Source organism: Pseudomonas violetae, from assembly GCF_023072615.1.
Lineage (GTDB): Bacteria > Pseudomonadota > Gammaproteobacteria > Pseudomonadales > Pseudomonadaceae > Aquipseudomonas > Aquipseudomonas violetae.
This window is the reverse complement of record NZ_JAKNRW010000001.1, coordinates 114,704-172,374: the sequence shown is the minus strand read 5'-3', so window position 1 is coordinate 172,374 and position 57,671 is coordinate 114,704. Positions and strand designations below refer to the sequence as shown.

The following is a 57,671-nucleotide window of genomic DNA, read 5'->3' as shown; positions in this document are numbered from 1 at the left end:
CAGGGTCGAGCCGTGGTAACCATTCCAACGGCCGATCATCACTTTCTTCTCTGGCTTGCCGAGAATCTGCCAGTAGCGCCGTACAGTGCGGATCAGCACCTCGTTGGCCTCGGAACCCGAGTTGGTGTAGATGGCGTGGCTGTAGTGGCCAGGCAACAGGCTAAACAGTAACTCGGACAACTCCACCACTGCCGGGTGTGTGGTGTGGAAGAACATGTTGTAGTAAGGCAGTTGCTCCAGCTGCTGAGTTGCAGCAGCTGCGAGGTCTTTGCGGCCGTAGCCGAGGGCGGTGCACCACAGACCTGACATACCATCGAGGTAGCGATTACCGTCGTTATCCCAAAGGTTCAGACGATCGCCTTTAACCATCACACGCGGCCCTTCGGCGTTCAGCGCCTTCTGGTCGACGAAACCATGGATGTGGTGAGCAGCATCCAGAGCCTGATAGTCACGGGTTTCTCGGATTTTTTTGTTTAGCGCATTCATTACAGCTCTCCTGCCCACTCAGGGGCCTCACTCTTCGACCGCAAGCGGCCTGTTAATCGTTGTTCGGGTTCAAAGCATTTTCAATGGGTTCGGGGGTGAACAGCGGCTTGCGCATCACCAGCTTGATCCACAACACCGCAATCAACGAAATGATGCCCAGCACTACACCGGCACTAGTGAATATCTGCACGGTCAGTTCCGGCGAAGGTGAGGCATGCCACATTGCGTAGAACATACCAACGATGCCAAACAGCTGCGGCAGTGGATAGAACGGGGTGCGGAAAGGCCGAGCCAAGTTCGGATAGCGCATGCGCAGCACGATCACATCGACGTGGACAATGATGTAGGCCAGCAGCCAAGCCAGCGCAGCGGCGATCAACAGCAGGTTGATCGAGTCGACGCCCATCAGCAGGATCGGCAGGCCGGTGATGGCAGCAACGAATAATACTGCCACCCAAGGCGCGCCAGTGCTTTTGCTAAGGCGTTTGAAGCAAGGGAACGCCTGGCCGTTCTGCGCCATGCCGCTGAGCATACGCGGAATAGCTGCCAACGAAGTGTTGAGGGTGCTGCAGGTGGCGGTGATAGCGGCGGTCACCAATAGCAGCTGCCCCGTCTCACCGAATACCGCGGTGGCGAACAGGTAGTGCGGCAAGCCGTTACTGGCAAGTTCTTCCTGCGGCACCATTAGCAGTGCGCCCAAGCAGTAAAGGCTGATGGTGAAGAAGATCACGCTCACGCCGATGATCATCGAGAGCGGAATATTACGCTCCGGACGACGCGACTCTTCCACTAGCGGGCAGACAAACTCAGCACCGACGAAGCCCCAGATTGCCAGTGCGGTCAATGCAAGCACACCGAAGCCCATCGGGTTAAAACCCTCCAAACTCAGACCAAGGCTAGTCAAAGGCGCAGCGTTTTCATGGCCGACAGCACTAAAACCAAGCAGCAGCAACACCACCACCATCACCACCGCCAATACCGACTGCAAGCGGGCGAAGATGTCGATATTGAACAGGTTGAGCACGGTGAACAGGCCCAGCACACCGAAGGCCACCGTCATCGACGGCAAGGCATGCGGGTAGACTTTTTCAATGATCAGATCGAGCAGCAGCAACTCGGCCGACAGGGCGAACATGGCCACCACTATGTAACCGGAAAAGGTCGCAAGAATCGCCGGGAACTGACCAATCGCGACTTCGGTATAGCTACTCAGGCTACCAGCCCGCGGGATCATCAATGCCAGCTCGGAAAACGAGAAGGCGTAACTCAGGGCCAGCAGATATGCCAAGCCCAGCGGGATGATAAAGCCCAGTCCGGCAATGCCGGCCCCCTGCAACATCAGCACCATGACTCCTTGCGACACCACCAGGCCGATGGCAACGGCCAGCAGGGAACCAAGGCCGAGCGCCTTACGAGGGATTTTGGCGCGCGCTTGCGGCAGCGCGCTGGTAAGCCCAACACTTGTATTTTGCGTCATTGCTTCATCCTTTTTTGTAGTTGTAGGGATGCACGTCTGGCTTAACGCAGCTGAAACCAGGTGGTTTTCAGCTGGGTGTACTTATCGAATGAATGCAGTGACAGGTCGCGGCCAAAACCGGACTGTTTACCGCCGCCGAAGGGTACCGTCACATCCAGGGCGTCCACTGTATTGACCGACACCGTGCCGGCATTAAGGCGGCGGGCGACGCGGTGGGCGCGGTTGAGGTCATCGCTCCACAGCGAAGCAGCCAGGCCGTAGATGCTGTCGTTGGCGAGGGCTACCGCCTGGTCTTCGTCGTCGAAAGCGCTGATCGCCAGCACTGGACCGAACACCTCTTCGCGGGACAAACGCATGTCTGCGCTTACTCCGGTAAACAGCGTGGGCTGTACAAAGTTATTCGAGCCATTGATCGTTAGGCGTTCACCGCCGCACACCAGCTTCGCGCCCTCGGCGCTGGCGCCGGCGATAAAGTCCATCACCCCTGCCGTCTGCCGCCCATCGACTAGGGCACCGGCACGGCTGTTAGAATCAAGTGGATCGCCCGGCTGCCACTGTTTAGCTTTTTCGCGCAAACGTTCAACGAACTCGTCGTGGATCGAACGCTGCACCAGCAAGCGCGAGTTGGCGGAGCAGACTTCGCCCTGGTTGAAGAAAATCGCGAAGGCGGCTTTTTCGGCGGCCAGGTCCAAGTCTTGGCAATCATCGAAGACCAAACTCGGGCTCTTGCCGCCGCACTCCAGCCACACCTGCTTGAGGTTGGATTGTGCCGCGTACTGCATGAAGTACTTGCCCACCTGGGTCGAGCCGGTGAACACCAGGCAGTCGACATCCGGGTGTAAGCCCAGGGCTTTACCGGCGCTTTCACCGAGGCCTGGTAGCACGTTCAGCACGCCTTCCGGCACGCCTGCTTCCAGCGCCAGTTCAGCCAGACGTAAGGCGGAGAACGGCGATTGCTCAGCAGGCTTGAGCACCACGCTGTTACCCGACGCCAGCGCCGGCGCCAGCTTCCAGGCGGCCATATCGAGGGGGAAGTTCCACGGCACCACAGCAGCTACAACGCCGAGTGGCACGCGGGTAATGGTAGCCAGCACGTTTTGTGCGGTAGGGGCCACTTGGTCGTAGAGCTTATCGAGGCTTTCCGCGTACCAAGCGAACACATGAGCGGCGCCAGGCACGTCGATGTTCCAGGCATCCATCACTGGTTTGCCCATGTTCAAGGAGTCGAGCAGCGCCAACTCCTCGCGGTGTTGCATCATCAGCTCGGCCAAGCGCAGCAGAATTTTCTTGCGCTCGCCCGGTGCCATCCGTGCCCAAGGGCCCTGCTCGAAAGCCTGGCGGGCGCTCTGCACAGCCAGATCAACCTCGGCCTCGCCACAGGCGCTTACCTTGGCCAGCAGTTGATTGGTTGCCGGATTAATCGAATCGAAGGTCATGCCTGATGCTGCAGCAACCTGCCTGCCGCCAATCAGCGCCTTGTCGATAAACACTTGGCGGGCGGCCCGCTGTTGCCAATAGCTGAGATCTAACACGCTGCACTCCCTCATCGACCACCAGGGTGGTGATTCTTTTATTGAATTGAGGGTGATGGTGCGACATCGCTCGACAGAGGAAAATTATTAAAAATATGTTTCGCCTATATAAAAAAGCGAGGCAAGCGCGGCACTGCCCTCTGGTGTAGCTAGGGTATGGTGAGCAACCCGTAATAAGCGGCTGCTGACTGCTGGACAGCCTTGGCAGAAGCGCTGAGCGACTGATAACCGCAAGGCAAAGCGTGTTTGCCGGCTAAGCTGGCGAACAGCAACACTGCCCCTCAGTGACGCAGGTACAGCCGGGCGCTTCCAAAAGTTGGCCTATACACAACCATCGTGGACAGCCAGCATCGCTATTAGCTGTTTAATCGCTCTGCCCAGCTGTGGGCAGCATCAGCCCAGAAGAGGTTTGCGTGGCCATCTATACCTTACGTCAGCTCAAATACTTCGTGACCACCGTGGAGTCCGGCAGCGTTGCCGAGGCCTCACGCAAACTGTATATCGCTCAACCGTCGATCTCCACCGCAATCAAGGGGCTGGAAGATAACTTCGGCGTGCAACTGCTGATTCGTCACCACGCACAGGGCGTATCGCTCACTCCGAGCGGCGCGCGCTTCTATCGCAAGGCACAAGAACTGCTGCGCATGGCCCATGAGTTTGAACAGAACGCCCTGGCCGATAACGACATCGTGGCGGGGCAAATCGACATCGGCTGCTTTGAAACAGTCGCCCCGCTGTACCTACCCCGCCTGATCGCGGGCTTCACCGCGCTCTATCCCGGTGTGGAGATCCGCCTGCGCGACGGCGAACAGCAGGAACTGGTGCAAGGCCTCACGGCGGGCAGCTTCGACCTGGCGTTTCTCTACGAACACGATCTCGACAACACCATCGCAACCGAACCGCTGATGCCGCCGCAAAAGCCCTATGCCCTGCTACCCGAGGGCCACAGGTTCACCAAGCAGGCCCAAGTCTCGTTGCGCGACCTGTGCCTAGAACCGATGATCCTGCTCGATGTGCAGCCGAGTCGCACCTACTTCGTCAGCCTGTTCGAAGAGCTTGGGCTGACGCCGAACATTGTCTTCAGCTCGCCGTCGATCGAGATGGTGCGCGGCATGGTCGGCCAGGGTTTCGGTTTCTCCCTGCTGGTCACCCGGCCACACTCCGAATGCACCTACGACGGTAGAAAGGTAGTGCCGGTGGAGATCGCCGAGCAGGTGATGACCTCGGGTCTGGTCTCCGCCTGGCTCAAACGCGCACACCTGACCAAGCCGGCGCAGATGTTCGTTGACTACTGCAAGGAACAGTTGGGAGCTGCCACGACCAACCAAAAGTCGACTGTCGAGTCAAATTAACAGCCACTTAAAAACCTCGCATTCAGTCAACTGTTTTGAAACGCGCCATTCGCCACGCCCCAAAAGGTAGACCATGACTTACACCTCGTGAGCTGCACCACTTAATTGGCCGGTTTCACCTTGCCTAGCTTGCGCTAATGGTTTAACAACTCGCTAAGTGCGAAACACCTGCAGACCATTCTTTAGCGCCAGCGCTGTATCACCTAAATCGGCCGCAGAGCGATTTATCGCATCCACATCCTTGTGCGTGCGCTCGAAGACCTCACGCATGCCGCCTAGTCGGCCCGACATATCTGCTACCGAGTGTTGAATGTCCTCGCTGCTCAGCAGCGCTTGATCCACCGTACTGCGCACCTGATTCATTTGCAGCTGGAGAGCATCAAGGGCCGCCAGCGTATCGTCAGCTCCCCCTGCGAGTTGCCGTGACCCTTCCGCCGTATTGCTCATACGCTGGGAAATATGCCGTATAGCGTCGATGACCTTATCAATCACTTGGTGTGCGTTGCTCAACACACCCTGCGTTTGCCCTGCCAGCTTGCGCACTTCGTCGGCGACCACAGCAAAACCACGCCCTGCCTCACCTGCACGGGCAGCTTCGATCGCCGCATTCAGCGCCAGCAAATTAGTCTGCTCAGAAATAGCCGTAATCATCTGTAGAACTTGGCTAATCTGCCCGGCATCGCGACTTAATTGATCCAGGTCGGCGGCCAGCTCAACGTTAACCAAAGCACTGCCGTGCACATCACCAATCAGCCGCTGCATTTCACCGTGGGCTTCGCTTAATTCGACACCGGCCAATTTTAGATTATCGCGCACCGCGCCAGCTAAGTTAGAGGATTGTTCGGCAGCCTGTTGAATCATCTGGCCATGCTGATCTACATCCGCCAGCTGGCAAGCAGCCTGCTGAATTTGCCGAGTAATGTCGCTGGCACACTGTTGGAAGGTGTTCGCCAGTTGCTGATTGCTGTTAGCCATTTGCAAAGCACTGGCCAGCGTCTGCCACAAATCTTTTAGTAGCCCGGCAAGGCGCTGCCCCATGCGCCCCAGCTCATCACCGCTGATTACCTTAACCGGGTAGGTGAGATCTCGGCTGTCGGAGATATGGTTAAGCTGATCGGTAAGCTGGCGCACTGTACTCACCAAAATCAGTGCGGCCAGCCAGGAAAGCACCAAACCAATAGCCAGCGTTGTCAGACCGATAAGCAACAAACTATGCAGACTAGCGTCGATCGCTTGCTGGAGGCTATCAAGGGCAATGTCTGCGGCGACCACGTAAAGCTGACCACTCTCAGTAGTCAGCGGCAGGAAGATCGATCGAAAACTGCCGTAGCTGTCAGTGTATTCAGCAAACTGTAATTTCCCTGTACGCGCTGCAGTGCCTACAGCAGGGTTGGCATCTTGGTAATACTCCATGTGCTTAGCAAAATTGCCGCCTGCAATATCCTCCACGCTGGCCCCATCGGAGATAAAGAACACCTTGCCATCGCTTTCGATCATCAAGGTGTAGGCAAATTTCAACCCGACTTCAGCGGCATACTCACCAAGCTCGCCGACCCTTTTCATGTACTCGCCCGGCATCAGGCCGCCACTCGTCCTGGCTCGTTCCAGGTAGTCGTTGCCGAGCAACCGAGGTAAGGCATGGGCTGCAGCACGCAGACGGTTATCCATTTGCTCACGAATATCCAAGCTTTTTACGTACTGTGCATAACTGATAAAGGTGCCAATACTAATCAGGTTAACCAGTGTAAATGCCATGAGCAGCTTACTTTTCAGGCTTGCGTTGCGCAGCAGCGGCATGTCTGAGATTCCATTCAATGATGGGGGAGCGCTGATCTATCTTTAATCAGCAGTGGGAAAGAGTTGTGTGCGCTCATGGCCAATGTGCGCTTGCTCAGGAGCACTGACAGCCGGAAAATTAAGCGTGAACCTAAAAAAATCCCACCAACCGGCCGTGCAGCGGATGGTGGGCAAAAGGTGATTCAAAAACCGCGCTGCAACCACTCCATTAATCGCACGAGCATCGCATCACAACCATCCAACTGTTCCTGGCTGACGAACTCATCAGGCTTGTGCCCTTGCTCCATACTGCCCGGCCCGCAAACTACGGTAGGGATGCCCGACTGGTTGAACAGGCCGCCCTCAGTGCCGAAGGCGACGGTGCCGAATTCACGGCTGCCGCTGATCAGCGCCAACAGTTCGGCCACCTCACTTTGCGGGTCGGTAGCCAGGCCTGGGTAGGCCGACAACGGCTGGAAGGCAATAGCGCTGGCGTCGCTGCGCTGGCGCATCGACGGCAACAATTGGCTTTCGGCATAGCCGGCCAGCTGATTGACCACCTGCTGCGCATCGAAGTCCGGCAGCGCACGGATTTCGAAGTCGAACTGGCACTCGGCCGGGACAATATTCAGCGCCCTGCCCCCCTGTATCACTCCGGTTTGCACGGTGGAGTACGGCGGATCGAAACGTTGGTCGTGCAACTCCGGCTGGGCCAGTTGCTCGCCAATCTCGCCTAGTTTGCCAATCAAGCGCGCGGCGTACTCGATGGCATTAACCCCCAGCGGCGCGTAGGCCGAGTGGCAGGCGGCGCCCTGTACCTGGCAACGCATGGCTAGCTTGCCCTTGTGGCCGAGCACCGGCTTGAGTTCCGTCGGTTCGCCAATAATGCAGGCGATGGGCTTATTCGGCCGACTCTCGAGCGCACTCAACAGCGAGCGCACGCCCAGGCAGCCAACCTCCTCGTCATAGGAAAAGGCCAGGTGCACCGGCACCCGCAGCGGCTGGGCGAGAAAGCCCGGCACGGCCGCCAGCACGCAGGCGATATAGCCTTTCATGTCGGCCGTGCCGCGACCGTAAAGCTTGCCGTCATGCTCAGTCAGCTGGAACGGCTCGACCGCCCAGGCCTGCCCAGCCACCGGCACCACATCAGTGTGGCCGGACAACACCACCCCGCCACGATCGGTCGGGCCGATTGTGGCAAACAGGTTGGCCTTGCTCCGTTCGACGTTGTAATCCAGTTCACTCGCCACCCCCAAATCGTTGAGGTAGTCGTGGATAAACTCGATCAGGGCCAGATTGGACTCGCGGCTAACCGTGTTGAAAGCAACCAACTTGGCCAGCAGATCACGGCTAGAAAGCATGAGTAGTTCCTTTTGAATAAAACAACAGAGCAGTTGAGTAGCGCTGCGCGTTACTCGTCGCCGGGTACACCGTAGCTAGGGGCGGATGTCGGGTTAAGAGCGCGGGTCAGGTAGTCCTGCATCTGCGGACGATAAGCCTGCCAGAGCTGGTCGAGTCGACCGATGGGGTCTTCGTCAACCCAGTCCACACGCAGGTCGACAATCGGCCAGATCAGCTCACCAACCACCGAGAGCGCCGCCGAATGCACCGGCCCTGCCTCGCCACCCGCGGCCATGGCAGCGTGCATGGCCGCTAACAGACGCTCGGACAAACAGCCTTCGGCTTGCTCGAAAGCCGCGACCATGGCTTCAATGACCTCTGGTCCGGCCAAAAGGTTGCCGGCGGCGACGCAATGCTCACCCGCCAACGCATTGTGCGTGCCCAAGGCTTCGCTACCGGTAAACACGGCAGTGCGGCCTTTACTGTCGACCACTGCGACCTGGCGGTACTGGCTCCAACCATTGCTGCTCAGCGCACGGTCCAGAGCCGCGCTCGGCTCCTGATCAGCATCCAGCAGGTCGAGGATCTGCGGGCCAAGCGCCGGCAAGGTGATGTTCTGAGTCGCTACCGCACCGACCCCGGCACGCAGCCAAGGGCAGCGGGCGCCCACAGCAATGCTCGAGGAGCTGATGGCAATACCCAACTGGCCGGTTTCGGCACAGTGGCCAACGATGGAGAATGTCATGTTTGCTCCTTGAAAAAGCTCAAAGCGTTATGGGCGAATCCCAGACAGGACGAGGACTAATAGGGAACGCTGCGGTTGCAGCAGCAAACCAGCATCTTCCTTGCAGCACTCAACCCAGCGTGGTCGCGCGCAATATCTGTCAGTCAGGAATGACCGCGATCACATCGATCTCCATCAACCACTGCGGCTGACCGAGGGCGGTGACCACCAAGCCGGTGGAAATCGGGAACACCCCTTTCAACCATTTTCCGACTTCCTGGTACACCGGCTCGCGGTAGCGCGGGTCGATCAGGTAGGTGGTGGTCTTGACAATGTGGCGGAGGTCGCTGCCGGCTTCCTCGAGCAGTTGCTTGACGTTTTTCATCGCCTGCTCGGTCTGCGCGCGCGGGTCGCCAAGGCCAACCAACTGGCCGTCGAAGTCGGTACCTACCTGACCACGCACATACACGGTATTACCGGCGCGCACGGCTTGGCACAGATCATTGTCCAAACTCTGGTTGGGGTAGGTTTCTTTGGTGTTGAACATGCGGATGCGGGTATGGGTAGGCATCGACTTACTTCCATTATTCTGGCTATTGAACAAAAAGTCAGGGCATGAGCCTGCAACACTAAGCTGCGCTCACTCTGCTGATTGGCGCTGCGTGGCATCGCGATAGGAGAGGTATTTGCGCTGCGTGGCGATATGCCCAGCAATATGCTTGGCATCGTGCCAAACGCCCCAGATGAAGCTGGAACCGCGACGCGACAGCCATGGCAGACCGACAAAGTAGATGCCCGACTCGCTGGAAACGCCGCGCTGATGTTGAGGCTTGCCCTTCTCGTCGAAGGTGTTGACCTTCATCCAGCTGTAATCGACGGCAAAACCGGTTGCCCAGATGATCGAGGTAACGCCGGCGGCAGCCAGGTCGAGTTGCAGAATCGGCTTGGTCACACACTCTGGATCGGGATAGACATTGCGCGCTTCAGGCTCGAGCGGCAGGTCGAGGCCATTACGCTCAATGTAGGCATCAGCGGCATCCAACAGCGACAGGTAGTTCTGGTCACCGCGGGCCAGGTTGTCAGCCAGATTAGCCTGGAAGGTCACCACGCCGTCGTTAAACGACTGGGTCAGGCCAACCAATTTCATGCCCTGATGGGCAAGGCCGCGGAAGTCAACGGTATGGCCGCCACGCGCGCCGCTCACGGCAATGGTCACGTGCTCTTTGCCCGGCTCGGCGATCTCCGCATCCCAGAGACCTAGAACCCCCAACCACCAGCAGAAGTCACGGCCACGATAGGCACGTGGCGGACGGTCATGAGCGCCCACCGAGAGGTAAACCTGCTTGCCGGCACGCTGCAGTTCATCAGCGATTTGCACCCCGGAAGAGCCCGCACCCACGACCAGCACCGCGCCCTCGGGCAGCTGCTGCGGATTGCGATAGTCTGCCGAGTGCATCTGTACGATACGCAGATCTTTAGGCGCGATCGGAGGAATAACCGGGGTCTGAAAAGGCCCGGTGGCCGCCACCACACGGTTGGCTTCGATCAACCCCTCAGATGTTGTGATGATGAAGCCTGGGCGATCGGCATTGCGCTCTACGCTTTTTACTTCGACGCCGGTGCGAATCGGCATATTAAATTTCTTGGCATAGGCTTCGAAGTAATCGGCCACGCGCTCTTTCGGGGCGAACGCATCTGGGTCGACATCATCGAACTCAAGGCCAGGGAAGCAGTCGTGCCAGGCTGGGCCATTGGCGACCAGCGAATCCCAGCGGCCGGTACGCCATTTTTCAGCGATTCGGTTACGCTCAAGCACAAGGTGAGGAACTCCGAGACTACTCAGGTGCTCGCTCATGGCCACACCGGCCTGACCAGCACCGACAACCAGGGTGTCTATTTGTATTTTTTCTACTGTCATGTCTGTGCACTTCTGCAAGGCGGGTTGGTTCAGATCGGTCACTGTTATTTCCTCTGACGTTGCTCGTGATACCCCACGCTGCATGTGTGCGTGGAGTAATACTGGCCGCATTTTGCTCACGCATCAGGTCATAGCGAAATTATGATTTTTGTAGCCGTTGGCTAGGTAAAAACTGGGCAGAGACAAACGGCGCGCCAGCAAAGCATCTGTAACCGATATGATTTTTTGATGTTTTTTCTCACGATGAATCGACCCTACTTTCGTAGACGCATTAAGTGACTGCTTCTGGCCGGTTAGCGACGGCCTGACTTCGACCGTCGCTATACATTCAAGCCTCGGTCTGTTCCGCCATCTCCAGGGCGTCATCGACCTCAATCCCCAGATATCGAACGGTGCTCTCCAGCTTCGTATGGCCGAGCAGCAGCTGAACCGCCCGTAGGTTCTTCGTCCTGCGATAGATCAGTGATGCCTTTGTTCGCCTCATTGTGTGAGTGCCATACATTGCTGGATCAAGGCCAATGGCTTTCACCCAGCCTTTGACGATACGAGCGTATTGACGAGTGGATAGATGGTCTGAGGTATGCAGCCGGCTCGGGAAAAGGCAGTCCTCGCTGCGGAGCTGGGCTTGATGTATCCAAGCCGCGAGAGCAGACCGTGTTTGTTCAGTGATCTCGAACTGCACTGGTCGCTGCGTTTTCTGCTGCATCACCATGGCTCGTGATGACACGTGCTCACCATGGGCAATGTCACGCACACGCAGTTTGGTTAAGTCGCAGGCTCGAAGCTTGCTGTCGATGGCCAGATCGAAGAGAGCCAGATCTCGGGTTCTTTCTGCAATTTGAAGCCTTACTCGGATGGCCCAGATATCTCTCAGTCGGAGCGGGGTTTTCTGTCCGACCAACTTTCCTTTGTTCCAAGGCTGACGGCTGCAGGCATCAATGATTTTCATGGCAAGTCCTCCTCATGAGGGAGAACAAGCATGGCTAGCCAGAGCACCGGTCGCTAACGGCCATAGCAGCCAGTTGCGTCAGGCAGAAAACGATCCGAAGCAGCCTGTTGCAGCCCCTTAAACACCAGAGTCCACTTCAGCCTGCAGGTTGGTGTTCTGCTGTTTACCTATTCACATCCACCACTACACGACCCCGGATCTTACCGTCGAGCAATTCATGGGCAACCGGTATGGACTCGCTCAGGCCGATCTCCCGGGTAATTTCATCCAGTTGTGCCAGATCCAGCCCGATGCAAAGGCGCTCCCAGGCTTCCACACGCTCTTTGTAAGGGCGAGTCACGCTGTTGATACCTAGCAGGCTTACGCCGCGCAGAATAAAAGGCGCTACCGTTGACGGAAAATCCATGCCTTGAGCAAGGCCGCATGCTGCAACCAGACCGTCTGCGCGAGTGCCCGCACACACGTTGGCGAGGGTATAGCTACCGACTGAGTCTATCGCCGCAGCCCAGCGCTCCTTTGCCAGTGCACGCCCCGGACTGGACAGCTCGGCACGATCAATGATGGTCGTTGCACCCAGGCGTTTCAGGTAATCGGCTTCCTCAGGTCGGCCAGTGGCAGCGATCACGGAATAACCTTTACGTGCCAACAACGCGATGGCGAAGCTGCCTACCCCACCATTGGCACCCGTTACCAAAACTTCACCGCACGCTGGAGTCAGGCCGTGGCGCTCCAACGCGATCAGGCAGAGCATTGCGGTATAACCTGCGGTTCCGATCGCCATGGCCTGACGCGCACTTAATGGTTCAGGCAAGGGGATCAGCCAGTCGCCATTGAGCCGGGCCTTCTGTGCCAACCCGCCCCAATGCCCCTCGCCCACGCCCCATCCATTGAGCAGAACCCGATCACCCGCTTTGTATGCAGAGTGATTGCTGGTTTCAACGGTTCCGGCCAGATCAATACCGGGAATCATTGGAAATTTACGAACTACCGGGCTACTGCCACTAATAGCCAGTCCATCTTTGTAGTTCAGAGTGCTGTAGGCCACACGAACGGTGACATCCCCATTTGGAAGTTGCGCATCATCCAGTTCTGTCAATTTTGCTTGGTAAACATCTGCGTCTTTATCAACAAGAATTGCCTTAAACATTGCCAGCTCCAATTTAGACCGATCGTCTATTAAATGGCGAAGAAAATCACCGCGTAATACCTGTGAGAAATCCATTAGTGAATACATCCAGTGGCCGCACATCCTGTACCAGCCTGGCGCGTAAAACCGCACCTTCCCAGCCGATCCAAAAAAAGGCCGCCAGGGCTTCGCAGTCACTATCTGCGTCTATCTGCCCCTGATTGACCGCTTGGCGCAAACAGATAGTTAAACGCTTTTGCCAATCGAGCAGTACGTCCTCCAACTCATTGCGGAAGCTCTCGGGTAAGACAACGATTTCCTGACCAAGATTGCCGACTAGGCAGCCCCGACGGAACTGGTACTTGATCATTCCGGACTTGGCGTCCTCAACAAAGTTTCGCAGGCGCTGGAGGGGCAGCTCCGTAGTATCCAGCAACCAGCGATCCAGCTTGCGGGCAAAGTAATCGGCATAACGGCGCAAGACCGCCTGCCCGAAGGCTTCCTTACTGTCGAAGTAGTGATAGAAAGAGCCCTTGGGAACACTGACCCGCTTGAGGACCGCGTCGATGCCGGTTGCTGCAAAACCTTGCTCGGTCAGTACCTCCATCCCACAACGCAGTAGTGCCTCGCGTGTGTCAGCGTGCTCACGGGCAACGTTTGGCGGGCGGCCTCGACGGACTTGCGGCTTAGTAATAGTCATGGTCGATATATTAGACCGATCGTATTTAATGTCAACACACAACACTCATTGCCATTACCAACGCATACCTGTGCGGCTTGTATAGCGGGATAGCGCGTTGAAGACGCTGCATAACTAGCCAATTTGCAAAAAGGCTGCACCTCCATGCTCAGGAGGTGCAGCCGACTTCTAACAAAGCGTCAGCGGTGCGCCTTCACTTCATGGTCGGCATGGAGAACTCGGCGCCTTCACGCACACCGGCCGAAGGCCAGCGCTGGGTAACGGTTTTACGCTTGGTGTAAAAGCGCACGCCATCGGGACCGTAAGCATGCAAGTCACCGAACAACGAGCGTTTCCAGCCGCCGAAGCTGTGATAGGCCACCGGCACCGGTAACGGTACGTTAATACCGACCATGCCGACTTTGATGTTGTCCGAGAAGTAACGCGCTGCTTCGCCATCGCGGGTGAAGATGCAGGTGCCGTTGCCATACTCATGGGCATCGATCAGGTCCATGGCTTCCTGCATGCTGTTAACCCGCACTACTTGCAGTACCGGGCCAAAAATCTCCTCCTTGTAGCTGAGCATTTCCGCGTTGACGTTATCGATCAGCGTGCCGCCGACGAAGAAGCCGTTTTCATAACCGGCTACCTTGGGGTGGCGGCCGTCGACCACGATAGTGGCGCCCTGCTCTTCGGCACTGTTGATATAACCCACCACCTTTTGCTGGTGCGCTTTGGTGATCACGGGACCGAAGTCGTTGCTCTTTTCCGAGAAGGCGCCGACCTTCAGTGACTGCATGGCTTTTTGCACTTTCTCCACCAGCGCATCGGCAGCGGCATCACCCACGACCACCGACAACGCCATGCAGCGCTCGCCGGAGGAACCAAACGCGGCACCGAGCAGCTGATTAACCACGTTATCCATATCGGCATCGGGCATCACGATGGCGTGGTTTTTGGCGCCGCCCAGTGCCTGGCAGCGCTTGGCGTTGGTGGCTTTGTAGATGTACTCGGTAATTGGCGTCGAGCCGACAAAGCTAACCGCCATTACGCGCTCATCTCAGGAGCAAGATTCAACGGCAGCATGACTCAAAGTGTCGAGTCCAAATTCAGGCGAGCTCTCCTGGGTTAATGCCAGAATTCGCCTGGATCAGTAGACCATTACATGGTGGCCAAGAGCGAGAGTGATCTCGGTTGCGATAAACAGGGTATCCCGATTGCACTGCAAGTGAACGATCAGACGCCAGCTGTACTCCATGAAGATCCCATCCGGTCTTCCTAGGCGGATACAGAACCTGTCCGCCAACCCCTGAAGCGACGGCTGGCCCATGCCCCCTTAGAAGCATGGGCCAGTTTCCACCTCAAAGATGAGAAAAGGGACGGTAATATCTGTCCACAAACTCAGCGACGGTTCCCCCCTCTAGACACATGGAAGAAAGGGAAAACAAGCTAACACCGATTAAAACACAGCTACATCGCGGATAAAGCGCGTAATCCAGCCCTGCGTGAGTGGCCATATCGCTGAAGCTGGATGCCTCTAATGGGCTGTATAACCCATAAGGGACAGGCAGCTAACGCTCTATCACCCCCATTCTGGGGTATGTCGCCGCGCTAATTCCATAGGGCTAATACGCGCATATGCTGTTCTTGGGCGCACTCCTGAAGGATTGGCGATAAGCGCAGCCTGGTACCTGGCACACACTGCGCTAGGCGAGCCAGCGAACGTGGGGTCAGGGCGCCCAATCGGGGGTAGCCACCGATGGTTTGGCGGTCGTTGAGCAGAACGATCGGCTGGCCATCCGGCGGTATCTGGATAGCACCCAGGGGAATACCTTCGGAGATCAGTGCCTTTCCCTGGTAGCGCAGGGTCGGGCCAAGCAGGCGCACGCCCATGCGGTCGGCCCTTGAGTCAACTTGCCAGGGGCTGTTGAAGGCATCGAACAGGCTCTGTCCAGCGAAGTCGGCGATCTGTGCACCCAGCACGGTTTCCAGGGGTTTGGCCGGGCTCAGATCGGGGATCCTATTAGCTTCTAGCTCCCTTGGCGCCGGGGACGTGTTGGACCAGCGGAGTCGATCGCCTATCGCCAACGCCTGACCCGAGCCGTGAAGGCCGCCCAGGCCTTCACGGCAGACAGTGGACTTGCTGCCCATAGTTGGCGTCGCATCGAAACCACCTGGGGCCGCTAGGTAGGCCCGCGCGCCCTGGATCGGCTGTCTGAATACGAGGCGCTGATCACGGCGCACGAGAAAACTGCGCCAGGGCTGTATCGGCTGGCCGTCGAGGGTGGCGCCGAGGTCGGCGCCGGCAAGGGCCAGGCAGGCATCCTGCTGGGCAATCAGACTGAGGCCGCCGAGGGTGATCTCGATCACCGCCGCTCCCAATGGATTGCCCAGCAGCCAGTTGGCCCAGAACATGGAAATCCAGTCGGTGGCGCCGCCCTGGGTCACGCCAAGCTGGCGAGTCCCGAAGCGGCCGCTGTCTTGCAGCTGGATCAGGGTGGTGCTGCGTTCTACCAACAGGCCACTCATGCATTCGCCTCCAGTGGTGTGTCGTCGCCGCCGAGACGGATAAATTCGTCATGGCTGACCGCTTCGAAACGCACCCGGTCGCCCGGTTGCAGAAGGCTGTAGCCGTTCAGGGCGCGGTCAAACAGCCGTACCGGCGTGCGCCCTATCAGGTTCCAGCCACCGGGCGAGACTTGGGGGTAAGCGGCGGTCTGACGTTCGGCAATGCCGACGCTGCCGGCTGCCACACGCTTGCGCGGGGTGCTCAGGCGCGGGCTGGCGAGTATTTCCTCTACCTGGCCCATAAAGGCGAAACCTGGTGCGAAGCCGAGTGCAAACACCTGATACTCGTGGGCACTGTGGCGCTCGATGACTTCGTTAATGGAACGCCCGCAGCGGGATGCCAGCAGCTTCAGTTCCGGGCCGACGCTGGGGTCGTACCATACCGCCAGGCGATGAGTGCGACCACTGCCGCTACCGCCGGCATCAGGCTGCAAATCGTCGAGAGCCTGAGCGATCAAAGCCCGCGCGTCGCTCGCGAGCAGTTGGCGTAGGTCGTAATGGACCATCAGCGTGGTGTAGGACGGCACTAGGTCAATCAGTCCCTGACCGAAGCATTCGCGCAGACGCCGGATCGCGGCGAGCATCCAGGGCATGTTGGTTTCGTCAATGACATCAAACAACCGCACCATCAGGCAGTCGACGGCGACGATTTCGATTCGGATCTTCATACCGTCTGCGGCTCCTTGAGGGCCTGGCGAATGCGCTTCACAGCGGCAATCGAGCCAGCGTTATCTCCATGTACGCAGAGGGTGTCGACCTGAAGCTGCAGAAGGCTGCCGTCACTGGTGACCAGGCTTTCGCCGCGAGCCAAGGCTAGAGCCTGGCCGACCACGGTTTCGCTGTCACGGTGCACGGCCCCAGGCAAGCTGCGTGAAACCAGGTGGCCAGTCGGATCATAGGCCCGGTCGGCGAAGGCTTCGAACCACAGCGGCACGTCAAACTCGTCGGCAAGGGCTAGGGCAGAAGCGTTATCTCGCGTAGCCATGAGCATTAGCCGCAACTCTCCCCCATAAGCGGCCACCGCCTTGACTACCGCTCGTAGTAACTTGGGGTCGCGCATCATGTCGTTGTAGAGCGCACCATGTGGCTTGACGTATTGCACTCGACCGCCTTGCGCGCGGCATATACCCTCCAGTGCGCCAATCTGATAGAGCAACAGATCTTCGATCTCTTGCGGCGAGCAGCTCATGGAGCGGCGACCGAAGCCGACCAGGTCCGGATAGGCCGGGTGAGCGCCGATGCGTACGTCGCTGGCCAGGGCCAGGGCCACGGTCTTACGCATAGTGGCCGGGTCGGAAGCATGGAAGCCGCAGGCGATATTGGCGCAATCGATATAGGGCATAACCTCAACGTCGCAGCCCATTGTCCAGGCCCCGAAGCTTTCCCCGATATCGCAGTTCAGTAGTAGTGGTGTGTTCATGGTCGGTGACTCCTGCTTAAGCTGTGTAGCCAGGCTGCGAAACACCCGGGACGGGAGAGCGCCCGGGTGTCGATTTACCCTGTCGTTACTTTTCCCACTCGGCTTTGGGTATAAGCAGGCCATGATTGCCGTTATAGGAGGCGCGCTCGGGCTGTTTCCAACCGTCCAACAGCGACTCGTCGAGGCGGTAGATTTCCACGCCCAGCGGCCGGCAGACTTTGAGCGGATCTTCTGCGTCCGGGCCCCACATCGGCAGGGACAGGTCACCGCCCGGGCAAGTAGAGAGGGCGCACAGTAGATCGATTTCAGCGAAGAACTCTAGGTAATCACCTTGTTTCGCCGGGCAGGCCTTCATGAAGTACATGTCGTCGTGATTGAGGCCGGTGCACTGGAAAATATTCAGCACGTCATGCACATCGAACTCGGTCAAGCCGTGGGGCAACACGGCGCGGGTCAGATTGGAATGGCAATGGTGATGAAAGTCTTCGCCGGTGAGCATCTTGTTCACGTAGGGGTCGCAGCGGGTGCCCAGCAAGTCGTGCAGGCGACCGCCATGTTCGTCGATGCCGAAGTCGGCCAGGCTGTCATCAGTGATGGTAACCATCGGTCGTAGAAAGGGTAGGTTCGACCACAGCCGGTCGTAAGTGGTGACGTGAGCGCCCTGCAACTGGCGGGTACGGGCTGCCCACATGCGTTCGCGGGGGTCGTTGGCACTCCACACGTTGAAGTCGCCGACCTGGGGGCCGACAGGGGTGGTCACGCGAAAAACATGACCGGCCGGCACTTTCCACGCACGGCCGGTGCGGATCGGTACCTCGAATTGCTCGACCAGGGTGCGACTTTCCTTGGATTCGCGCACGCGGTCATAGAAGGCTTTGTCGACCTGCAATGCGGCGCCTTTGCTGACTTGGTAGGCCGCTGGATAGTCTTTGTGCATGGAGAGTTCTCTTTATCAGTGTTTTGGAAAGCTGCTTAGAATGTCTAGCAGCACGAGCTCGGAATCGTTGAGGTAGCTGCTCATGGCTTCCTCGGCTTCTTTCTTGCGGCCGTCACCCAGCAGGTCGTGGATATGCCGGTCACGCTCGAGCCAGGGTTTCTGGAAGGTTTCCTCGCTGGGGGCGTTGGCAAACACCAGGCGCATTTGGGCCGTGACATTGGTGAAGAATTCGTCGAACAGCGGACTGCGTAGCAGGCCAACGATATGTTGGTGAAAACGCAGGCTGTGGGTACCGAAGGCTTGCCAGTTCTCGCGCTCCCGGGCCAGTTGCGCCGCCTCGATAGCCTCGAGCATCAGGTCGGACTGGTATTCGCGCAGCGGCTTGCTCGCTGCGATCGCCTGCAATTCGAGGGTGCGGCGGACCTTGAAGATATCGCGCACTTCGTCGATGCCCAGCTGGCGCACCATCACGCCTTTGTTACGCACGTAGCGAGTCAGGCCTTCGCGGCCTAGCTGGTGCAGCGCCTCGCGGACCGTATTACGCGAGGCGCTGTAGGCTTTGACCAGATCGCTTTCTACCAGTGGCATGCCCGGTAACAGGCGTCCGCCGATGATGTCTTTGCGCAGTTCGATGGCGACCTGGTCCGTCAGCGGCAGACTTTTTTCCTTGGTTTGACTCACTATTGCGCTCCCACGGCTTACGCCAGTTGTACGTCTTTGAGGAACTTGGTCATGCGCTCGCTGCGCTGCTCAAGCATTTCTTGCGGCGGGGCGTTCTGGATAATCTCGCCGTCTTCCATAAAGATCACTCGATCGGAGAGTTTGAAGGCGAAGTTCATTTCGTGGGTGACGATCACCATGGTCATGCCTTCGCGGGCCAGTTCTTCAATCACTGCCAGTACATCGCCGACCAGCTCAGGGTCGAGGGCTGAGGTCGGCTCGTCGAACAGCATGACCGAAGGTCGCATCGCCAGCGCCCGGGCAATCGCTACGCGCTGCTGCTGGCCGCCGGAAAGCTGGTGAGGGTATTTGCCGGCATGCTCGAGCATGCCCACCTTGCGCAGCAGTGCCAGGCTCAACAAGCGCAGTTCTTCGCCGTCACCATGGTCGTGATAGACCGGTGCGAGCATGACGTTTTCCAGGGTTGTCTTGTGCGGGAACAAGTTGAAGCTCTGGAAGACCATCCCGACATGCACGATACCCTGCATATGCACCTTGTTACCCAGGGCACCCCCCGGCTCCTTGGTGCCGCGCAGGAACGGTAAGCCTTGCAGGGTGATTTCGCCATGATCCAGGTTTTCCAGGCCATTCATGGTGCGGATCAGCGTGGTCTTGCCCGAGCCTGATGGGCCGATGATCGACACCACCTCGCCCCAGCGCACATTCAGATCGACGCCCTTGAGTACCTCCAGCGCGCCATAAGACTTGCGTACGCCCCGCGCCTGCAGGGCAAACTCGCCTGGCTTGGCCTGGTCGGCGACTCCCCCGGTCGCTACCTGCCCTAGTTCGGCAGTGGCGATGCTCTTCGGTTTACGTCGGGTTACGTCCAGGTGATTCTCCAGTAGGCGCAACAGACGACTGAAAACGGTGACGATAAACACGTAGTAGAAGGCCACCGCGAACATGGTCTCCATGACTAGGAAATTCTGGGTATAGAGCTGTTGGCCCACCAGGAGAATTTCCGACAACGAAATAACCGAGACCAGCGAGGTCAACTTGACAATGGTGATGTATTCATTGGCCAGGGTCGGCAAGGCTACGCGCAACGCTTGGGGTACCACGATCAGTCGCTGTACGCCGCGATAACCGACGCCCAGCGCCTTGCCCGCTTCCAGCTGCCCCTTGACCACCGCCAGCAGGCCGCCGCGATGGATTTCGGCGATATACGCGGCTTCACTGAGCACCAAGGCGATAAGACCTGCCGAGTAGGGATTGGAAAGTAGCGCGCTGGTGGAAGGAAACACCTGGGGCAGGTTGTAAACGAAGATCAGCAGAACCAGTAGCGGCAGGCTGCGAAAAAACCAGATGTAGAGACCTGCCGCGTCACGTAGAAAGCGCCGCTGCGACTGTCGCGCTAGGGCCAGGAAAAAGCCGAGAACGATCCCTAGCAGCCAGGTTTCCAGACTCAGCTCGACCACTGTCGCCACGGCTCGCCAGAAGTCGCCGTTCCAAAACAGGCTCAAGGTGTAGTGCCAATCGAATTGCATGTTCTTACTCCACGTTGCTGTGATCTTTGTGCAAGCAGGAAAAGATCGATGTATCCGCTATTGGGCACGCCCAATAGCGGTGTCTCATGGTGCGCTGGTGCCTAGCGCTGCTCGGATTTCTTTGGCGCTCGGTTCGGCCAGGTTGTAGCGGGCGAGCAGCTCGCCGTAGCTACCGCTCTGTTTGATCTGGGCGAAAGCAGTGGTCAGCTTCTCCAGTAGTGCCTGGTTGTTCTTTCTCACGGCTAGGCCAATGACCACTGGATAGATCAGTTCCTTGGAGCTGATGATGGTCCTGCCCTGCAGTTTTTCTACGGTGATCTTGGCTACCGCAGGGTCTTCCATCTGTACATCGATCGCATGGGCCAGCAGGGCCTGAGCCACTTCGGGCGAGGTCGGGAATTCACGGGACTGGATTGCCGGCTTGCCTGAGGGTAGGCAGTGCTCGGCGGAAACTTTGTTGAGCTTCGGAATCCAAGACGCGCCCATGATTGAGCCCACACGCTTGCCACAAAGATCCTCCGGTTGCTGTGGCTTGAAGTCGCTGGTGCTGAGCACCATCAGCGAGGAACCGGTCTTTAGGTAGCTGAGAAAATCCACCTGCTTGCTGCGCTCCGGGGTGACATACAGCGCCGAGGCGACTAGGTCGAAGCGCTGGGCATTGACGCCCAGTATCAGGTTGGCGAAACGGGTATCGAGGAAGCGCGGCTCCAACCCTAGTTGCTTGCCCATCAACGCCATAAACTCAGGGTCGAAGCCTGCTGGCTGCTTTTGCTCAAGATAGGTGTAGGGCGGGTAGGTGAGGTCGGAGCCTACCAGCAGTTCCCCCTGGTTCAGCGTGCCCTTGATCTCTGCGGCAGACAGTAGCGGCGCCACGCAAGCCAGGGCGATCGTCAGCGTCAGGTTACGCTTGGTTTTCTTGCCTATCAGACCTTTTTGCATGTTCGTATCCTAGTTTGATGGAAATTACGCAGCGACTAGATTGTTCAACAATCAAGTAATTAAACACAGGCTAATATCATGCCATGTCTTTAATTAAAGGCGTTATTGAGTGTTTTTACGTCTGCGGAACGTCTTTTATGTGTGCGCGGTAACACCAAGGTGGTGCGATTCGTTACCAAGCGCTACGTCGTGGGGCAGTGATATGGCTTGCTGCGCAGGGAGGGGGAGTGGTTGCTGAGGCGCAACGGCAATCGCTGATGAGCACACTGTACGAAGCAGCTCTCAAGCGCAGTGTGAACAATGCCAATGAACCACCGCTACTGATGCTGACCCCAGCCCCAAGAGGACACATTGCGGCTCTGTTTGGGCTGCGCGGCCAGACACTTCCTGAGTAGCTGGAATAGCCGACCGGGCTGAGACGAGTTCACTGGCTACAGGGCCAGAAGTTGTGGAATATCTCGCCTAACCTGTTCCTAGATCAGCCGACGCAGGTCTACTTCCCGCGGTAATCCTCCCACTTTTAGTACCGCTCAGAACTAGAGTTCAGGCCGTCGCGGTAGACCCTGACTGGCCAGCGAGGGGAGTGAAAATCCTAGCCTGTTGCCGATGGTAGTTTCTGCCTGCCTTGCTTGTAGCTAAGCCACGAATGGCCGAGCTACTTGCTGTAATGCAAGGGCTACTGGCCTTCCATTTGTTGTTCGGCCTTTTGGGCGAGTGCGTCAAGTGCTGCGGCCGTGTCGGCTGGTACGCTATTGCTCATAGCCACCGCATAAAGGCCAACCAGTGCGACCACCAGCATCGCCCCAGTGATAGCGGCGGCGCGTGCCTTGGCGTGTGCTCTCAAACTGCGGAAATTAAGCGTGATGTGCGCCAGTGCGGTTAGCACCAAAACCAGACCAAACACCTTGTGCACCGGGTGCATTTGCAGCGTGAACGAAGTGCGATTGATCACGAACATCAACAGGCCCGAGGTCGACATGGCGACAAATGAAACGAACATGAGGATGGCTACGATTTTTCGAAACATGGTAGTTCTGCCTGAATATGGGTTGAAAGCGCGTTGAGGCGAGTGAACAGGTGTCACGCTGCTCAGCTGGTAAAGTGACCCCGCCACCACGATGCTAATTTCATCACCGGAACCATCAACCACATGGGAATTTTGGGCAGCCAGTCCGTGATGGCGGTCTTGTAAGCGGGACGACGACTGAAACGCTCTGCCCAAGCAGGGATGCTGGGATACGGTGAGAAATCGAACCCTACCCGGGACAGCAATACGTGCTGTGGAACCCAGGCAATGTCTGCCAGACTCATTCGATCCCCGACAAGATATTCATGGTCTTTCAAACGGGCTTCCATACGGGCAAACACGGACTTGAGCAGGTCAACAGCTGCTTCGAGATCCTCTCTGGAAAAGCCGTCGAGGGCTTTCTGGTGGAACTTCACCAGCTCCTTGTCCGGCTCGATCTCGGCGTACCTCGCCATATCCGAGCGTTTTTTCGTGGCAGCGCCCATGGTCCCATATACGTAGGTCTTGATGGCCTTCATGTGTATTTTTGTAGCCAGATCCACCCAGTCGTTCATGGCCTCTTGCTCGGTCTGGCCTTCGGGCGTGAAGTAAGGCTGTGGAAATTTCTTCTCCAGATAGAACAGGATATCGTTCGACTCCGTCACAGGCACACCGTTGTCGACCAGTGCGGGCACCAGTCCTTTGGGATTGATTTTTAAATACCAATCCTCCAGGTTCTCCTGGCGCCCTAAATTCACTTCGTGAGAGGTCCAGCTCAGCCCCTTTTCATCCAGCAGCCATCGCACGCGCATTGAACAGTTCGATATGTTGGCGTGGTACAAGTGAAGCCCCTTCAGCTTGAGGACCTCGGACTCGTTGGTGTTCAGTATGGGCATGGTGATACTCCTGTTTGGCTGAGGCGCAGTGGCACGCGCGGAAATGGATTAGAATTCTTGCGGGCCTCATTCACCCATATCGTGATCAGGGTGGTCGCTCGCGCCAGCTTTCCAGTAACCGCGTGTCACCAGTAGTGTGCGCTCCAGGCTGCGTTCGTTCAGTAACACGCGCCTGATCTCACGCATGGCGGTCGCCTCGCAAGCGACCCAGCACATGGCTCCCTCGGGCAGACTCAGACTGCGTGCCGTCTGCAGCAGCAAGCTGCCGGGTGCGGCGCGCGAGGGCAACCGGTGCAACCAGCGCACGTCTGTCGAAGGCCGTTCGCTGAGGTTGATCTGATCGGCAGCGTCGGACACTTCGGCATACAGCGTCACCAAGCAATGCGCCGGCAAGTGGTCGAGGATGGTGCCCGCCGCCGGCAAGGCCGATTCATCAACTAGCAACAGCAAATGGCGAAGCTCCTGCGGAAATACCTGTCCACCCCCTGGCCCTGCGATCAGCAACGTACTGCCAATTCTTGCTTGCTCCGCCCATTGCGCTGCCACGCCCTCACCGTGGCGGACAAAGTCGATCACCAGTTCGCGGCGTACTGGGTCGAAGTGTCGGGGGGTATAAGTACGCGCTATTGGACGCGGCTGACCCGGCTGCGGCTGCCAGTCGAGCGGCAGATCACCGAAAAACAGTTTGATGTGGCTTCCCGGCTTGGCAGGGCCGAAGCCTTCGAGGCTGTCGCCGAAAAAAGTCACGCGGCGCATCCGCGGACCGAGGTCTTCAATAGCGCGCACGCTGACTGGGCGCAGTATCGGCTTGCGCCGAACAGGTGCCTCGCTGGTGCTTGCGGCGCCGAGCACTGTCGGGGCTGGCGCTGCCTTCTGCGGAGATATGCTCATGCTGGGTGCCCTATCTTGAATTAATGATCGGTGTTGCTGAGAAATAAGATTGTTGCAGGGCACGCCATGTTTTATTAGTTGCTACAATTGAGTTTCTTTAACTCATAAAATCGAACAATGATTGATGATCTGCGTAGCATGGCCGTCTTTGCCACCGTGGTCGCGGAGGGGTCATTTCGAGGGGCGGCTACGCGGCTAGGGTTGTCAGCGTCAGTCATTAGCCACCACGTTTCTCGGTTGGAAAGCCGACTGGACTGCGCGTTGCTGTACCGCTCCACTCGGCGACTGTCGCTCACCGACGATGGTCGCGTGTTTCACGAGGCCTGCGCGCGCGCCTTGGATGCCGCCGAAGAAGGCCTCAATAGCGTGGCCAATCGGCAGAGTGAACTTAAGGGCCGCTTACGTATTGGCGCGCCTGCCATGCTGGCTTCAGGGCCATTCGTAGACGATGTTTTGGCGTTCGCGGACGCCTATCCAGCAGTGGAGTTGGAGCTGTGCTTAGACGATGACCGCAAGAATCAGATTGAAGCAGGATTTGATGTTTCGATCCGCATAGGCTGGCTAAAGGACTCCGCACTTCGCGCCCGCCAGTTGTTCACTGTACAGCGGCGCCTGTGCGCTGCACCGGAACTGATCGAGCGCATGGGCGTAGCAAAACATCCGGCCGACCTGCTCAATTGGCCATGGGTCTACGAAACTATGCTGCCGAGCTTCATTGATTTAACGGGGCCTCAAAACGCCACGTACCGTGTGCCGATAGCAGGACGCCTGTCTACGAATCACGCGGAAACTGCCAAGCGCTTTGCACTGGCCGGCGCTGGGGCTTTTGCGTCGCTTGATTTTTTCGTTTTCAAAGAACTAGCAAGCGGGCAAATAGTCGAACTGCTGCCGGATTGGCAGTTGTCCTCGGCTGGTGTTTACGCCGTCTGGCCGAGCAACGTCTCGCGCAACTCGCTATCGATGCGTTTTGTGGATTTTCTGCATACTCGGGTTAACGCAATGCGCGCCCAAGACGAAGATGCAGGCAAGACTGCCATTTGACCTCCCCAAGCTTCACGAAGTCGAAACGTATAATTTTTCATGCAACCCCGAGTTTTTGAGGATATGGCCGATTTCTGCCTGTGGCGACTGACCGGTTTTGGCCGTTCTCTGCCGATCATGGTTGTAGAGCGTGCTGGTCAAATCCGATGCAATCGGTTGTCAGAACGAAATGCAAATGACTGGTCAGGTCGAATGTAAACGGGTGGTCAAGTGGACTGCAATTTCGCAAGCGGAATCAGATACTTCGATGGGCGAGTGGCTGGGCCAAGTGCGCAGTCGATATCAGGCCCCATCCACACACCTCACTTGGATCGTCCCGCGCGGCGAGCCTGACCCCCAGGACATGCTCAGCCGATGGCCGGGATCTCGCTGCCGCAATGCTTTCTGAATGCCGCCCAATTCTTCAACCAGGAGCATGTCGACTAACTGGTAGAGAACACCGGACCACCTGGTAATCACTCAAAATGCCGGCGAGCGAAGCTAGCCCCAACACCATGGGGAGCCGGCTATTGCGACACCAACCTGTGTTTGCTCACGGCGGTAGATGGACTCCCGCTGAGCCAATGAGGCCGCTGCTAACTCATCCTCAATTTGGTCGCAGCTATTCAGCACCTGAACGGTGATTGTGATCCCGAACTTAAGGCCTTCATCACGAAATAATCGGTATTGGATCAACTCTTCTTCCGTCAGCGTGGAGAACCCCCGACCATTTAGGGCGCGTGCACAATCAACAGCCGTCGGAACGGATATCGCTGGTTCAGGAGAACTCATCAGAGATGCCACCACGCCAACATCGACCCGGGAATCTCGGCGGCCTTGGACAGGAATGATTTGGCGTACGCGTTCCGGGCTTCAACGGAACTAAATAGATCGGCTACGTGGTTGCCGCCCCAGTACAACCCAAACTCACCGTGAAGCCGTCTGGAACCTATGGCATAGCCCAACGCGACTAGTTCCGCCTCCGCAACCTTCGTTGATGTCACAAAGTCACCCTTGCCTGCAGCAATGAAGAACCCAGGGCCCAGGTGGCTCAGGGTCATACAGTCACCTAGTTTGAATGGAGGTTTAGGCGTCATAAAACAGTTCCACAAGAAGACGATGACCATATACAAGACAAAGACGGAAACGCTGCTGTCCCAGAGAGCAACATCCAAAACGCATCGCATTTTCCATGCTCTCAGGCGACCGCAATATCAGTGATCTTGAGAGTGACGCCGATAGCGGTCGACAGGGAGACGCAACCTTCCTCATTCTCCTCAGCGGAGAAGAAGAGATACTCGCGGCGGTTGGTCAATTTGAGATCTCGCGCGTAGAGAATACTGTGATGCCTGACCGAGTATGATTTCTCCTCTGCATCTACGACCTGCTCGGTCATAGGCGTCATTTCGGTATGACCGTCCTCATCCCCCCACTGGCGCGTGTATTCGGCGTCATCAAGTTCGTAATAGGGGACGCCGATTTTTGATCCGGGCCCAACCAGGTGTCGAAGCTCAGCCCTGCTAGCAACGGTTTTAACCTCCGAGTACTCGAAAAGGATTATGTCTTCGATATCATCCGGGCCCGGGCCATCCATCACAAAGAGCACGTAGTAACCTTTGTTCTCGAGGTAAAAGCGAAGGATCCGTTTACCCTGGTCAAAATAGACTGTGCCGACTGCCCAAACCTTTTCGTCGTCAGGGACTACGACGGCTGATTCCCCGATCAGCAATTGTTTCAGGTTGCGATCGAGGCTGATCATGCGCGTGCGTGAGAGCCCTAGCGGTAATTCAGCGGCACGCGCGGGACTCTTGATTTTGCCGGCCGGCTTGGGACCACCAAAGCCCAAAACACGCTTTAACCAACTCATCGCAACCTCCTGTCCTAAATCAAGGGGTTACCCTAGCGGTTTTGAGGCTTTGTGCCACCCAAAGTGGTGCTTTGAAATTCAACCTTGGCAGATGCTTAGCCCTGGGGCGAGAACGACGTCTAGGGAGCTCCGGCGAACGGCCCTGAGTCGTGCACGGCGCACTGGAATAAACCGGACACCGATCTGATCGTGCGCCATGCCTTGTGGAGTAAGTTCGTATCCTGTGGCCAGATCTGAAAGACCAATCACGAACAGCCGCGTTCGTGCAAAAAGACGCCTGGCATTGGCTTAACCCGCACCAGGCTGAGCGACAACAGCCGGACAAATCAGAAAGCAATTTCGGCGGAATAATGATATTTGCAATGCCCTACGGTCACACTTCGTACGGCACGTTTAACTGAAGCTGCTGGACCTGTATTGATCGCGGATGGACCATATGGGTCAGAAGCCGGCGCTCTAGAACAGCTGGGTGCTCGGGGTAGTCAGCAAACCTGTCGTTGCTAATGATGTATGCGCTCTTGTCGAACTCGGCCGCAGCCAGCAAGCCCTCGTCTGCTTTGGCCTTGCTACGCATCACCATTACCTTGGCCTCAGGGAATATCTCCCTCAGGGACGCGTCATCCATGGAGATACGCTGACGAATGCCCGGGTCGAAGATCACAGACACCTTGTAGGTCCTGCAAAGGTGCGGCACTAAAGCCTTCAAGGCGGTGAGCCCAATGAAGCGGCCTTTTGCATTCTCCACAGGCTCATAGCAGAGGTTGTTGCCATCGATGATCAGTGTTTCGATCCGCTTTTCCACCAGGCGGATTACGTCAATCAGTCGGCTTTCTATTTTCTCGGCATCACGCGTCTGTTTGCGCTGTTGGGTGCGGAGCCCGCTCAGAACGCTGCTTGGTCTACTATTCCCGAATTGGCTTTCGCAGGTTTGGTGGATGATGGCTTTATCCCTGGAGGTTGCGGCGCGCGACAGATCTTGCTCGAATGCTTCAGCCTGCCTGATATCTCTCATAATTTTTGCCAACACCAGTTCTGATTGCTTCCACTGGCGCAAGACATCCCCAACGGTGGCTTCCCAATTCTCACTTGCGGCACGGGTCTGCTCGATCTCTTCTTGCAGCCGGGCTAATTCCACACCCAAGCTGGTTATCGTCGCTTGCTCTTCAAGTGGTTTGAAGGCGCGGTAACGCCGCAAATCGGCGCTTAAGCAAAATTCTTCTTTTTCATACTTGTCTAGCATCTCCCGTTCACCGCGCTCCGATTCGCGGAGCAAAGCGACCCGCTTGTGCATCTCCGGGATCTGACGATGGGCAACGGTCTGTTCCGAGCTGCGCCAAACGATGGACAGCCAGCCGTCCGATGAGGACTTGAGCGTATCAAGCCGACTCTGGTTGGAATCGATCGCAATTGTAAGCTCTGCCAAACGCGATTCGCCGGCCGAGGCCGCTCGTTTGAGAGAGGCCAGCTTAGTGCTGGCCTGCTCAAAATCGAAGGCGGAAAACCAGTCATATTCGGCCTGGCGGCGCCCAATTTCCAAAACTATCTGTCCAGCACAAACGCGTTGTTTCTGTAACTGAGTTGCGTGCACATTACTGTACATATTTTTAGTCCCTTATTTGTTCCGCTCGCCGGATGAGGATTTGGTTAGATAACGCGGCTCAGTTTGGGCTGCGCTGTCCGGCCCGGTAAACGGCCTTCCCTGCCAAATGGAGAGTGACAACCACGACAGCGCCAGCAGCAAAGCAGATCACGTTGACCAGCAAGAACTCGAGGGGTGATAGCGTCTGGTTCATAAACGAGCACTCAGGAAACAAATTGGAGGAAGTAGTTAGTGACTTGCTACAGGCGCGCCACAGTTGCCACAGAACTTGCTGTCGGCGGCGAGTGCCGAGTGACAGCTATGGCATGTAGGTTTGAGCAGCATTTTTTGACGCATGTAGCCGATCTGAATGACGCACGGTACGGTTACCCGATAGGCTGGGCTTGCCAGGTCGAAGGCGGTCCAGATGCCAGTGATCGCCCAACCCACAGGGCCAGTGAGTACCGCGAGCCCTCTTCCCAGTGTCGTGCCGCTCGCGAAGACGATTCCCCTGCCAACGAGGCTGCTCATCGTCGCGCTCGCGACCATTGCGGCAAGTGAGTAGGAAGCCACTCCAGAGGCGCTTAGGCTTGCGATCAGCGCGGCTAGCGCTGCTGGTCCAGCCCCAGGGCGATAGATAGCCCCTACGGACTCGAAGAAGGTCGCCTTGTCTTCCTCGCTCATACGACTCAGCGATTGCTCGATCACCTTCGTGATAATGGCCATTTCCATTCCAGCGCAACTGGCCGTGTTGAGCTTGGGCACGCCAACGTGGCCGGCCACATCGGTGAGCATTTCTTTGTAGGGAACGCCGCTGCCGCCGCGGAAAAGGTTCATCAAGGAGTTGCCGCCAAAGCGCGTCAACTCCTCTGCCACAAGACCGCGGTCGAAGTCAGTAATTTGCCCTTTCGTAGCCGCAACCAACTGACCGCATACGGATGAGGCCAACGAGATCCGCCCCTTGCCGCTGTCGGTGATTACGTCAATCAGCAAGCGGACATCATCCGCACTGGCGCTCATCAATACCTCTGAGAGGTCGGGATCATGAATCATCGTCATAATGAAACTCCTGCGGAAATTGGGATGGTTTAGTCTTCGATTTTCGGATCGTTTGGTGTGCCGCGGCTAACCAGCGCACCGGCAATCGCTGCCAGTGCAATGCGCTGGCTGGGAGCTCTAACCTTTCGAAGCATCAACGCATCGAGCGTTAGGCAGTGGCGACGGCGCCATTCGTCCCTGGCATTTGCGCGTGAAACCTCTGGCGAAGCGCCCAAACCCAGAGGTCGCCTATCGGGATGCATTTTGGCTTCACGCAGAACCCTCTCAACCGGACTCCTCGCGTCTAACTGACCGTCACGTTGAAGGTCCTGGGCGACCGGCACGTACTGGATGGCATCCCCCAGCGCGTTACCAAGAGCTAACCAATCTTGAGGACGCATGAGAAGGAATGCGGGAGGCACTCCTAATGCACTGGCAATCCGATCAAGTGTGTCGAGATCAGGATTCGCAGGTGTGTCACCATCGAGCGACTTGAGAGCACGGAGCGTGCTGCGCGCCACGCCTGTCTCGCGTTGCAGCCTGGCGGCAGTAACAGGCCCTGGAGCGCCGCGGTCACGCTGCTTGCCAGCGACCGCCAGCACCGCGTTGAGATTTTCGCTGAAGTAGCGTCCGAGCTGATGGATTGGGCTTTCTGTTCGCTGGCTATCCATAATGACCTCCCTAATTCGATGACGGGAAGAGTAAGGCGAGGGATGGGTAATTGCCAGCACGCCTGGAGCGTGCGCGATCCACCTCTTCGCCTTGATGGAGTGCGGATGCTCCATTGCGATCAGTCTGCAGCCTAAATCTTGGTGGCGGCCGTGCTATCCCACACGCTTCAGGTTCTCGTATGACCGTGCAGGCGTGAGGACCCAGTACTGCGAGACGCCCATGCACTAACAACCACCGATGGCCTATGACATGCGGCGGCCGGACCGATCGCCTTTGAACGCATCCCGTATCAGAAGGCAGGGCCACGGCCACCACCGAAACATCATCCTGTCTTGCCTAGGTAAAGTGACCGGCCCGCAAATTATTGACCGGCAACGCCCAGGAGCCGTGGAAGCTTTGAACGCTTTCCGTCAGGCACAGCACTTGGTGGCGGGTACTGAAATGACACCACTGCGCTAAGGTTGGCAGAGTGCATTTATGGCGCGTATGCAGACGCAGCCCATGAGTTGGCCGTTCGTGTGAGCACGGCGGTCATGGTTCATCGAGGGGAGCCCCCACCGCGCACAAGGTGACGGCCATAAAGCTGAAATACGTCAGGTTCCGGAGCAGAGGATGCGCTTGGGTCGCAGTGCCGAATGTTGTGGGATATTGACACTTCGCATTGGGGAATTCGCGCGCGCCCGTTATCCTAGATACCAGTAGGTCAGGAATACCCATTCCCGATGCCCCAATAGGCGCTGCCTGGGTCGATGGGTCAAGGAATAGAGAACGAAAGCATGGACAGCGCTGATATACGTCTGGGCCGCTCACCTCTAACACCGCCGTAAACGCACAGTTTAGGCTGCAGTAGCGGCACGCATTTCGATGCTCCGGACCGGGCAGAAGAGTCACCAGCAAATTCCCACAAAGGAACTTAACGGAACCATATCACCGTGGCCTCCAGCCACCGTGTCGACCAGCGCTAGGCCGTAAACCCTCACAGTGGACCAGCCAAAAACATCTCTCAGGCATGTAGAATCTAGGCTGTATACCTGAACAACCGAAAACGATTTAGGAGTTTATGTACGAATGAACCAGTTCAAATTTGCCATGTCCGTGCTGATGCTGCTTTTATTTTTATCCGCAGCGTTCGGCCTTTTCACTTCAGTCATTGGTGGGACTGCAAATAATGGCGAGAAGCTATCTTTAGGCATGGTTGTAGCATTCATTCTTGGGCTGATTTGGTACATGACGCATCTCTGGAAGCGCAGGATCTGAGGTCGCCATCTACGAACAACTATCCGCTCAAACACATGCGTTGGTTGAGTGAGCTACCCGCACTCGCAAGCATGCACCGTAATGGGAAAACACAACTTAGTACGCAGGCCCTGGCAAAGGAATTGTGGCGTTGTGAGCACGGTAATTGAGCCGCCCTGACAGCCCTCAGGAAAGTAGAAGAGAGGAAGTGCTTGCTTACCTCCGATCCTCGAACAGTCCCGGCAGGAGAGTAACTAGAGCAGAGGCAGTCCGGGTACCCTCCTCGCTCCCGGTCATAAACCAGTGACACGCGACAAGCGTCCGCGATACCGCCACATAGGCCAGGCGTAGCGCCTCTCCATGCTGAACTGTATCGCCGGGCGTCGAGTCCCCACCAGAACTGAAACCTGCCAACTTGAAAAGTTGGTTGCGATGCCAGCTCGACTGTCCGGCAGACGGATCCCCAACCATCACAACCACATCAGCCTCAAGAGCCTTCGCCTTGTGATAGCTGCGAACGCGAATCTTCCGCCCACCCCCTGCCCTGTCTTGCCTGATTAAATCCCCCACCGCACCATCCACCCACTGGGTGTCCTGGGGACCGTTGATCAAAATGAGCATTTTAAACCCGCGCTTGGCTGCTTCCTCACACAGCAGCTTCAACTTACCCGGGTCATCACCATACATCTGCACCGGCAAAGCCTCACCAGCCTCCACCCTCCGCACCGACTTTGTGACGCGAATCGCTCCCGTCGTGAGGTTTCGAACGAGATTATGGCCAGCATCAACAATCTGCTGAGATGATCTGAAGCACTCCGTGAGCACGGACCTGGTAGCCGGCACGGTGGACGGGAATAACTCGTCGAATTCCGTAATCATGCGAGGGGAAGTGCCGAAGCTGCCATAAATCCACTGGCTGATGTCGCCGGCCAAAGTCACGGTCGACAGCAGCCCAGCGGTTACCGGCTGATTAGCGTCCCGCCTGCGCAACTCATAAAGCACCGCCCGCAGCCAACCAGCAACGGGCACTGTCTGATCTTCCGCGCCATCGATCAGCACGTGACGGCACTGGCCGATCACATCGGAAGGCAAATGACGGAGATTGTCTGGATGCTGGTCACTAAACAGGGTGAAGAGCCGTCCGAATGGAATCACCGGGGAAGGTAGGGAAAGTAACTGGCGCTCTAGCGCCTGCCAGTACATATCCAAGGCCTCGAAGTAGAGTGCATCGGTATCGTCCGGAAGGAAATTCATTCTGCCAGCTACGCTGGCGACTTCGAGCCCGAGTGCGTCCAGGAGCGACGCTGTGATGTTGAATGAGTCGATGATGGGCTGCTGACCATCATCGCCTTTGGGTGCATACCGAAAGGAAGGGGCCGTTGTTCCAAGGGCCTTTAGTGCAGCGGCAAGGTCTGTAGCCTCCTCATAGGAATCCAGGTGGATCACACACTCTGGGAAGTACGCCTGAAACAAAGATTTCTTTATAGCGACTTCCTTGTATAGCTCCATCCTCGCGGTTGGGTTTCGTGCCAGGTTTCGTCCTTCACTCCGGTCAAACCCCAATACGACGTGTGCCTTCAGGTGCGGAATGTACCCGTGCGTACTGTAGGTTCTACCCCGGAGCGTGAACGCCCTTCTCCCGACAGTAATGCCGTCAACAGGCCAAGCCTTAGCTTTGCGCCAGAGCCCCTCCACGGAGTCGCAGAGCTCTGTATCGACTTCACTCTGCTTCCAGCCCAAAGGAGCACGCTTAACCACCTCTGGCGCATCTACCTCAAGGCGAGGAAGCCTGAGCGCCGACGCCCATAACTCCTGGTAGATCTCCGCGAACACCTTGTTGGATCGATATAGCTGATTTAGGCATTTGGTCATTTCATCGCGCTGACGTGCATTAAGCCCAGGCTCGAAGGGTCTGCCATCCGGTAACGATGCAACGTCGCCATCGGTCCCTGAGAAGGCCTCTAAGGGTATTGCGCGAGCGAGGTCTGGCAGGGCGTGAACTTGTTCGAGTAGTGTCGATCGAGCCGTCTTAACGATCATGAGGCTGTCGGATGACGTCAGCGTCACATCAAACACCGCGAATAGCGCCCGTAGATCACTCGCAAGCTCCATTCGAGCTTCCCGACTGAAAGTCAAAATACGGATCTGATTGATGGGGACGCCCAGGTACCGGTGCAGAAGAACGCACCTCATTAGGAGCGTTTTGGTTTTTCCCGTCCCCGCTCCGCCAGTAACTAGCGTCGTTGGGGAGCCTGAGAGGATAGCCTTCCACTGTTCAGCTGTCGGTTGCGCACCCTTCGGCAATCCTTCCGCGCAATCATCCCGCATCGCCGCCCGAATCTCAGCCGTCAAAGCGAGGCGCTCAGCGCTGAACATCACCTGTTCTTTCGCCGGCCGGTGATGAGCGACCTCTGGATATCCGAACGTCAGCTTCGCCGCCTGTTTGTTAGCGCCAGGGGATGACGGCTCCAGGCTGGATGCAGCAAGTCCAGCAACACGGCCATGCTCCCACGATGCTGGGTGTCGCGCCCCGAGGTAATCCAATCCGAGAATGAGTGCCTGAGCAACCAGACGCTGCGGGGTTGGCAATTGGTCTAAATCGAAAGGCGGCTCGGCAGGGTGATTCACTGCATGCTGTCCTGTCAGAAGGAGGGAATGCCCCGATTCTGAATACGATGGTGGCCAGGCGCTAGCCAAAACACATAGTTGGAATTCATGGCCATAAATTTCTGAGACCCCGTTTTGGTTAACGGGCTAATACTCAATTTGGGTATTGTCTTTAAAGACACGGCCCAGCCCCATGCAACACACTTGCGTGATTGGAGCAACATGCGTACGGAGCAACCAATGACACACTGCGACACGAGCGAGGCGTCTGCAAAAGACCGCGTAATGGCAATATTTGAACAATCGGGGATCGCGTCAACGTATGAGCGCGGTGAATCGGTGATGCGATTCTCTTCCGAAGAACCCTCCCTCTTTTTGCTCTCCAGCGGAACCGCTGCGTTGCAGGTAGTCGACCAGGATCAAGCGAACGAACTCAACGTCACGCATCTGGCGCCGGGGGACGTTTTCGGGAGCATCAGCCAAGACAGAAGCGCGAATAACCAGATCGACATGTATGTGCTGGCAAAAACGCAGTGCGTCGTCATCAGATTGACCGCCCAACAACTAGCGGAGAAATGCGCCAACGATCCCGCCGGAATTTTTGCAGTTTACGGGGAGCATTCGCGGACAAGCTTGAGATCTCTACGCAAGGTGGGCCAGCTTGCATTCTTTGACGTGCGCGGAAGAGTATCGAGCGCCCTGGTCGAGCTCTGTGGGTTGCCGGGTGCTACTACTCACCCCGACGGATACATGCTGACAAATACTCGTGTCGAGATCGCCGCGATGGTCGGCTGCACGAGGGAGATGGTTGGTCGTGTATTGAAACAGCTCTCAGGGGCAGGCTTGATCTCCATCCACGGACGTAAAACCCTGGTACACGTGGCTGTGGGCCGCTGATGCCACAGCCAGCCCCCCGCAAGAACCTGACGCCTCTCGGGTAAGGCCGGCGCATGCTGGCATCCACGCAGCAGACGCGGGAGCAGCTAAATGTCGTGTAACCTTAAGTTATCTCCCCCGAATGGAATCCTACTTTGAAGCAGATTCAGCGTGTGCTTGCCCAAGGCAACTTTGATGGATTGTGCCTAATCTATTCGCTATTCAACGCCTACAAAGCGCTCACGCAGCCGAAGGCACCAGCTGCAAAATTCACCAAAGATCACGATGACAAGTGGAAGGTGGTAATCGGCAACACCCCCTCGCTCCATAACTTTGTACTAGGGACAGGGAGCGATTTTGGGCTACGCACTGATGCGATGGACGCCGCGGTCAAGCGGGCCTTCATCGCGTCGAGTATCGCCGTGATGACTGAGGAAGCACCGGGAGACTCACCTGTCGTCGCTGCCGTCGATATTCCTTCCCTTGCGACTATGGACTTCAGCAATAGCGTGGCTGTTCTTTGCGTGAAGAGAGCCGCTAAATTTGAGTTCGGCGGGATGGGCGAGCATTGGATTGCTATCGTGGGAAGGGATGACGCGCAGGGTAAATACCTTGTAGCGTGCTCGAACACCCTAATTCACCACGGGTTCACTGAACGGGCGGATGAACGCACCGGGCGGTATTTCAACACCACAATTGACGTTGCTGGCATCACGACCCGTACCGTCTACCCTAACAACATCAACCAGATCCAGATTTCAAGTAATTGAAGAGCGAGCCCTGGGTAGGGCTCGCACTGCTTTCAGTCGTGGACCTGCTAATGACAGTTTCCCGCCTTGCGATAGCTTTGGGAGATCGCGTCGGCTTCACTGGAAAAAACCACAAGGTTCTTCGGCGAGATCTTGTCATAAGAGGGGCAGCCGCTGGCCAGGTGGTAAATCAGCGAATTACGGTTCCCGTGTACAGACCGGGCTTGGGGAACGGAGGCCTGTCCACCGACGGCATGTGTCACCTCGCGGGTGAACACTGAGTCATTTGCCGCTACGGCATTCGGCACTTGGCGACCCTTCTGAGTCGGACCTTGCGGGTAGACCATTTGCACAGCCGCCGGCAGTTGTGCTTTACCCATCTGGAAGAAGATTGGTGCGTGATCAGATACGTGCTGTCGAGCTTTGACGTGGTCCCAGCCGAGCATCGCAGGGAAATTCACGATCCCCACCCCTGAGATTAGAGCGCGTGCCCTAACGTTAACAAAAACGTTGTCGTACAGGTTGGCGAACTTTTTGTCGGTCGTTGATAGCGTGCTCGCACCATCGGTTACCAGTGGTATCGCGTGGCTTCGCAGGCTTTCAAAAGCCGGATCGTCCGGCCGCATGTTGAAATCACCCATCAATATGATTGGTTGGCCCGGGTAGATCTGCTCAAGCCAGGTCCAGAAATTACCTAACTCTTGCAGCTCCGGGATTCGGACGGCGGGACTCGCGCCGTACACGATATGGACTGTCGCGAGCGAAAAGATGCCCCCGTCCAGCTTCGATTTAAACGTGGCGCTGAATGGCTCGCGAATAAAGATGTTGGACCGGTCCAGGTAGGAGACGGCCCCATCCAGGTACTCCACAGCAGAGTCCCGATAAACGAAGCTGTACATCTCCTTGTAGCTGCGACTGCCTACTGGGCTAGATGAGAGCACACTCCACTTTTCCCCCGTTCGCTTCTCAAGAGCAGCTTGCAGCGATTCCACACCTTCGGAATTCATCACCTCTTGGAGCGCGAAAATGTCCAGGTTGGCGGCGATCGCAGCCATGGCTTCGTAACTCTTTTGCTCACCATTGCCCAAACGCATCGCGTTCCAGGTACCGACGCGAGCTTGCGCAGCGACGGACACACCTGAGACGACTGTGCCCATTACCATGAGGACAGACAGCAATAAAGATCTAATCAAATCTACAGCTCCAGAAAAAGTTGAATCGTTGGGCCCGCAGGCGAATCTTAGCGGGGAAGTGCTGGGCACCATATCCGATAGCTAATGCCTTCCATAATCAAAACTCAGCGGGCTTCTGCCCTACCCACCCAATCGCGGTCCCCACCGAAAAATAAGCCCCTGCTTTCACTGGTGCCGCTTGTAGATTCCAGTGTTCACGGTAACCTGATATCGAATGCAGGGCAGATCAGCGGCCAGTCGCGGAGTTGACTAGCAAGGTTAACTGCATGCCTTCGCTAACAGACCTAACCCATTTCGTTGTTAAGGCTTACATGTCTTTAGAAACTACAGATACCAACGTTGAGCACCAAGTGCTTAAGATTATTGATCCTTCGGGAATCGATCACATTGTTCTGATCACGACGACGAAGCGGCTGAGCCAATTTCAAGTGCAGGGGGAACTGCATAAATCTGCCGAAATCGATGTCGTGGCTGTTTATATCAGTGGGCCGATTCAACTTGGCCAGCTGACCCATGGACACGTTAGCCGCATGGGTGGCACCGTCGACACAGTAAACAAAAGTGCCAGAATTACGAACAAGAGCGTCATGGTCGCCTACAGGATGCAAGGGTACGGGGTTGGGACCTTCATGCAAGATGTCATAGTCCGCTGGGTTAAGGGGTTCGACCCCCAGTTGCCTGTCGAAACCATCAAAGTTGCTGAAGTTGATGCCACGCCTACTAACCAGCTGAGACGCAACAAATACTACGCAAATTTTGGCGTTCGGTTTTCTACCAACCCATTGAATAGCGGTGTTGTGGCCGGGTTGTCGATGCCAATGAAAGTATCCGACTTGAAGTCCCATGATGGCTGGAAAAAGAAAATTACCGTTCAATCCATTGATAAAACTATGAATGGCCAGGACGCTGCCGCTCGCGCATTAGAGGAGCAGATCGAGAAATTGGAGCGAGTGGTTCAAACTAAGGCCCATACTATAGAAGCTTATGAGAAATCGCATTCCCGTCTTTGGAGATTGTGGTTAGGCAGCATTATTGCTTTAGCGCTAGGACTCTGGTGGAAGTGATAATGATTTGCCCTTTGGCCGATTGCCTCCTGTCCTAGGGTGAATACGCGGGAGTTGTTTGCCCGCATTGATTAAGGCGTACAATTTCGCGACTTTACTGCTCTGAAACCTTATTCGGAATCTGCTGAGTTCAGGCGCCTCTGTCTGTCCTCAGGATTGTACTTAGGGCCTTAGTGTAGGCAAACAGGGTGACGGCGGCGTCAGTGCCGGCAACCCATAGGCCCACTCCATACGCGCAACCTCCACTCATGGTGTTGTGCCAAAGACCTTCCTTCCCGACCACCGCCCTGGTTTACCGCACGTTTGGGTCTAGGAAGGCCCCCTGGGACGCACCGTGGCGGGTTTGATGGTCAAACTCTTTGTCATACGCAGATATGCGCTCGATCAGAGCTTTAGTGGCACTCTCCGCGATTACCTTGGCCCGTGAGCAAGGAACATCAGTGTGCCTCCCGTTAATCTTGGCCAGCAGGGATGTCGCCGCAAGATACGCGTTCTGGGTATGGTGCCGTTCATGGGCATCCAGGCTAAACACAAATCGTTGCCACTCCCGCCGCACTCTTTCGCTGATCAAGTCATTCGTGAGCTTGGGGAGGTGGACGCGCAGCTTGAGGAACACATCCCCATTGTCAATGAGGCAGCCTTGTGGGGTCGGAATCAAGCTGTAGGTAGCGGACAGGCTCCATATCGTCACCCCGGCGTAATAAGTGTCACCGCTCCGACTAGGCGTGTTCCGGGCGATCGATCGCTGAATCTCGGCAATCGACTCGCCGGACACTGGATATGTCTCTATTTTCGAGTCCACGATTGGGGCTGTGGCACCGAGCACGGGGACAGCGCCACAAGTCAGAAGGCAACCGAATACCAGTGCACGGCAAACCCAGGCCCTTGGGTCTGTCTGGCTACTTGGGCACATTAGCCGCCAGTCGTCGATCCAGCTTCGTCAGGCAGGCACTGATCTCTTTAAGCTCCCGTTTGATCAACGACCGCTTACCTATGCTTTGGGCCAGCATGTACTGCGCCACTTCAGCCGCCAGCTTTGCAGCCTCAGTATGGCCATACGTCCAAGCCTGGCGAAAGTACTCCAGCGCCGGTTGGAGATGCCCTCCTCTCGCTGAGAGTTCGCCCAACTCATAGTTCGCCTCTGCTTCCTTGGCCCTTGCGGCACTCTCCAGCAGCTGTACCCCTTCCTGAGTGCGTCCAGTGCTGTACAGCAGCTTACCAAGGTCGGTCATTGCTACCGGGTAGCCGAATCCCGCCGCGGTGCGAAGATGACGTTCAGCAGCACTCTCGTCGTCGCGCTCAATTGCCTCGTACGCAAGACTGTAAGAGCTAAGCGGATGGCGATCGCCAACGGCGGCATACAGCGCACTGGCCTTTTCATTACTGCCTTCTCCTTTGGAGGCCTCATAGCAGCGAGCAAGCGCAATCCCAGCCGGAAGAACACCTGCGGCCAGTCCCTCTTCTAGGACCTGAATAGCCTCCTTGCGCCTCGCATCCTCCTTCGGTAGATCGGATTGGAATGCCAGTTTGAGGCCGCTGGCCCAGAGCAGAAGGTCGTTCTTACCCACTGGCATAGTCTTGAGCTCATCCGCCCAAAGGTGCCCGATGAGGCGTAGCTCATTAGAGTCTTCATCTTGGCGGAACAGGTGCCCGGTCTGTGGATCGACCGCCATGTTCCCAAGCAAGCCCAACGGAATGATCCGATTGAACGCGACGCCGTTGATGCGCTGTCCAAGGCTCCAGGAGCTGTGTATCGCCCCTTCTGCACACACCAGCCTCATCGCGGTCCGGACCACTGAAATGTGCTTGGCCTCAAGGAAAGGAGTGCTTTGATTAAGTCGGCCCAAGATCGCTGCCCAACCGCCTTCTACGCCAACGCCTGCAGTCGATATCCCATAGCGATTAATAGCCGGCGAACCGCGCTGGACGGCCCCGCCGAATGGCACGATCTGCATGCCATCATCATGAAGAAGGTAGTTCTGAGCGTGCACATCGACTTCGTTGAACGAACCCGAATAAGTCGGGACTGAGTGGGTCTTGGCCAATGCTAGAGCGGTTACTTTGTTTTCTGACTCGATTGGGTCGCTGGACTCATTGGCGGGATGAAGCCAGATTGCGAGATCCACCATTTCTCCCCTCCCCTCCCTGGCATCCTCATGACACAGAACGCGGCAGGACTTTAGCTCGAGGGTCTTGGCCAAGTGGGAGAAATCCGATTTCACATCTTCGTCGGCCGTCAGGAAAATCTCAACAGAACCTGGTGCTCCAAGCAGCTCACCAGCAAGGCTGGCCCAGGCAGACTTATCAAACCTGATGAGAGGATCTGAACCAATCAGGAGCACTCGCACAGGGCGCCCGGGGACAGACAGGTTGGCCATGCTTACGATACTGGCCACTAGCGCCGCAGGAGCAACCATCGAAGCTGCGCTGTCCAGCTGCAACTTGACTGTGGTCTCAGCTTGTCGAGCTTTCAACTCTACCTTCACGAACTGTATCCATGCCTCGGTTAGAGCGCCTAGATTCTTCGCGGATTTAAACGCTGTTGCCAGTGACAAGATTCCGCCCCCCAGTTTTGGATAGTAGGACCAGTGTATCCAAGCGATACTCAAGGTCTATCCAAAAGGCCTCGTCGAAATTCAACGGGGCGTTACAGTGTTCTTTGTGGAACCAAGTGGAGTGGCGAATGGAACTTCATTACAGCGTTAGCGGCGAAGCAATCAGCCTCGTCAAAAAGCTCAAGCAAGAGCTCGATGCGCTACGCGAGATGCTCAGAGCATCAGTACATGAAGTGCGTGTCGACGCTCTCTACGGAATGAAGCTGAGGGAAAGCCGTGAGGTGCGAGTGGAGGACTCGATTGAGGTCCACAAGCTTGGCGGCGAGGAAGCTACCGAGGCCGCTATTGAGGTGCTGACCAGTATCTACCTAAAGGAAGAGCAGTCTGCCAAGGAGACTCTACGTGTTCCTGGCGCTATCGGATTACCCCCCCATGCACTCGAGAAGGTCATTCAGACCAACGCGCTACGTACCGAACTGGCCAACCTGATCGGCATCCCAGAAACGAATCGCCGGCAGGTGTGGAGGACATTTAAGGGTATCTCTCCGATACAAGCCATGCGGACGACGCATGTGCTAAGCGATCCTCAGCGCCTCTTCTTCTATTGGGACACAGGCGCTAGCGGCCATCGCCATCTTGTCGGCGATCTCATAAAAATGTGGGAAAAAGCCGTTAAGGGCGAAAGGCTGTATATGCCTAGTTATGAGGACTTCGCCGAAGGCGCGGTTGAGCACAAGCTGCTGATTGCGATCAGGGAGTTGAGCACGCTGCAGCACGATGAGCACGTTTACATTACCAGGCCCGTGACGCCGCACATTCGCTGCCGGTTCAAGAATGGTGACGCGAAGCCAAAGATCGTGGTTGCCCCGACACCCTTCGTCTATGACGTTGAGTGCCCCAAACCGGAAGTGAAGGATCTGGAGACCTACACACCACATGAGAAAAGCGATGCGGGATCCACACGAGTCAAGATAGAGCGAGAGCCATACATCGAAAGTATGAAAGTGTTCAAGTACCTGAAGAAAGGCGATCGTGAGGGAAGGAAGTGATCCGATGCTCAAACGCCAATGCGCCCTCTAAAGAATAAGGCAGAACCTAGCAATGCAAAGTCATGAAAATAGCAGCACCCTGCACCTGGCAAGCCTCACGCGTGATCTCCAATCCCGCGACGAACGCTGCCGCGCAAATGCCTACCGGGACATGCTGAACCTTGCTGAACAAGGAGATGGCAAAGCGATGTTTCAGGTCGCTCGCTGCCTGAATCAAGGTATCGGCGTTGATGCTGATTCGACACGCGCCGACCATTGGCTGCGTCTGGCATGCGTCGCGAAGCCAGCGTCCACTGATGCACTGTTTACGTATGGTATGTCGCACGTCATGAAACAGCGCGCCGGGGCCGATACGTCCAAGGGCATTCAATACATCGAGCGCGCGGCGTCCGCTGGCTACGTAAAAGCCACTCTAGAGTTGGTCAAGCTGGTCGAACATGGCCACACGGATATCAAGCCTGACCTGCGTCGTGCATATCGGCTTCTCGCAAACTCGATCAGCAGTCACTCGGATGTAGCGCTCTACGCCGCATACGCTAGTTTCGTAGAGCGTCACCAGCCTATCACCAACCTTCTGGATTCATGAGCATGTACAAAGAGCAGTGGGAACGCCTTGTGGCTGAAAAGGCCCTGGGATTGACCAGGGAAGATGCGAACGTCATCGTTGCCCGCGCGTATGGGCACCGTAGCCTGGATGTAGCCTCGGACAAGCTTGTCGATCCCATCAATGGGTTGCAGATCATCAAGTCGCCCCACGAAATTAAAGCCATCCCGGACCGCAGCCTTCAGATGATGGAGTTTTTGCGGATGGCCATGAACATGGACCCATTGCCACCCAACCTGGTCGATGTGCGTAAGGGCCACCCACAAGGAACGCTGATCGCCACCATGTGGGGCTTCTCAAGCTTTGATGCCCTGACGGAGTATGCGACGCAGGACAAAATCGATCCTACATCGCCCGACCCGGCTGAGATGGCGCGCTTCACACTCCGCACCGGGTTTATGCCACCATCTCAGTACCTGCTTGGTCGCGATTACTCTGGCCACACTCTGATCATCCATAACGAGCCGACTCATACCTCGCAATGGATTGACCAAGAGATCTGCCTGAACCGTCTGGAGGATCTCCAAGTTGCTGTAGTTCGAACGGCCAAAGATGGAGACGACTACATCAACCGATATAGCCGCGGGCATGACGTTTTCCGAAAACCCCTGTCGGAAGATCACAGCTCCTATCTCCTGGGCGCGCGCCGCACGAATCCAAGCCACCACCTAGCAGTCTCGATCATTCCAGAGTCCCTCTACACGCTCGAGCAGCTGGTCGCCGCTCACTATTCGGCATTGATTGAGGGATCAACCCGCGGTAGGACCTTGATCATTGACCGTGTGGCAGTTGCCCGGGACGATGAAAGCATCTCGGCCGGGCTCAAGCTGGCGAGCGAAGCGGGCATCAACGTGACGCTAGTCATTGCTCATCCCGACGGCGCCCTTTGGAATAAATTCGCATCGCGTCTGGTGTTTGGTTTCGACCGCACTACCCCGCCATCCAACAATCCGCAAATGAATCTGACCCTCCAGAAGGCCAACGCGTTTGTTGGACTCAAGAATCACAACCTGCAGTTCGCCTACAATTCTGAGGCGACAGGAACGATTTTCAGCGTCGTCCAGCTGGTTCCTGAAACCCAACCCCAAGGTGCCACGATTCTTCGCCGGATCTTTGGCAAACCAGTGATGGGATAATTTCGAACAATTGACAACCACGCGTGCGAAATTAGTTACCAATTGACGCAAGGTAAGGGCGTGCCGGGAGTGGACATGCCCTAACAATAACCAAGAATTGACTCCGGCCTTTGGCACTTATGAGTTAATCCTTTTTAGTACCTTCCTACCCCAAAAAGCGCGGACGTCGGCGTTCAAACGCCGCAGTCATTGGCGCCTGACCGGGACAGATCGGATTTTGTTGATAATTGACAGGAACCATTCAGCTTCCGTCTGGTCAAATCGATCATAAGCGCATGACTCAAGCGCCATCTACCAAGTGTGAAGCTGTTCTCATTCATAGAGGATATCAGCCTATAACACCCTATTTCGTTGGTCCTCGTCTTCCCAAGGCGCCGTGGATAATACAGAATATGTCCATCGGGCTCACGCCCTGAGGATTGAGATAATCCGAAACCGCTTTTTGAGGAAAGCATAGGCTTTAGAACTCCTAACTCCTAAGTCACCCCCTTCTACATCCAACGCCTATGGGTGCCGCTGTTTTTCCTCGACCTACAAGAGGCCCGTCCATGCAAATGGTCGGGCCTTTTTACTTCTAGGGCTGTAGTTGGATCATTGACAGCCGAGCACTCAGCGCGCCTCCTGGAACGTCATGGACAGACTATGCAGAAATGCGTACTCAGGAGATTGCGGGAGTTGTTCGGTGAGCGAGATCCCGAGTTGGAATTTACCTGTTCGATGGTCAATACCGCAGTTGACGACCTTTCCTCCGAATTGAAGCTCCTTTCCATTCCTCTGGGTAAACCTCAACTCGATTGGGTCCCCAATGCCCTTCTTCTTTGCGGTGAGGACCAGCGCGCCCGCGATCGACAGATCTCTCACTCTGCAGTCGGCCCAACCCAAAAGCCCACCAAGCAGGCCCTTCCCCTTGATTTTTTGAGAAGGCAAAGCCTCTTCAGGGATAACGAACCGTGTGTGTCGACGACTGGACGCATTCATCTGTACTTCCATAACTAATTTGAGGATCTGTCCTGACGATATCTGCGACGCAGAATTCCGAGACCACGCTTTGGCTGGATTCCACCAGGTAACAGAATACTATCGTGCGTGTTAATGGCCTGCTAACCAAAACACGCTCCTGGAATCTCTACCTGATGCTCCTAGGACCTAACTGTTACCCGTGTAGAAACCCCAAGCCGCGCCGGTCGTATTAGGACAACAAGCAGTACACAGATCCAATGTGAGGTTTTGGCAGGGGATTCCGCACAAGGTATTCTCCCCACCAACGAGCGCTCGCGAGGGAGCCGCTCCTGCTGGCTCGAATGCTCTCCAGCAGGCCTGGGCCTGATGTCTGTCCCCACCCACGAAAACGACGATGCGGTAATCACACTGGAGGATATGCGTGACTCAATACAAACTCTGGAAGCAGAAGCTCATCAGTGACGCTGTTATCGCTCACCAGCAAACCCTTTCAGCCGTCAACGGTCTTAGCGATCCCGGCTTACTCGATCTTTACGACCGGGTGCTTGGCGTTCTCATGGGGCCGCACACTATCCGGCTGCGTCAAAACCCGGGGATCTTTGAGGCCCTGCGCCTTAGAAAGGCACAGCGATCTTTCGCCTCTGCAGTGCGTCATCACGAAAAATCTCTGCAGTGGGCGAAAAATATCGCCAAAGAGGTCTGAAAAGGGGCAGTACCTCCACACTATTAAGGCAAGTGATTCCCTTAAGGGCCTTGTCCTATGTACAGCGAAGCAAAGTCTGCCAAAGCTTGGGATCTTGCCGATCCCAAGACAATGCGTTCGAACTTTTCCTCCGAAAGCTTCTACATCGTAATCGACGGCTTGGAGTACCTGGTCGTCCAGCAGACGGCCGCCACAATCAAAAAGGTACTCAGCCGCTGGGAAGGCGTTAAGGTCAGAGGGCCGCTGGCTCTCCCTACCGTGCGCCGCCACGTCATCTTGCGCGAAGCCCAAACGAACGGCCGGCGCGGCCTGTATTGCGCCAACGCCAAACGAGTGCGGAATGTGCTCCTGGTTGTCTCCCCCACAGCTGAATCCGTAATGTCGCTGATCGCTTTACCGCTGCCCGCGACAGTCAACGTAAAGATGGAGTCGTACATGAGCCAGTACGACTTGAAGGAAGCCAACTGATGGCTAACGGTATGCACACCAGATGAAACATTCCAATATCTCGGTTTTCGAAACGCCTGAGCCGGCCTGGTTCAGCACAGTCCCACAAAAAGGCAATTGGGCCAGCTGGCTCATCACCGGTTCCCACTACGGGAAACGCGTCGCTCTCGAACCCAAGTCGGTTTTGAACATTGAGCTTGGCGGCTTCTACATTGTTCTGAAGGGATGCGTGGTGGCCACCGCGTTATCTCCAGAGGGCCAGGGTAAGGCCGTATTCATCGACGTACTTCGTAACGGAGACATGATCTGGCCATTAAAGAAAAAACAGGTCCGCTTCGGCTATGAGGTCCGTACCAAGACATACCTCCTATCGGTGTCTAAGACCAAATACGAAGAGTTCATGAAGGCGAACAGTTATAGCGAAACGGTTTTGATGGCCGCCGAGTTGAATCTGATGACTAAGCACTCTCAAGCCGCCCAGTACCTATTTGCTACAGACCTCGAGCGCGTTAAGCGCATCATCGCGATGCTGGCTAGCCACCCCGACGCCTCGCCCACGGATCGGGGTATTGAGGTGCAAGCAACTAAGCAGGAGATTCGGACGCTGGCAGGGGTTGAGCGTCGCGCCGGCGTCCAGATTTTCAAGACCTTACAGGATGAGGGTGTGCTCAGATTCAGCGGCTACAAAACCTTCTACTACCAGTTCGCGGAGTAGCGCCCTCATGAGCCGTGGTTCAAACGTTGCTGTCAGCAAAATCGCCGCCTATGCGGAAGATCCTACCAAATTCGTTGGCGCCGCCGGGGGGGCCTATAACCCTCGGTTAGCCCGAATGGGCACTGCCGCCCACAACCGCATTGGTGCGGGACCAAACACCGCAATGTTTGTCGTCGCTGTAATCGCGATAATCGCCGCCCTCCTCTACTTCAATGTGATCTCCCTGACATGATCACCATATTTGCAATCCTAGCGATCGCAGCTTTGCTCTACCTGGTCCTCAAAGCGAAGGCGCCAAACGACATCTACCGTCAGTTCGCGCTGCCGGCATCACAATGGAAAATCGTAAGTTCCGACTTGGGGAAAGGACATCCGCGCAAGCGCCTGGGAGCATTTGGGGTAGGCGGCGAACCGGATGCGATCTTCCGCAATGCCAGATCCGCGCAGATCGCCGTCGGGGAATTTAAGAATCGGAGCTACAAAGGGTATGTGCGCCGGAGGGAGTATTACCAGATCCTGTTGTACATCGGGTTAGCCCGGGAGACCTACAACTCGACTAACGTGGTGGGGCTGCTGAGCTTCCGAGACGAATGCATCCAGGTGCCGTTTGATGAGGGCGTGTTCCGCGCTCTGATTGCGCTCCGATCTGAGGTTCCGATCTCACTGAAGAACAAGCGGCCAATTGACCCTCGCCCCTTGCACAAACGGGTAACAGTGGCGCCAGGGAACCGAAAAATTCGGTTCCCTACGTAGAGCCCTAGACTACTTCGGCAAGCCGTTTGAAGGCTGGAAAGAAGAGTACCTTTTTAACTGGCAGTGTGACTCCAGCGTCGATTACGGCCTGCTCGTACTCCTCCATCTTGGCCCTGTATCGCTCGATTTCTCGGGCGACAAACGCATCCTCCGACATCCCCTCTGGACATTCCGGCGATTTGTAATCTGCGAGCCAGTACACGTTGTCCTCGACAAACGAACAGTCCAAGAAGCGGTGAATCCAACGGCCGTTTCGGTAGGCGCTTACCTGAACCTCGTGCCCACTGCCTGGGCGCTTCTTCAGAATCCACCGACCAGCTTCGCTTTCAACGGTATTCACCAGAAGCGATACGACAGTGGCCACTGCGGCAGGCACCTCAGCTGCAGGGTAGCCTTCACGGCGAAGCATCGACGCAATCGCCTGCGACTTGCCGCGTACACGGTGTGCATCCCACCCTTCGACGCCTTGCTTGCCGATCTGCTCTGCAAACCAGTGATAAACGACGCCACGGGTTTTAGCTCGGTAGTCGCTGCCCTCCTCCTCCCGCAACTCATCGCTCAACTCGTTCTCGGTCGGAACCTGATCGTTGGTGGCCGCGGGAACGAAAACCGATTTTGGCAACTGAACGGTGAAACCCTGTGCCAAGCGCGCTTTCGATGGAACACCGGATGTCGTTTCAACTGCAATGGGGTACGCCGGTACAACCTGATTCATCTCGTGGCCAACGGCCGACCAGAGGCATTCAAGCAGCGAGTTAGCGGTTGGCTTGATCTCTTTCTGTTGGGGCTCCTCGCCTTCAACCGGAGTCAACGGGAGCGCTTCAACGCACGCTAGCAAGTGGCAGTGTTCTCTTGCACGGGTGGTGCCGACGTATCCAGTGCGCCCCACCTCATCAGAGACGTCTTTACGCACCATGCGTCCCACAAACTTGAACAGCCGGCTCTCAGGGGTTTTAGGGTCGAGGTCACCCAGATTCGGCACCACCGAGAACACACCCTGCACCGAACGCCAGTAGAAAAGTGGCGATTCATCTTTGCCGCCCCCTTTGTTCAAACCTGGGAGAAGAACGACATCGAATTCGACACCTTTCGAAGCGTGGAGTGTCATCACATTTACAGCGCCGGCCTTTGGGCTGGCGTAGGCTTTGTCGATCGCCCGGAAGAATGCTTGCGGATCCACCAAATCGCCCGTCTCAGTGTGAGCGCTGAGTAATTTGAAGATTGTCTCCACATCATCCATTTGACCAGCGTTAACCGTTGCCGGACCGCCTAGCGCGATCCACGCAGATTTGACCGCCCACGCGAGCTCGCTGCCGCGGCTGGAGCGATCTACACCATCTAACACGGCCAGGAGCGACAGGACGCGCGTGCGGCCTTCTTCGGAAAGATCGGCTTGCACGGTATCGCTTTGCAGGGCCTGGCGGATGACGCCATGTCCCCGTGCAATCACCAGGCAGTCTGCCCAGCTCAGACCCACAAATGCTGCTCTTAGCAGGGCCATCCATGAGGCGCGATCACCAGCGTGCCAAAAGGCACGGATGAGCGAGATTACCTCCGAGATGGGCGCAGCCTCGCCAATCGGATCGATGTCCTTGCCGCGCACTTCAATACCGGCGTCCTTCAACCGGGGCAAGATGTGTTTCAGGTGCGACCGGCCACGCACAAGAATTGCGATAGATTTGGTTGCGTCCTCAGCCAATGCCTGCTGAATGATCTCAACGACCTTATCCGCTTCCCCCAGAGGCCCAGTCGCGATTGGATGGACCTGCATACCCCCTTCACCCTTTCGAAACGGAACCGACGGTACAAATTCGTAGGCGGAGTCCTTGAAGACGTCGGCATAGGCCGCGTTGTTCCAGGCGACAACGCCTGGCAGCGAACGGAAGTTCACCGTCAACCGCAGAATCTCCATTTCCTTGGGGCCGAAAGTCTTTGCATTGACCACCGATGTGAAGAGGTTTAGGTCAGCGCCACGGAACAGGTAGATGCTTTGGAATCCGTCCGCTACGAAAGCAATCGAGCGGTTGTCATCCTGCTCCCAGTTCTCAACCAACAACTTCATCAAATCGTATTGCGCTTGGTTAGTGTCCTGGAACTCATCCACCATGATGTGAAGGATGCGATCCTCCTCCAGCAAGGCGTCGCCCACCGATTCGCCAGCACCTAGCGCCTGGATCGCCCGCTGAGCGATTTCTGGAAAGTCCAGAGAGTTGGTCGCTTCCATCGCCAACGTCAGGTTCGCCAGCAGGTATCGCAGAATCACAGTGAAGTGCTCGACCATCTTAGCGGAACGGGCTGGGTAGGCGAGTTCTGGCAGAGTGGCGAGCATCATCAGGGCATCAGCAAACAGATCCGTATTCCCGCCCATCTTAATGTCCGACAGGATCTCGTTCATCTCGATGGTCAGCGGATGCTTCGCCGGGAAGCCGTTGCTTACGTTCACACGCGCTCGCACAGTTCCGGTCGTTGTCACCATGTACGCGGCAAAATCCCGAAGGTACTTAAGGCTCGCCTCGTCGCCGTGAAGCTGTGGCGTGCCTGCCGCCCATTCGAAGCCATCAAGAACCCCAGAGGCGCGCTCCAGACAACTCATGGCGCGTTCAAGGTCAGAGCCGAGGATTACAGAGATTGCGCCTTCAGCGGCCTCCAAGACAGTCGCACTAACAGCCTGCTGCATCCCTTCGATATCGAGCGCCATAATCCGTCCGGCCCACTGGTCCCGCTTAGCGAGAAGCGATTCGAACAGTGGCACCAACGTTTCGAATCGGTTTTTCGCGAACGATAGAACAGCCTCGAGCGCTTCGGAGAGCGCCGCCGGAATATCGTTGTCATTGACGGACTTCAAAGTTTCGAGGATCGCAAGGCGGTAAACCAAAGAGGCGTCATCGGTCGTCTTGCCGCCGCCTAAGCCAGACATGATCGGGGTTTTGCTGGCAAGCGAAGCACAGAAGCTGTCGAAGGTCATGATGCGCAGGCGGCTGGGATTAAGAAGCAGGTTCCAACCCAGTTGCACGTCTCGCTCAAGCACCAGACGTGCAAGGCGGTACTGGGGAATATCCTGGCTCTTTTCTGGCTCCACGCCGGTTGATGCCTGCTGAAGGGTGCTAATCACGCGCTCCACGATCTCGGCTGCCGCCATATTGGTGAAGGTAACAGCCAGAACCTCTTCAGGACGCTCAACGACCGTCAGGCATGAAAGCAGGCGCAACATGAGGGTCGTCGTCTTCCCTGAGCCCGCGGGAGCCAGAAGAATCAAAGAACGGCGAGGATCGATGGCCATCGCCCGAGCGGCTGCATCGTCGATTTCCAGACCACGGATACCGGCAAAGATTGGGTCAAGGTGTGGCAGCACGGGCAGTTGAACGAATGCATTCATGAATCAAACTCCTTATCAGATAGACCCAGAATAACGGCGCGCATCGGTGCCACCAGCCGTCCTGCTGTCTTTTTCCAACGGCAACAAGTTCAACGGAAACACACTGAAGATTTGGACGAAAGTTTCCGCATGCGGAATCTTTTTGGGAAAGCCACACTTAACAAAAAACCAAAGTGCGGCCACCCAGGAGGCAATCAGCGGGCGATGGGAGCGATGTACTCGTAGCCCATTGGGAATGCCTTGCCACGTAAGTCCAGACTGGCGTTACCAGCGACAAATCCGGCACTCATGGCGTCGAGCCTGTTGTTCCACGCGTCCTTCTGTAATTCCCACTTGTCCTCACTGTCGACGTCTTCATCGCGGGGACGTCGGCCAGACACCAGTGACGCGGAGAAATTGGAGCGTGTGTGATAGCCCAACGATTTTTGATTTACCTGCGCCAATGCAATCCCGTCGATAGCGTCAGCGAGCTTACTGTCGATCTTAGTCGCGTAGATGGGGAGTTGTGGCTCCGTTAACGAGGATGCGTTCAGGCTGTTAATTCGCATCTCCTGACCGGTCTTGTAGTCGTGAACCACCACTCGGGACACCCTCTGCTCTGCGTCCAGAAAGATGCGCTCTCGGCGATCGATGCTGATCGTAAGCGGAACATCACCCACAAAGATGTCGTGTCGTTCCTCAAAACCTAGTACTTCAAATTCGAGTTCACGGGCCTTTTCAAGCTCTAGCCACTCAATGGTGAGGGTCACCACCCGCCGCTGTTCGAGCTTGATAAGCTTCATGCCGTAACGCCAGACCAGTTTGTAGAGCAACTGCTCAGACGCTGCGTGGACATACCCCTCAACTACACTGAACAGTTCGTCTTGCGTAAATGCCTTCAGAGCCTTTGATGTACGGACCTCCTTCCAGAATTTCTCAAGGACAAGGTGAATCATGGTCCCCTGAATTCGAGGATCCAGACCAACGATGGGTTCTGGGAACACGTCGGTGCGCAGGCGGTTGCGCACAAAGGAGAAGAACGGTGATTCCGCATAATCCTTGAAAATTCTCACTCCGCCTTTGATATCAGTGAGCTCCAGCTCACTGACTGGTGGGACGTGCTCTGTATCGAAAACATCGCGGTCCAGTTGGCCCATCAACTCGTCAAGAAAGTCTCCTTTCGTTTCCATAGCTGGTGCTGGTTCCGGCCAGGAACCGAACAACTCACTTGCGCCAATGGCTGCGCCCTTTTCGTTGTGGCTCGCGCAGGACACTGTGACATCACTACTGACGCTGAGCAGTGCAGCAACCACCGATTGGCCGTAAGCCAGCATCCCCTCGCTTGACGCTTCGACAATCCCTGCGTCAATTTGAAGATCCGTCGGGATAAAAGGCGATGGTTCCGCCCGGCCCGGCAGTACCGTGTTGGACGCGCCAACCACCCACAGTGCATCGAAGCTAAGGCCGATAGCATCTTCATACCCTAGGATCGAAACCGGTGCGAGGTGGCTAATACGCGGCTGAAACTGCCGCGTTTCAACGACCTCCCGAAGCCACGCCAATGCCCTGTCGTACTGAACGGTCCCCAACTGCGCATCAAGGGTACGGAACAGAGATAAGGCTTCGCCCCAAGCGTTGAGTGTCTGGAAATTAGCACTATCCAATGCACTTTGACCCGGCCAACCGATATCAGTAAGTGCTTCAGTGAAGTGGTCCGCCCACTCCGACGGGTAGCGGTTCACCTCTCCGTTCATGAGTTTTTCGAGGAGACCGCCGAAGCGCTTACGGAAATCGGGAACGGCCTCCCCCTTGTATGCCGCGATTGCTCGCAGGAAATCCTTCCCGCCCATGTTCAAACCCATATTGTCGCGGAACCACACGTCCATCAAAGCACGTTTTGATGACTCACCCTGGTGGCCAGCAATCCAGCGAGACCGAAGCACACGGCTAAATGTTTCAGGGTCCGCCTTATCCGGCGTCAGGCAGAGAATGTCCATCGCGGCCCGGATCATCGGGCGACTACCCAGTGTGGCTCCGCTTGAAATGTCCCATGGCGCTCGCACTTCACCATCCAGACCGGCGGGTAGCAACGAGCCAGGGCTCGTGTGGAGGCTCAATGCATCCAGCAGTGGACCTTTGATCGAACGGATGTCTGGAACAACGATTGCAAGAGATGGAGCCGCGTGAGGGGTTTCCACGAAGGGCTTGAGATGGGTACCCACCCATTGCGCGATCTCGAGCATCTCGCTCGCGCTGTTCTGGCTACGCACCAACCGGGGAGACGCTTTCGCACCTTCGGGCGAGATCATAGTCACGTCGCATCCGGCCATCTGCAAAGCGTCGAAGACTGCCTGTTCGGCAGGGTTCAGCTGAATCATGCCGACAATGACAATGCGGCCAGGCACCGCGACTTCGCCGCGCTGAATGGCCTTCAAAAGCAATGCTGGGAGGTGAGCACGGAACACCACCTGTTTGGCAGCGCAGACCGCATCGATCTGCGCTTTCCATTGGTAGAAGGCCTCAAACTCTTCCTTGAACCGGAATCGGTCGACATCCATAGCAACGTGATATTTGTAGGCAAGGGAATAGGCCAAGCCGACCCGCCGAGCTGCGTTAGTGGAGGAAATCATGTTGGCCGGCAATAGGCCAGACTGGTCGATCACCGATTTGACGGTGGCTAGCTCCTGAACAGGGAACAGCGGCTGCTCGTCAGGCATGAGTGCAAGCCAGGCGGACTCGATCCAAGTTGTGATCGTCATGATTTGCCCTTTTGCAAACCACGCCTTCTTCCCCCCCACCGCCTGCAACAGCGCGGCCTGCAATTTCATGTGGCGCGAAACACGTTCCGTCGACGCCAGCACAACTGTGCCGTCGGTGAGGTTGGCCAGCTCTTTGAGAAAGTTCATGCGGGTCTGATCTCCGGTTTTGATGTGATCAGATTAACGATGGACACCCGTGCCACCAGCCCAAAGCGGCGTCTCCCAATTATTTACAACTGACAGCCGGAAAAAGGGGCAGGTCCCACACACTATTAAGGTATCCGCTCCTTGCATGGTTACAACTATGTCGCAATCGAGTTTATCCGAGGCCACCGCCAGGATGCAGGTGCATTCCGCCGCTTCGCGCTTCAGTCTGGTCTATCAGCCAGTGATCAGCATCGCAGCCGGGAAGAGATCCGTAGTCGCCTTCGAGTCTTTGCTCCGAATTAATGGTCTAGGGGCTGGCGAGGGCACGGTCCAGTTCATTACCAAGGCAGAGTCCGACGGTAGCATTGTCGCGGTTGATCGCTGGGTCCTAAGCCAGGTTATCGCCCTGACCAGGGCCCGACCGCGGCTTTCAGTCTGGCTCAATACTAGCCAGCTTTCGATTGCGCACCCGACGTTCGTAACGGACGCGCTCGCCGCGATGAAAGCCGGTCAGGTAGTGGGGCAAGTGTCGTTTGAGATGACAGAGACGGCAGACGCTGATGAGAAAATTCTCGCGAAACGCCTTGAAGATATGAAGGTTCAAGCATTGACGGTAATGCTTGATGATGTCACGGACGGATTCGCGAAACGTGGGCTGCTACTCAGCGAGTCCGTGGCCGGTTGCAAGCTCTCTCGGCAGACGACTGTAGCCTTGCTGGAATCCGAACGCGTACGTGCGGAGGTCCAGCAGCTGGTAAAAGTTTGCCGCCGGTTAGGCAAGCGAATTGTCCTAGAGGGAATCGAGACAACTGATGAGCTGCGCCTTGCGATGGATCTGGATATTACCCTCTGCCAAGGTTACTACTTCTGCAAGCCAGCGAGCCCAGCCAATCTCCTGCAGTATCCCCAAATGCGCCCTGTTGGATAGGGCGCACTCTCAATGTCGCCTACCTAAATTGCTCGTCGCTGATGCGCCCACGTTTTTCTAACCATTGGTGAAGTTCCACTCGCGTGGCCTTCCGATTATTAATGTGGATCATTGCCGTTTGAGCCATAGTTTTTCGTTGCTGGGCATGCATCTCTTGCATTAGTTGCGGGAGCTTATCGGGACCATCCGAAATGATCTGACGCACAGAGTTAGTCACGGACAGCGACTCATAGATTGGCAAAGGATCACTCCGATCGTTGCCTCTACGAAAGACATGTTGCCACCACAGCCCACGGAGAGTTGTTGCAAGGATAGGTTTAAGTTGCGGGTCTAGGAGGGCTTGCATCCGGGGCACAATATCTACAGCACTGTCTGCGTGCAATGTCGCATACACGCTATGGCCGAGAGAGGCAGCTAAAACAGCAGCATTGGCCGTTATCGGGTCCCGGATCTCGCCAACCATAATAGTCTTACGGTACTGGCGGACGAAATCCTTAATAGCCTCTTCGAAGGAGTCCACATGCGTGCCGACCTCCCGTTGAATTACACTCCCCCCTTGGAACTCAACCTCAATGGGATCTTCGACTGTCCCTAGTGGGCCCCGCTTCGCGCGCCCAAGTTTGTCGATCGCGGAAATCATCGTGGTGGACTTGCCTGAGCCCATTTGGCCAGCAAAAATTGTGAGGCCAGTGCCTTCCATCAACGGCTGCAAAGCGGCCCAATCAAGGTGCAGATCTTCCTGGATACGGGGAATCTCACTCATCAGCTTCCGCATCGTGATACCCCAGCCGTGAGAGGAATCAGCCAAGATGCAGCGGTAGCGTTCACCGTTAAACGGCATGGTGAAGTTGGACGCCTTTCGGCGACTACCTTTAGCTTTCTCAACAACCATACGCTGAAAGAAGTCTTTCCACGCGCCAGGCGGAGGCCTCATGGCTTCGAACCGACCATAGTTGTCTTCCGCCTCAAGGACCTCCTCAGTCAAATAGATGTTGGTCGCCTCGCCTAAATTGAACGGGGGGTGGTCGAGCTTCGTTTGAATGAGAGTGTTCACCAGCTATCTCCTAATAATTTTGAACTGGCCAGCTTTAAAACTCATATCTGGATATTTAATAGTTCGGCTGAGCTTCCCTGACGTGGCCGTGTAAGCCTGATTTCCAACCGAGGGATCTAGACTTATTGCCAGACCAAATCATCGGCGCCGATTGACCGAAGCCTGGACGACCAGGGTAAATTCTCAATCGGGTGACATTGGTAACGAGGCCTACAGTTCTTTGATTCAGGCAATTCCGGCCCCGGGCGGGAGTGGAGACACCAATGAGGTTGCGAATCTCAATTGCCAAGCCAAGAAGAGGTAGTTGTTCCGTATTTGATTGAGTTAGAACAAACATCGGCCGTCTCCGGGAACATTAAGCTTGACTACTACGGCGAGTCTGGCCTGGAGTAGCAGAGTTGGTGCAAGGTACACAGGTGAATCTGAATACAAATCAAGCCAGACCTGACGCAACTAACATGAAAGTCAGCGCGAGACTTCCTCATTCAAAATGCGTTTTTGGTGGATCACCCAGGACGGGTACCCACTGCGTTTCTGTCGGGTGGTGACGATGACCCTGGTGAGACCGGATACTGTTTGAGTTTGATAGCCGCCGTAGTTGTCCTCTCGGAATGGAAGATCAACCGCTACGTAGCATCGAGCGGCGTCAAATTTCACTAAAATTTGACTGCGCAGTGGGTTGGTCGATGCAAGGTAATAGTTCTTTGAGAGCAGAGCCTGGAGCGCGGATGTTGAGGACCAGTTAGCTAGCGAGCCGTAGGTATGTGTGTACCGACCTGCCCCATCTACAGCCGTTGATAGTGCCTTGGTCCGTGCGATCTCACACACTTGGAGAACCAACTTCGCCTGCTCAATTGAAGCGTCCGCCTTCGCTTCGGTAAAACGCTGAATCGTTGGCGGCAAAATAGCTGCCGCCAAGACAGCGATAACGGCTATGACGACGATAATTTCAAGAAGGGTAAACCCCCTCTGGTCGCGACGACTGATCACATCTGCTTCATCGCGGAATTGAGGTTCACGATCGGCATATAGAATCCGATAGCAAACATCAGGATCGTGAGAATCATCATGCCAAACCCCACCAACGAAGCTGCTCGGCTCACCCGGGCAGAATACTGCAAGTAATAGGCGCGCAGTGCTTCGCTAAGATTGGACAGAATCATATCGCGCCCACCAGGTCCCTGTTCTTCAAAGCCCAAGAGGTTTTGATGAAGAATCGGAGGCCACTCGGGACTATCAAAGACATCGGCCAGTTGCCGGCCCTCAGTCAATCGCTCTGCGGCCTCCCGGTAAAGACGATGCGTAAGCCCTTTTGACCGGGTAGCCAGAAATTTAAAGCTTTGGAGGTTATTGAAACCACTCGATAGCAGCAACTGATAGGACGTTACAAAATTCAGACCCCGAGAAACCTTCATCCGCTCATTGATGAACGAGAAGACTGGGAGGGTACGGATGTTCTCCCATATTTTTTCCCGAAACATCAGGAGACCGCCAACTATTGCGATTACAAAAATTGAATACTGGGTGTATACCATGTGCAAAAACATGATTATCTGGCTGAGGCCGTTGAGCTTTAGGGGAATTCGCTGAACGTCGATAAAGTCATGCAGGGTACCGCCAGCCCACAACGGGATACCAATCATAAACAAAAGACCGAGCACCGAGTACAACAGGCCCTGCTGCATCGCCTTGCCGAACTCTTTCTTCGCGTTGATTCGTTCCTGAAGAGCTTTGGCCGCTCTGAACAGCGATTCAGCCAACCGACCAGCTTTGTCCCCCGCATCCGCAATAAGAATGGCGGTCTCATCGAATCTCAGGGCCTCGAAATATTCCTTAGGGGTTTCGCACTTGTCGAGATCCACGTACGCGATGCCCAATCGTTGGTAGGGAACCGACTCTTTGATTGCCTTCCCGAATGTTTTCCCGGAAGCCACCTTTGAGCCGATCGCAGAGAGCATTAATACTTGCTCTACGGGTGGAAATTTCCGCTCGAAGGCAGCCTTGATTGCACCCAGATGGTCAATTTTGACTTCATGGATGTACTGACGGGGACGCCCTGAGAGAGTAATGGCTTGCTCGCGACTTTCAGCCACGATCGTTGGACAGGTCTCGATTGAACCCGAGTCTCCAATGTAGCGAATTAGCCAGTAAGCCATTCTCTCAAACCTCTATTAATTGCAGCGGTAGACGACGGTAACGGACGCGTTGGCAGTCGCCAAAGCGCTTTGCACGTTGTTACTTTGATTCAGGGCGGTAGCAAGGTTGGAAGCAGTTGCCTGGTCGGTCGAATCGATGGTGTAGTTGATAGTCACCTGATTCGTCGAAACGTTGCTAACTGTCCACCCAGTGTTCCAGACGGTAAAACTTGGCAGACCACGCGC

The 57,671-nt window shown here is 56.2% G+C and carries 50 protein-coding genes and 3 pseudogenes (2 of these 53 running past the window's edge); 15 read left to right on the top strand and 38 right to left on the bottom strand.

All coding sequences use genetic code 11. From position 1 onward, the window contains the following. The 3 genes in view from L9059_RS00825 to L9059_RS00815 are tightly spaced (at most 52 nt apart) and all read right to left on the bottom strand, a layout consistent with a single transcriptional unit that may run on beyond the window. Positions 1 to 486, bottom strand: the beginning of a protein-coding gene (locus tag L9059_RS00825) for an aspartate aminotransferase family protein (protein ID WP_247285828.1). The gene continues 897 nt to the left of window position 1, outside the view; the window shows 486 of its 1,383 coding nt (coding positions 1-486); it begins with the start codon at positions 484 to 486; its stop codon lies off the left edge, out of view. Positions 487 to 538: 52 nt separating this feature from the next. Next, a complete protein-coding gene (locus L9059_RS00820; protein WP_247285826.1) occupies positions 539 to 1,963 on the bottom strand; it encodes an APC family permease in 1,425 nt (474 codons plus the stop codon). Between the two features lie 41 nt (positions 1,964 to 2,004). Further along, a complete protein-coding gene (locus tag L9059_RS00815; protein ID WP_247285824.1) occupies positions 2,005 to 3,495 on the bottom strand; it encodes an aldehyde dehydrogenase in 1,491 nt (496 codons plus the stop codon). 413 nt (positions 3,496 to 3,908) lie between these two features. Here L9059_RS00815 and L9059_RS00810 point away from each other — a divergent pair, with 413 nt between their 5' ends. After that, positions 3,909 to 4,847, top strand: a complete 939-nt coding sequence (locus L9059_RS00810; protein ID WP_247285823.1) for a LysR substrate-binding domain-containing protein — start codon at positions 3,909 to 3,911, stop codon at positions 4,845 to 4,847. 153 nt (positions 4,848 to 5,000) lie between these two features. Here the strand turns inward: L9059_RS00810 and L9059_RS30790 are convergent. The 20 genes and pseudogenes from L9059_RS30790 to L9059_RS00710 all read right to left on the bottom strand — a co-directional run. Then, positions 5,001 to 5,495: pseudogene (locus L9059_RS30790) on the bottom strand (methyl-accepting chemotaxis protein); the annotation flags it as partial. Positions 5,496 to 5,876: 381 nt separating this feature from the next. Further along, a pseudogene (locus L9059_RS30785) lies at positions 5,877 to 6,260 on the bottom strand (methyl-accepting chemotaxis protein); the annotation flags it as partial. 566 nt (positions 6,261 to 6,826) lie between these two features. Beyond that, positions 6,827 to 7,984, bottom strand: a complete 1,158-nt coding sequence (gene argE / locus L9059_RS00800) for an acetylornithine deacetylase (RefSeq protein ID WP_247285819.1) — start codon at positions 7,982 to 7,984, stop codon at positions 6,827 to 6,829. A gap of 50 nt (positions 7,985 to 8,034) precedes the next feature. Beyond that, a complete protein-coding gene (locus L9059_RS00795) occupies positions 8,035 to 8,709 on the bottom strand; it encodes a DUF1028 domain-containing protein (protein WP_247285817.1) in 675 nt (224 codons plus the stop codon). Between the two features lie 139 nt (positions 8,710 to 8,848). Further along, on the bottom strand, positions 8,849 to 9,259 hold the full coding sequence (locus L9059_RS00790) for a RidA family protein (RefSeq protein ID WP_247285815.1): 411 nt from the start codon (positions 9,257 to 9,259) through the stop codon (positions 8,849 to 8,851). A 69-nt stretch (positions 9,260 to 9,328) separates the two neighbouring features. After that, positions 9,329 to 10,648, bottom strand: coding sequence for a flavin-containing monooxygenase (locus L9059_RS00785; protein ID WP_247285806.1), 1,320 nt, complete (start codon positions 10,646 to 10,648; stop codon positions 9,329 to 9,331). 286 nt (positions 10,649 to 10,934) lie between these two features. Continuing rightward, the gene (locus L9059_RS00780) at positions 10,935 to 11,555 is read right to left on the bottom strand and encodes a tyrosine-type recombinase/integrase (protein ID WP_247285804.1); all 621 of its coding nucleotides are present in this window, start codon (positions 11,553 to 11,555) and stop codon (positions 10,935 to 10,937) included. Between the two features lie 163 nt (positions 11,556 to 11,718). Then, positions 11,719 to 12,702, bottom strand: a complete 984-nt coding sequence (acuI, locus tag L9059_RS00775) for an acrylyl-CoA reductase (NADPH) (RefSeq protein ID WP_247286812.1) — start codon at positions 12,700 to 12,702, stop codon at positions 11,719 to 11,721. A 46-nt stretch (positions 12,703 to 12,748) separates the two neighbouring features. Beyond that, positions 12,749 to 13,381, bottom strand: coding sequence for an acrylate utilization transcriptional regulator AcuR (gene acuR, locus L9059_RS00770; RefSeq protein ID WP_247285802.1), 633 nt, complete (start codon positions 13,379 to 13,381; stop codon positions 12,749 to 12,751). Positions 13,382 to 13,574: 193 nt separating this feature from the next. Next, positions 13,575 to 14,420: pseudogene (locus tag L9059_RS00765) on the bottom strand (aldehyde dehydrogenase family protein); the annotation flags it as partial. Between the two features lie 551 nt (positions 14,421 to 14,971). Beyond that, positions 14,972 to 15,889 carry a 5-oxoprolinase subunit C family protein gene (locus L9059_RS00760; RefSeq protein ID WP_159897468.1) on the bottom strand — a complete coding sequence of 306 codons (918 nt, stop codon included), beginning with the start codon at positions 15,887 to 15,889 and terminating at the stop codon, positions 14,972 to 14,974. After that, on the bottom strand, positions 15,886 to 16,596 hold the full coding sequence (locus L9059_RS00755; protein WP_159897469.1) for a 5-oxoprolinase subunit B family protein: 711 nt from the start codon (positions 16,594 to 16,596) through the stop codon (positions 15,886 to 15,888). The genes L9059_RS00760 and L9059_RS00755 overlap by 4 nt, the downstream gene beginning before the upstream one ends. Then, a complete protein-coding gene (locus L9059_RS00750) occupies positions 16,593 to 17,348 on the bottom strand; it encodes a 5-oxoprolinase subunit PxpA (RefSeq protein ID WP_247285800.1) in 756 nt (251 codons plus the stop codon). The genes L9059_RS00755 and L9059_RS00750 overlap by 4 nt, the downstream gene beginning before the upstream one ends. Positions 17,349 to 17,433: 85 nt before the next feature. After that, on the bottom strand, positions 17,434 to 18,285 hold the full coding sequence (locus L9059_RS00745; RefSeq protein WP_247285798.1) for an urea carboxylase-associated family protein: 852 nt from the start codon (positions 18,283 to 18,285) through the stop codon (positions 17,434 to 17,436). A gap of 15 nt (positions 18,286 to 18,300) precedes the next feature. Continuing rightward, entirely contained in the window at positions 18,301 to 18,966 is a 666-nt protein-coding gene (locus tag L9059_RS00740; RefSeq protein ID WP_247285797.1) for a GntR family transcriptional regulator, read from the bottom strand. Positions 18,967 to 18,983: 17 nt separating this feature from the next. Continuing rightward, on the bottom strand, positions 18,984 to 20,492 hold the full coding sequence (locus L9059_RS30585; protein WP_159897473.1) for an amino acid ABC transporter permease/ATP-binding protein: 1,509 nt from the start codon (positions 20,490 to 20,492) through the stop codon (positions 18,984 to 18,986). Between the two features lie 84 nt (positions 20,493 to 20,576). Beyond that, complete coding sequence (locus L9059_RS00725; RefSeq protein WP_159897474.1) at positions 20,577 to 21,431, bottom strand: ABC transporter substrate-binding protein; 855 nt, start codon at positions 21,429 to 21,431, stop codon at positions 20,577 to 20,579. Between the two features lie 676 nt (positions 21,432 to 22,107). Next, positions 22,108 to 22,458, bottom strand: coding sequence for a hypothetical protein (locus L9059_RS00720; protein WP_159897475.1), 351 nt, complete (start codon positions 22,456 to 22,458; stop codon positions 22,108 to 22,110). A gap of 62 nt (positions 22,459 to 22,520) precedes the next feature. After that, on the bottom strand, positions 22,521 to 23,333 hold the full coding sequence (locus L9059_RS00715; RefSeq protein ID WP_159897476.1) for a glutathione S-transferase family protein: 813 nt from the start codon (positions 23,331 to 23,333) through the stop codon (positions 22,521 to 22,523). A gap of 66 nt (positions 23,334 to 23,399) precedes the next feature. Next, entirely contained in the window at positions 23,400 to 24,224 is an 825-nt protein-coding gene (locus L9059_RS00710; RefSeq protein WP_159897477.1) for a siderophore-interacting protein, read from the bottom strand. A gap of 117 nt (positions 24,225 to 24,341) precedes the next feature. On the opposite strand from L9059_RS00710, the gene L9059_RS00705 reads away from it, so the two are divergent. After that, positions 24,342 to 25,265 carry a LysR family transcriptional regulator gene (locus tag L9059_RS00705; protein ID WP_159897478.1) on the top strand — a complete coding sequence of 308 codons (924 nt, stop codon included), beginning with the start codon at positions 24,342 to 24,344 and terminating at the stop codon, positions 25,263 to 25,265. A gap of 1,177 nt (positions 25,266 to 26,442) precedes the next feature. Here the strand turns inward: L9059_RS00705 and L9059_RS00700 are convergent. The 4 genes from L9059_RS00700 to L9059_RS00685 form a co-directional block, all read right to left on the bottom strand. Beyond that, complete coding sequence (locus tag L9059_RS00700; protein ID WP_247285795.1) at positions 26,443 to 27,111, bottom strand: DUF2491 family protein; 669 nt, start codon at positions 27,109 to 27,111, stop codon at positions 26,443 to 26,445. A 373-nt stretch (positions 27,112 to 27,484) separates the two neighbouring features. Then, positions 27,485 to 28,711 carry a coiled-coil domain-containing protein gene (locus tag L9059_RS00695; RefSeq protein WP_247285793.1) on the bottom strand — a complete coding sequence of 409 codons (1,227 nt, stop codon included), beginning with the start codon at positions 28,709 to 28,711 and terminating at the stop codon, positions 27,485 to 27,487. Between the two features lie 228 nt (positions 28,712 to 28,939). Further along, positions 28,940 to 29,749 (bottom strand): ubiquinol-cytochrome C chaperone family protein, encoded by an 810-nt coding sequence (locus L9059_RS00690; protein ID WP_247285790.1) that lies wholly within the window; start codon positions 29,747 to 29,749, stop codon positions 28,940 to 28,942. A 29-nt stretch (positions 29,750 to 29,778) separates the two neighbouring features. After that, a complete protein-coding gene (locus tag L9059_RS00685) occupies positions 29,779 to 30,513 on the bottom strand; it encodes a helix-turn-helix domain-containing protein (protein ID WP_247285788.1) in 735 nt (244 codons plus the stop codon). A gap of 955 nt (positions 30,514 to 31,468) precedes the next feature. Here L9059_RS00685 and L9059_RS00680 point away from each other — a divergent pair. Further along, positions 31,469 to 31,657 (top strand): hypothetical protein, encoded by a 189-nt coding sequence (locus tag L9059_RS00680; RefSeq protein WP_247285777.1) that lies wholly within the window; start codon positions 31,469 to 31,471, stop codon positions 31,655 to 31,657. A gap of 195 nt (positions 31,658 to 31,852) precedes the next feature. On the opposite strand, the gene L9059_RS00675 is transcribed toward L9059_RS00680, so the two are convergent. Further along, a complete protein-coding gene (locus L9059_RS00675) occupies positions 31,853 to 34,264 on the bottom strand; it encodes a UvrD-helicase domain-containing protein (RefSeq protein ID WP_247285774.1) in 2,412 nt (803 codons plus the stop codon). 264 nt (positions 34,265 to 34,528) lie between these two features. On the opposite strand from L9059_RS00675, the gene L9059_RS00670 reads away from it, so the two are divergent. Next, positions 34,529 to 35,140 (top strand): helix-turn-helix domain-containing protein, encoded by a 612-nt coding sequence (locus L9059_RS00670; RefSeq protein ID WP_247285772.1) that lies wholly within the window; start codon positions 34,529 to 34,531, stop codon positions 35,138 to 35,140. Positions 35,141 to 35,274: 134 nt separating this feature from the next. Further along, complete coding sequence (locus L9059_RS00665) at positions 35,275 to 35,889, top strand: BtrH N-terminal domain-containing protein (RefSeq protein ID WP_247285770.1); 615 nt, start codon at positions 35,275 to 35,277, stop codon at positions 35,887 to 35,889. A 47-nt stretch (positions 35,890 to 35,936) separates the two neighbouring features. On the opposite strand, the gene L9059_RS00660 is transcribed toward L9059_RS00665, so the two are convergent. Then, on the bottom strand, positions 35,937 to 37,025 hold the full coding sequence (locus tag L9059_RS00660) for an endonuclease/exonuclease/phosphatase family protein (protein ID WP_428480239.1): 1,089 nt from the start codon (positions 37,023 to 37,025) through the stop codon (positions 35,937 to 35,939). Positions 37,026 to 37,327: 302 nt separating this feature from the next. Here L9059_RS00660 and L9059_RS00655 point away from each other — a divergent pair, with 302 nt between their 5' ends. After that, positions 37,328 to 38,125 carry a hypothetical protein gene (locus L9059_RS00655; protein ID WP_247285766.1) on the top strand — a complete coding sequence of 266 codons (798 nt, stop codon included), beginning with the start codon at positions 37,328 to 37,330 and terminating at the stop codon, positions 38,123 to 38,125. A gap of 292 nt (positions 38,126 to 38,417) precedes the next feature. Here the strand turns inward: L9059_RS00655 and L9059_RS30780 are convergent, their stop codons facing one another. Continuing rightward, positions 38,418 to 39,038, bottom strand: coding sequence for a DUF922 domain-containing protein (locus tag L9059_RS30780; protein ID WP_428480236.1), 621 nt, complete (start codon positions 39,036 to 39,038; stop codon positions 38,418 to 38,420). Then, positions 39,025 to 40,611, bottom strand: a complete 1,587-nt coding sequence (locus tag L9059_RS00650; protein ID WP_247285756.1) for an SEL1-like repeat protein — start codon at positions 40,609 to 40,611, stop codon at positions 39,025 to 39,027. Before L9059_RS00650 ends, L9059_RS30780 begins: the two co-directional genes overlap by 14 nt. Before the next feature lie 197 nt (positions 40,612 to 40,808). On the opposite strand from L9059_RS00650, the gene L9059_RS00645 reads away from it, so the two are divergent. Genes L9059_RS00645 through L9059_RS00635 form a run of 3 tightly spaced genes read left to right on the top strand, consistent with a single transcriptional unit; the run spans position 40,809 to position 43,469 of the window. Further along, on the top strand, positions 40,809 to 41,729 hold the full coding sequence (locus L9059_RS00645) for a DNA replication terminus site-binding protein (RefSeq protein ID WP_247285753.1): 921 nt from the start codon (positions 40,809 to 40,811) through the stop codon (positions 41,727 to 41,729). Positions 41,730 to 41,781: 52 nt separating this feature from the next. After that, a complete protein-coding gene (locus tag L9059_RS00640) occupies positions 41,782 to 42,315 on the top strand; it encodes a tetratricopeptide repeat protein (RefSeq protein ID WP_247285751.1) in 534 nt (177 codons plus the stop codon). 2 nt (positions 42,316 to 42,317) lie between these two features. Beyond that, positions 42,318 to 43,469: a hypothetical protein gene (locus L9059_RS00635; protein ID WP_247285749.1), complete on the top strand. Its 1,152-nt coding sequence runs from the start codon at positions 42,318 to 42,320 to the stop codon at positions 43,467 to 43,469. Between the two features lie 609 nt (positions 43,470 to 44,078). Here L9059_RS00635 and L9059_RS00630 read toward each other — a convergent pair. Beyond that, positions 44,079 to 44,447: a PilZ domain-containing protein gene (locus tag L9059_RS00630; protein ID WP_247285746.1), complete on the bottom strand. Its 369-nt coding sequence runs from the start codon at positions 44,445 to 44,447 to the stop codon at positions 44,079 to 44,081. A 403-nt stretch (positions 44,448 to 44,850) separates the two neighbouring features. Between L9059_RS00630 and L9059_RS00625 the strand changes: the two genes are divergently transcribed. Genes L9059_RS00625 through L9059_RS00605 form a run of 5 tightly spaced genes read left to right on the top strand, consistent with a single transcriptional unit; the run spans position 44,851 to position 47,047 of the window. Further along, positions 44,851 to 45,132 (top strand): hypothetical protein, encoded by a 282-nt coding sequence (locus L9059_RS00625; RefSeq protein ID WP_247285736.1) that lies wholly within the window; start codon positions 44,851 to 44,853, stop codon positions 45,130 to 45,132. Between the two features lie 57 nt (positions 45,133 to 45,189). Beyond that, entirely contained in the window at positions 45,190 to 45,600 is a 411-nt protein-coding gene (locus L9059_RS00620; RefSeq protein WP_247285734.1) for an uS10/mL48 family ribosomal protein, read from the top strand. Positions 45,601 to 45,622: 22 nt separating this feature from the next. Then, positions 45,623 to 46,294, top strand: coding sequence for a Crp/Fnr family transcriptional regulator (locus L9059_RS00615; protein WP_247285732.1), 672 nt, complete (start codon positions 45,623 to 45,625; stop codon positions 46,292 to 46,294). Between the two features lie 7 nt (positions 46,295 to 46,301). Further along, positions 46,302 to 46,526 (top strand): hypothetical protein, encoded by a 225-nt coding sequence (locus L9059_RS00610; RefSeq protein ID WP_247285730.1) that lies wholly within the window; start codon positions 46,302 to 46,304, stop codon positions 46,524 to 46,526. Next, positions 46,523 to 47,047: a hypothetical protein gene (locus L9059_RS00605; RefSeq protein WP_247285728.1), complete on the top strand. Its 525-nt coding sequence runs from the start codon at positions 46,523 to 46,525 to the stop codon at positions 47,045 to 47,047. The genes L9059_RS00610 and L9059_RS00605 overlap by 4 nt, the downstream gene beginning before the upstream one ends. 4 nt (positions 47,048 to 47,051) lie before the next feature. Here L9059_RS00605 and L9059_RS00600 read toward each other — a convergent pair whose 3' ends face one another. Both L9059_RS00600 and L9059_RS00595 read right to left on the bottom strand, forming a co-directional pair. Then, complete coding sequence (locus L9059_RS00600; protein ID WP_247285726.1) at positions 47,052 to 50,423, bottom strand: UvrD-helicase domain-containing protein; 3,372 nt, start codon at positions 50,421 to 50,423, stop codon at positions 47,052 to 47,054. 194 nt (positions 50,424 to 50,617) lie between these two features. Then, positions 50,618 to 53,308, bottom strand: a complete 2,691-nt coding sequence (locus L9059_RS00595; protein ID WP_247285724.1) for a PD-(D/E)XK nuclease family protein — start codon at positions 53,306 to 53,308, stop codon at positions 50,618 to 50,620. A gap of 157 nt (positions 53,309 to 53,465) precedes the next feature. Between L9059_RS00595 and L9059_RS00590 the strand changes: the two genes are divergently transcribed. Then, entirely contained in the window at positions 53,466 to 54,236 is a 771-nt protein-coding gene (locus L9059_RS00590) for an EAL domain-containing protein (protein WP_247285722.1), read from the top strand. Between the two features lie 19 nt (positions 54,237 to 54,255). On the opposite strand, the gene L9059_RS00585 is transcribed toward L9059_RS00590, so the two are convergent. The 4 genes from L9059_RS00585 to L9059_RS00570 all read right to left on the bottom strand — a co-directional run. Beyond that, positions 54,256 to 55,290, bottom strand: a complete 1,035-nt coding sequence (locus L9059_RS00585; protein WP_247285720.1) for an ATPase, T2SS/T4P/T4SS family — start codon at positions 55,288 to 55,290, stop codon at positions 54,256 to 54,258. Positions 55,291 to 55,755: 465 nt separating this feature from the next. Beyond that, positions 55,756 to 56,280 carry a prepilin-type N-terminal cleavage/methylation domain-containing protein gene (locus tag L9059_RS00580; RefSeq protein WP_247285718.1) on the bottom strand — a complete coding sequence of 175 codons (525 nt, stop codon included), beginning with the start codon at positions 56,278 to 56,280 and terminating at the stop codon, positions 55,756 to 55,758. Continuing rightward, a complete protein-coding gene (locus L9059_RS00575; protein ID WP_247285703.1) occupies positions 56,277 to 57,446 on the bottom strand; it encodes a type II secretion system F family protein in 1,170 nt (389 codons plus the stop codon). Before L9059_RS00575 ends, L9059_RS00580 begins: the two co-directional genes overlap by 4 nt. Positions 57,447 to 57,461: 15 nt before the next feature. Then, positions 57,462 to 57,671: the end of a prepilin-type N-terminal cleavage/methylation domain-containing protein gene (locus L9059_RS00570; protein WP_247285701.1), read on the bottom strand. The gene runs 258 nt beyond the window's last position; only the last 210 of its 468 coding nucleotides appear in the window; its start codon lies beyond the right edge, outside the window — the gene reads right to left on this strand; its stop codon occupies positions 57,462 to 57,464.

Bases quoted from the DNA above. Each gene is read 5' to 3' on its own strand.
- L9059_RS00790 (WP_247285815.1), bottom strand. From the start codon at position 9,259: ATGCCTACCCATACCCGCATCCGCATGTTCAACACCAAAGAAACCTAC.
- argE (WP_247285819.1), bottom strand. From the start codon at position 7,984: ATGCTTTCTAGCCGTGATCTGCTGGCCAAGTTGGTTGCTTTCAACACG.
- acuR (WP_247285802.1), bottom strand. From the start codon at position 13,381: ATGACTATTACTAAGCCGCAAGTCCGTCGAGGCCGCCCGCCAAACGTT.
- L9059_RS00715 (WP_159897476.1), bottom strand. From the start codon at position 23,333: ATGCCCATACTGAACACCAACGAGTCCGAGGTCCTCAAGCTGAAGGGG.
- L9059_RS00645 (WP_247285753.1), top strand. From the start codon at position 40,809: ATGGAACTTCATTACAGCGTTAGCGGCGAAGCAATCAGCCTCGTCAAA.
- L9059_RS00700 (WP_247285795.1), bottom strand. From the start codon at position 27,111: ATGAGTTGGTTAAAGCGTGTTTTGGGCTTTGGTGGTCCCAAGCCGGCC.
- L9059_RS00655 (WP_247285766.1), top strand. From the start codon at position 37,328: ATGCCTTCGCTAACAGACCTAACCCATTTCGTTGTTAAGGCTTACATG.
- L9059_RS00720 (WP_159897475.1), bottom strand. From the start codon at position 22,458: ATGTTTCGAAAAATCGTAGCCATCCTCATGTTCGTTTCATTTGTCGCC.
- L9059_RS30585 (WP_159897473.1), bottom strand. From the start codon at position 20,492: ATGCAATTCGATTGGCACTACACCTTGAGCCTGTTTTGGAACGGCGAC.
- L9059_RS00610 (WP_247285730.1), top strand. From the start codon at position 46,302: ATGAGCCGTGGTTCAAACGTTGCTGTCAGCAAAATCGCCGCCTATGCG.
- L9059_RS00745 (WP_247285798.1), bottom strand. From the start codon at position 18,285: ATGCACAAAGACTATCCAGCGGCCTACCAAGTCAGCAAAGGCGCCGCA.
- acuI (WP_247286812.1), bottom strand. From the start codon at position 12,702: ATGTTTAAGGCAATTCTTGTTGATAAAGACGCAGATGTTTACCAAGCA.
- L9059_RS00600 (WP_247285726.1), bottom strand. From the start codon at position 50,423: ATGAATGCATTCGTTCAACTGCCCGTGCTGCCACACCTTGACCCAATC.
- L9059_RS00755 (WP_159897469.1), bottom strand. From the start codon at position 16,596: ATGAAGATCCGAATCGAAATCGTCGCCGTCGACTGCCTGATGGTGCGG.
- L9059_RS00780 (WP_247285804.1), bottom strand. From the start codon at position 11,555: ATGAAAATCATTGATGCCTGCAGCCGTCAGCCTTGGAACAAAGGAAAG.
- L9059_RS00605 (WP_247285728.1), top strand. From the start codon at position 46,523: ATGATCACCATATTTGCAATCCTAGCGATCGCAGCTTTGCTCTACCTG.
- L9059_RS00640 (WP_247285751.1), top strand. From the start codon at position 41,782: ATGCAAAGTCATGAAAATAGCAGCACCCTGCACCTGGCAAGCCTCACG.
- L9059_RS00595 (WP_247285724.1), bottom strand. From the start codon at position 53,308: ATGAACTTTCTCAAAGAGCTGGCCAACCTCACCGACGGCACAGTTGTG.
- L9059_RS00670 (WP_247285772.1), top strand. From the start codon at position 34,529: ATGGCAATATTTGAACAATCGGGGATCGCGTCAACGTATGAGCGCGGT.
- L9059_RS00685 (WP_247285788.1), bottom strand. From the start codon at position 30,513: ATGGAGCATCCGCACTCCATCAAGGCGAAGAGGTGGATCGCGCACGCT.
- L9059_RS30780 (WP_428480236.1), bottom strand. From the start codon at position 39,038: ATGTGCCCAAGTAGCCAGACAGACCCAAGGGCCTGGGTTTGCCGTGCA.
- L9059_RS00710 (WP_159897477.1), bottom strand. From the start codon at position 24,224: ATGAGCATATCTCCGCAGAAGGCAGCGCCAGCCCCGACAGTGCTCGGC.
- L9059_RS00750 (WP_247285800.1), bottom strand. From the start codon at position 17,348: ATGAACACACCACTACTACTGAACTGCGATATCGGGGAAAGCTTCGGG.
- L9059_RS00705 (WP_159897478.1), top strand. From the start codon at position 24,342: ATGATTGATGATCTGCGTAGCATGGCCGTCTTTGCCACCGTGGTCGCG.
- L9059_RS00660 (WP_428480239.1), bottom strand. From the start codon at position 37,025: ATGGGCACAGTCGTCTCAGGTGTGTCCGTCGCTGCGCAAGCTCGCGTC.
- L9059_RS00760 (WP_159897468.1), bottom strand. From the start codon at position 15,889: ATGAGTGGCCTGTTGGTAGAACGCAGCACCACCCTGATCCAGCTGCAA.
- L9059_RS00820 (WP_247285826.1), bottom strand. From the start codon at position 1,963: ATGACGCAAAATACAAGTGTTGGGCTTACCAGCGCGCTGCCGCAAGCG.
- L9059_RS00590 (WP_247285722.1), top strand. From the start codon at position 53,466: ATGTCGCAATCGAGTTTATCCGAGGCCACCGCCAGGATGCAGGTGCAT.
- L9059_RS00615 (WP_247285732.1), top strand. From the start codon at position 45,623: ATGAAACATTCCAATATCTCGGTTTTCGAAACGCCTGAGCCGGCCTGG.
- L9059_RS00695 (WP_247285793.1), bottom strand. From the start codon at position 28,711: ATGTACAGTAATGTGCACGCAACTCAGTTACAGAAACAACGCGTTTGT.
- L9059_RS00575 (WP_247285703.1), bottom strand. From the start codon at position 57,446: ATGGCTTACTGGCTAATTCGCTACATTGGAGACTCGGGTTCAATCGAG.
- L9059_RS00725 (WP_159897474.1), bottom strand. From the start codon at position 21,431: ATGCAAAAAGGTCTGATAGGCAAGAAAACCAAGCGTAACCTGACGCTG.
- L9059_RS00795 (WP_247285817.1), bottom strand. From the start codon at position 8,709: ATGACATTCTCCATCGTTGGCCACTGTGCCGAAACCGGCCAGTTGGGT.
- L9059_RS00690 (WP_247285790.1), bottom strand. From the start codon at position 29,749: ATGACGATGATTCATGATCCCGACCTCTCAGAGGTATTGATGAGCGCC.
- L9059_RS00630 (WP_247285746.1), bottom strand. From the start codon at position 44,447: ATGAATGCGTCCAGTCGTCGACACACACGGTTCGTTATCCCTGAAGAG.
- L9059_RS00635 (WP_247285749.1), top strand. From the start codon at position 42,318: ATGTACAAAGAGCAGTGGGAACGCCTTGTGGCTGAAAAGGCCCTGGGA.
- L9059_RS00620 (WP_247285734.1), top strand. From the start codon at position 45,190: ATGTACAGCGAAGCAAAGTCTGCCAAAGCTTGGGATCTTGCCGATCCC.
- L9059_RS00680 (WP_247285777.1), top strand. From the start codon at position 31,469: ATGAACCAGTTCAAATTTGCCATGTCCGTGCTGATGCTGCTTTTATTT.